The organism is Mesorhizobium shonense, assembly GCF_040545255.1.
In the GTDB taxonomy this organism is placed as follows: Bacteria; Pseudomonadota; Alphaproteobacteria; order Rhizobiales; family Rhizobiaceae; genus Mesorhizobium; species Mesorhizobium shonense.
In genome coordinates this window covers 169,266-226,200 of sequence record NZ_JBEPLM010000006.1, presented here as the reverse complement: position 1 = coordinate 226,200, position 56,935 = coordinate 169,266, and the positions used below count along the sequence as shown (strand labels likewise).

Genomic DNA, 56,935 nt, shown 5'->3' with positions numbered 1-56,935 from the left:
TTGATCAGAGCGATGTCGTCGGCGGCAGCCATGGCGTTCCCCTGTCTACTGTCGACGCACGCTTTGGCCGATGGCTGACGCGGGGTCAAGCGAAGAGCGCGTTTAGTCTATGCGACGATCGCGCTCTTCGCCGGCCGGCCCGCCACATAGACCTCGCGCACGGCGCGGTCGTCGCCCAGCGTCTGCAGCAGGAAGAGTTCTTCGGCCAGCGTCTCCACCGTCTCCATCCTCAGCCGCATCGCCGGCGTGGCATGGGCATCAAGCACGACGATGTCGGCATCCGTGCCTTCATCGAGGGTGCCGACCTTGTCGGAAACCGACAGCGCCTCGGCATTGCCGCGCGTCAACTGCCAGAAGGACTGGAACGGGTTCAGCTTCTCGCCGTTCAGCGCGATCACCTTGTAGCCCTCGTCCATGGTGCGCAGCATCGAATAGTTGGTGCCGCCGCCGACATCGGTCGCCGCGGCGATCCGGAGCGGCTTCTCGCGCCGGCGGTAGCGCTGGTAGTCGAACAGGCCGGAGCCGAGGAAGAGATTGGAGGTGGGACAGAACACCGCGACCGAGCCCGACTGCGACAGCGCGTCCGCTTCGCGCTCCGAAAGATGAATACAGTGGCCGAACAGACTTTTCCGGCCCAGCAGGCCGTAATGCTCGTAAACATCGGTGTAGTCGCGCGACCAGGGATAGAGTTCCTGGGTGAAGGCGATCTCGGCGTGGTTCTCCGACAGATGCGTCTGCATGTGGAGATCGGGGTGCTCGCGGCAGAGCGCGCCGGCCATTTCCATCTGCTCGGGTGAGGAGGTGATGGCGAAACGCGGCGTGATGGCATAGAGCTGGCGGCCCTTGCCGTGCCATTCGGTGATCAGCGCCTTGGTGTCGTCATAACCGGTCTGCGGCGTGTCGAGCACGCCGTCGGGCGCGTTGCGGTCCATCATCACCTTGCCGGCGATGTTCAGCATGTTGCGATCATGCGACTCGGCGAAGAAGGCCTCGGCCGAAGATTTGTGCACCGAGCAATAGGCGACGACCGTGGTCGTGCCCTGGCGCAGCATTTCGTCGAGGAACAGCCGCGCGATGCGGCGGCCGTGCTGCGCGTCCTGGAATTTCGACTCCTCGGGAAAAGTGTATTTGTTCAGCCAGTCGAGCAGCTCGGCTCCGTAGGACGCGATGATCTGCATCTGCGGCACATGCACATGCGCGTCGAGGAAGCCCGGCAGGATGAGGTGGGGACGATGGTCGATCGTCTCGACCCCGGCCCCGGCCTTCTTCGCGACCTCGGCATAGGCACCGGCGGCAATGATCTTGCCGCCGTCGATCAGCAGCCCGCCATCCTCCTCGTAGCGCCAGGCGGCATGGTCGTCGATCGCTTCGGGCCAGCGCAGGAAGGAGAGCGTGCGGCCGCGCAGGAGCTTTGATGTCATGCTTACTTTCCGGCGCCTTCGAACCAGGCCACCAAAAGGGCCCGTTCCTGGTCGGTTATCTGGGTGACGTTGGCGGGCGGCATGGCATGCGCCCGGCCGGCCTGCAGATAAATCTCGCGGGCATTCTCGGCGATGCGTGCGTCGGTGTCGAGCATCACGCCCTTCGGCGCGTGGTAGATGCCCTCATAGACGGGTTCCTCGGCATGGCACATCGAGCAGCGGCCGAGCACGGTGTCGCGCACGGCGGGAAAGTGGGCCGAAGCCATATAGACTTGGGCGGCAGAGGATGCGGCAGAGGTCTTCGGCTCGCCGGTCAGCACCTTCGGCACTGTCGACAGCCAGATGATGATCATGAATAAAACGGCGGCGCCGAGCCAGGTCCAGGTCGGATTGCCCTTGCGGGCGTGCACGGTGTTGAAATAGTGGCGGATCAGCACGCCGATGATGAAGACCACCGAGGCGATGACCCAGTTGAACTGAGTGCCGAAGGCCAGCGGGTAGTGGTTCGACAGCATCAGGAACAGGACCGGCAAGGTCAGGTAATTGTTGTGCAGCGAGCGCTGCTTGGCGATCTTGCCGTATTTCGGATCCGGCTTGCGGCCGGCGATGAGATCGGCGACGACGATCTTCTGGTTGGGGATGATGACCATGAAGACATTGGCCGACATGATCGTGGCGGTGATGGCGCCGAGATGCAGGAAGGCAGCACGGCCGGTGAAGAGGTGGGTCAGCCCCCAGGCGATGAAGACCAGCACGCAATAGAGCACCAGCATCAGGCCGCTGTCGCTTTTGCCGAGCGGCGAGCGGCAGAGCAGATCGTAGACGATCCAGCCGACGCCGATGGTGGCCAGCGACAGCAGGATGCCGACCGGCACCGAGATGTTGAGCACGTTGGGGTCGATCAGGAACAGATCGGCGCCGGCATAGTAGACCACGCAGAGCATGGCGAAGCCCGACAGCCAGGTGGCGTAGGATTCCCATTTGAACCAGGTCAGGTGCTCCGGCATCTCGGCCGGCGCCACCAGATATTTCTGGATGTGATAGAAGCCGCCGCCATGCACCTGCCATTCCTCGCCGAAGGCGCCGGCAGGCAGGCCGGGACGCTGGCGCAGGCCGAGGTCGAGGGCGACGAAATAGAAGGACGAGCCGATCCAGGCGATGCCGGTGATGACATGCAGCCAGCGGACCGCAAAACTCAGCCAGTCCCAGAAAATCGCAAAATCCGTCATCGAGTCGCCCCTGGGAAATCGTCCCTGCCGATCAGGCGACTTTACGGTCTGGAGCGCAAACGAAAAGAGGCGGGGCGCGCGATGACTTTCAAAAAAAAATGGAAAATACTAGGCTTGCCCCACGTAGCCGTTTGAGAGCCCATGGCCTATCTCGACAACATCGCCGTCTTCGTCCGCGTCGTCGAGCTCGGCAATCTGTCGGCGGCCGGCCGCGACATGCGCATTTCGCCGGCGGTCGCCTCCAACCGCATCAAGGAGCTGGAGAAGCATCTCGGTGTGCGGCTGTTCAACCGCACGACAAGGCAATTGATGCCGACCGAGCACGGCACGGTATTCTACACCGGCGCCAAGCAGGTGCTGGACGCGATCACCGACGCGGAGGCCGCGGTGGCGGCACTTTCCGGCCAGCCGCGCGGCACGATCAAGGTGACGGCGCCGCTCGGCCTCGGCCGGCGGCTGATCGCCTCCGGCATTCCTGACTTCCATGACAAATACCCCGACATCGAGGTGCGGCTGAGGCTCTCCGACCACAATGTCGACATCATGAAGGAAGGCATCGACGTCGCCTTCCGCCTCGGCATCATCGAGGATTCCAGCCTTCGGATGCGCGGCATCATGGACTGCGAGCGCGTGCTGGTGGCGGCGCCGAAATATCTCGAGGCGCGCGGCGAGCCGGTCGAGCCGCAGGAGCTGATCGGCAAGAAGCACGACTGCCTGATGCTGCGCTATGCCGGCACGCGCGAATATGTCTGGACGCTGCAGACGCCGAACGGCGTGCAGAAACTCGAAGTGCACGGGCCTTACGACACCGACGACGGCGACGTGCTGACCGGCTGGGCGCTGTCGGGCCGCGGCATCATCAACAAGCCGCGCTTCGAGGTCGAGCCGTTCATCCGCGACCAGCGGCTGAAGGTGATCCTCGCCAAGACGCCACCGACGCCCGTGCAGCTTGCGGCCGTCTATCCGCACAAGAAGCTGCAGGACCCCAAGGTGCGCCTGTTGCTCGACTTCATGGCCGATCGCTGCCAGCGGCTGATCAGGGATATTCTCGCCGGCAAGTAGGGGCTGGCAGCGTTGCATCGCGATTGGCCGAAGCCTTCGTGACGTCGTCATCCACGGGCGGAGCGACGCGAGCGCAGACCCGAGGATCCATTCCGTGACTTTGATCGTAAGGGTGCTGAGGAGCAGAATTCTGAACAGTCGCAACGCTTTGAAGTCACGGAATGGATTCTATGGTCTGCGCCGCGTCGCTCGCTCCTTGCTTCGCCATAGAATGACGACACGATACGTGTTCAGGCTAATCGCCGAGGTATGTGGCCGACAACGCAACATCCGGGCCGTCAAGACCTCTACCTCGAGGCACGCGACGGCTGGCCGGCATGTCACAGCCTGGTGGCCTACTCGGTTCGGTTGCCTTACACGAAGACGGGCCTAGGTTGGGTGGCCAGACGGCTGCCGATTTTGAAGGCAGCCGAAGGGCCGCACTATGCATCTCGCCATTTCGCTCAACATCGCCGCCGACGGACAAGACATCCTAGACTTCGGCCAGATCAGCGCCATCGTGCGGAACCTGGAAGCGGCGGGCGTCGACATGGTTATCATTTCCGACTCCGCCGACGCGCCATCGACCAGCCCGTTCGAAGCGACGACGCTCATCGCCGCGTTGGCGACGGTGACGGAGACGATCGGGCTCGTCGCCGGCGCCTCGACGCTCGCGCACCAGCCCTACAATCTGGCGCGCCGCTTCGCCTCGCTCGACATCATCAGCCACGGCCGCACCGGCTGGAACGCGACGCTCGTGCAGAACCCTCGCGAGGCGGCGAATTTCAGCCGGCCGGAAGGCATTGCCGACGACGATTTCCGCCGCCGCGCGGAAGAGTTCATCGGTATCGTGCAGGGCCTGTGGCGAGGCTGGGACGCGGACGCCCTGCTGTTCGACAAGGCCGGCGGCCGGTTCCACGATCCAGACAAGATGCATTTCCTCGACCACAAGGGCGAGTTCTTCTCCGTGCGGGGCCCGCTCAACGTCGCCCGCTCGCCGCAGGACACGCCGGTGCTGGTCATGTCGGGTCTGGGGGAGGCAGATTTCGATTTCGGCGCCAAAGTCGCCGACGTCGTGCTGATCGAGGCGGAGGGCGCCAAGGCAACCTATGACGTTCTCAAGCGCCGCGCGGTTGCCGCCGGACGCGAACCCATGAAGGTGCTGATGACGGTTGGCTTGGACGAACTTGCGGCTGGCGGGCTTGAAGACCGGTTCGACACCAAAAGCTGCGATGGTTTCAATTTCGCTTTGCCGGCTGATATTTCTGCGCTCGATCACTTCACCGACCGCATCCTGCCGGAACTTCGCCGTCGCGGCTTGGCCCGATCGGCTGATGCCGGGGCAACGCTGCGCGGACATCTCAGACTTGGCGAGGGAGGCGCCAAATGAGCGCGCGTCAGATGAAGCTCGGGCTGTTCCTGTGGGCCACCGGCCACCATATCGCCGCCTGGCGCCATCCGGACGCGCATGTCACGGCCGGCATCGACATCGACCACTACATTAAACTGGCGCGGACGGCGGAAGCGGCGAAGTTCGACATGGTGTTTTGCGAGGACGCCGCCGGCCTGCGCGAGGCCAATATCAACATCGCCAGCCAGACCTCACGCTCGATCGGCTTCGAGCCGATCAGCCTGCTTTCAGCGCTTGCCGCGCAGACCGAGCGCATCGGCCTCGTGTCGACGGCCTCGACCAGCTACAACGAGCCTTACGGGCTGGCACGCATGTTCGCCTCGCTCGACAATCTGAGCGGCGGCCGCGCCGGCTGGAACCTGGTCACTTCGGCAAATCCTATCGAGGCCGCGAATTTCGGTTCGACGGGCTTGAGGCCGCATGCCGACCGCTACGAACGCGCGCGCGAATTCGCCGCCGTCGTCACCGGCCTGTGGCGCCGCAAGGCGGCCGGCCATGACGGCCAGAGCTTTTCAGTACGCGACCCGCTCGACATACCGCCGTCGCCGCAGGGCGCGCCGGTGATGGTGCAGGCCGGCGCCTCCGACGACGGCAAGGACCTTGCCGCACGGACCGCCGATGTCGTGTTCTCGGCGGCGCAGACTTTCGAGGACGCCAAGGCCTTCTATGACGATCTCAAGGGTCGGCTGGCCGCCTATGGCCGCCAGCCGGACGACGTGAAGATCATGCCCGGCGTGGCGCCGATCGTCGCGGCAACGAAAGCCGAGGCCCAGGCCAAGTACGACGCGCTGCAGGAACTGATCCCCGACGATGTCGGCGTCGCGCTGCTTTCCAGCTATCTCAGCATCTCCGACCTCTGGCACTATCCGATCGACGGACCGTTGCCCGAGCTGCCGGAGAGCCAGGGCATGAAGAGCCGGCAGGCGCTGGTCATCGAGCAGGCGCGGCGCGACGGTCTGTCGATCCGCGAGCTCGCGCGTTACTTTGCCGGCGCGCGCGGCCACTGGCGCGTCGTCGGCACGGCCGAGCAGATCGCCGACGAATTGCAGGCGCGGTTCGAAGGCGGCGCCGCCGACGGCTTCAATGTGATGCCCTCCTGGTTTCCGGGCGAATTGGACGCCTTCGGGACGATGGTCGTGCCGGAGTTGCAGCGGCGCGGCCTGTTCCGCAAGGACTATGAAGGCCGCACGCTGCGCGAGCATCTCGGCTTGAGACGGCCGATGTGAGGGCTTTGGTTTTACGCAATTGCGGACGGAAAACCGCGGAGCACCTTTCCTGGAATTGCTTGAGCCTCAGTCCATCAGCCGGGCTGTTCCGGACACCCTGATCGAGCTGCCGGGCATCGGCGGAATGTCGGCATGGAGCCGCGAGCGCATGCCCATGTCCTCGCCCTGGACGATGTCGATCGAGCCGCCATGCGGCCAGCCGATGTCACGCAGATAGCCGGCAAAGGCCGCGGTGGCGGCGCCCGTCGCCGGATCCTCATAGACGCCGCCGGAGGCGAACGGATTGCGCGTGTGGAAGAGGCGCGGCGTTTCGGCAAAAGCGAGCAGGATCGTGATCAGTCCTTCGCGTCGCATCAGGGCCTGGCTCTGCTTGAAATCATAAGCCATCGCCGCAAGCGCCTCGCGTGACTTCAGCGCCAGCACGAAATGGTCGGAGCCGCCATGGATCAGCGCCGGAGGAATGGCCGGATCGAGATCACCGGCCACGTAGCCGAACAACGCCAGCATTTCGGCGACAAGCCCTGGCGCCGCGGGCTTGCTGCGCGTCGGCGGAGACTGCAGCGCGGCGGCGAAGTTGGAGCCCTCGCGGAATCCTTCGACTGTTATCCCGGCCTGATTGAGGGCCAGCGCGAAAATCCCGTCGCCGAACCGCCGGACCAGTCCAGCGCCGAGCGCGATCGTGGCGTGGCCGCAGAACGGCACCTCCGATTCCGGCGAGAAATAGCGCACGCGCCAGCCGTCACCGTCCGGCGCGGCGAAGGCGGTTTCCGAGAATCCGACCTCGGCAGCGATGCGCTGCATGTCGGCCGCATCGGGCAAGACGTCGCCGATCACCACGCCGGCTGGATTGCCGCCGCTGTTCCCGTCCGAAAATGCAGCAATGCGCAATACGTCCATATCGCTCGTCCCGTGTTCGTCGCTCGTGTTCGTCAGGCGCGCAGAAAACACGTTCCGGACCGGTTTGGGAAACGAAGAAAGCGACGAGCAGCTGTGAGCGTCGGTCATATCTCAGGCGCTTTACCGCTAGCTCCTCGACACAGGGATTAGGGTTGCAAGCAGTCAGCGGGCAAGATTTTCACCGTTCGTTTCCGTGAAATCAGCGCAAGTGCTGGGGATTGGCTGAAGCCTCCCCAACTTCGTCATCCCAGGGCGAAGCAGGAGCGCAGCTCCGTCGCGGAGACCCTGGGATCCATTCCGTTACCTTGACCGAAGAGCGCAGCGGAGCAGAATTTTGCACCGTCACAACGCCTCGAAGTCACGGCACGGATCCTTGGGTCTGCGCGGTACGCTTCGCTTCCCGCTCCGACCAAGGATGACGACAAGACAGGCGTTTGGGCCAATCTCCAAGGCATGCGACCTGCCAAGGAAACCACAATGGCGGTATCAGCCGGCCATCGCCTTCTCGGGCGCGGCCGACGCCTCGGCTGCATGCGACACCAGCGCCGTCATGATCTCGGCCGTGGCAAGTGCTGCAATCACCGGCGGGCGCTTGTCCTTCACCGCGTTGCCGCCGATCGGTGAGACGAGGCGGTTGAACTCGGCCTCGCTGCCGTCGGCGGACTTCAGGAACCAGTTCTTGAAAGTCGCCTTCTTGGTCTTCGAGCCGATCATGCCGACATAGGCGGCGTCTTCGCGCTTCAGCGCCTCGGCGACGATCAGGAAATCCAGCGCATGGTCGTGGGTGAGGATGGCGAAGGCCGACCCCGCCGGCGCCTCCCGCACCGCGCTTTCGGGCATCGGCGTCAGCTGGGTCTCGACCGTTTCCGGCATGCCTTCCAGGGCCTCGGCCCGCGTTTCGACCACGACAGCATGGACGGGCAGCAGCGAGAGCGACGCTGCCAGCGCCTGGCCGACGTGCCCGCCGCCGAAAAGATAGACATGAGGGAGATGCGCTTCCTCGGCCTCGGCCTTGGCGATCAATTCCTGTTCGAGGGTCGCATCGACCGGCCGGATCAGCACCTCGACGCGCCCACCGCAGCACTGTCCGATCTCCGGCCCGAGTGGCACGTCGAGCGTGGCGCAAACCTCGTCGACCTCGATGCGGGCTTCCCTCCCCCTTGAGGGGAGGGTGGCGGCGGAGCCGCCGGGTGGGGTCGCCGCGGCAGTGCTCGACGCCCTTGTGGTGCCTCCTGAGAGGACCCCCTCTGGCCGCTTCGCGGCCATCTCCCCCTCAAGGGGGGAGATGAGCTGCCGCGCCTTGTCGATGGCCATAAATTCGAGCTGGCCGCCGCCGATGGTGCCGAAAATCGCCGATGCCGAGACGAGCATGAAGGCGCCGGCCTCGCGCGGCGTCGAGCCTTTCGTCGCCGCGACCTCGACCAGCGCGACCCGGCCTGTCTGGCCGAGAAACGCCTTCAAGCTTTGCACGTTCGAGTTCATCGTCTGCATTCCTAACGCCGAAACATAGTGTTTTTCGGCCCGAATTGCACGTTTTGGCCCGCTCAGGCCGGCTTTGCGGCTTCCCGCTTCAGCCTTTCGATGGCCATAAGCACCCGCTCCGGCGTCGCCGGCGCATCCAGGCGCGGACAGGTCCTGTGGTCCGCGACGCTTGCCACGGCATCGGAGAGCGCATGCAGCACCGACATGCCGAGCGGGAAAGGCGGCTCGCCGACAGCCTTGGAGCGATGCACGGTCGGCTCGTTCGCTTCGGACCAGTCGGCCAGCGTGACATTGAAGATTTTCGGGCGGTCGGAGGCGAGCGGGATCTTGTAGGTCGACGGCGCATAGGTGCGCAGCCGGCCCTTGTCGTCCCACCATAGCTCCTCGGTGGTCAGCCAGCCCATGCCCTGGATGAAGCCGCCCTCGATCTGGCCGAGATCGATGGCGCGGTTCAGCGAGCGGCCGGTCTCGTGCAGGATGTCGGTGCGCTCGACCACATATTCGCCGGTCAGCGTGTCGACCGACACCTCCGAACACGAAGCGCCGTAAGCGAAATAGTAGAATGGCCTGCCTTCGCCCTTGTCGCGGTTCCAGTGGATCTTCGGCGTTTTGTAGAAGCCTGCCGCCGAAAGCTGGATGCGGGCCATATAGGCCTGCTTGACCAGATCGCCGAAGGGTATCTCCTGGTTGCCGATGCGGACCCGGTTGGGCAGGAACAGCACCTGGTCACGCGGCACCTGGTATTTTTCCAAGGCGAAATTGGTCAGCCGGTCCTTGATCTGGCGAGCGGCGTTCTGCGCTGCCATGCCGTTGAGGTCGGAGCCCGACGATGCCGCCGTAGCCGAGGTGTTCGGCACCTTGCCGGTGGTGGTCGCGGTGATCTTGACCTGGTCGAGGTCGATCTGGAACTCTTCCGCCACCACCTGCGCCACCTTGAGGTAGAGGCCCTGCCCCATCTCGGTGCCGCCGTGATTCAGGTGCACGGACCCGTCGGTGTAGACGTGCACCAGCGCGCCGGCCTGGTTGTAGTGCGTGGCGGTGAAAGAGATGCCGAACTTGACCGGCGTCAGCGCCAGTCCGCGCTTGATGAAGCGGCTGTTGTTGTTGAAAGCACTGATCTCGCGCCGGCGCCGCGCATAGTTCGAGCTCGCCTCCAGCTCGGCGACGATGCGGTGAATGACGTTGTCCTCGACCGTCTGGTGGTAGGGCGTGATGTTGCGATCGCCCTCCTTGTCACCGCCGTAGAAATTCTTCTTGCGGATCTCGAGCGGGTCCTTGCCGACCGCGAAAGCCACTTCGTCGATGACACGCTCCGCGCCTACCATGCCCTGCGGGCCGCCGAAGCCGCGGAAGGCGGTGTTCGAGACCGTGTTGGTGTAGAGCGGCGCCGACTGGGCGTGCACCGCCGGCCAGAAATAGGTGTTGTCGCAGTGGAACAGCGCGCGGTCGGTGACCGGGCCGGACAAATCCGACGAGAAGCCGCAGCGCGCCGCGAACATGAAGTCGACGCCGAGGATGTTGCCGTCGTCGTCGAAGCCGACCTCGTAGTCGATGAGGAAGTCGTGCCGCTTGCCGGTGGCGGTCATATCGTCGTCGCGGTCGGGCCGGATCTTGACCGCGCGATGGTGGCGTTTGGCGGCGATCGCCGCGAGCGCCGCGAACTGGTTGCCCTGCGTTTCCTTGCCGCCGAAGCCGCCGCCCATGCGCCGGATTTCCACCGTGATGGCGTTGCTCGGGACACCCAGCGCATGGCTCACCATATGCTGGACCTCGCTCGGATGCTGGGTCGAGGAATAGATGGTGACGTCCTGGTCCTCGCCGGGGACAGCCATGGCGATATGGCCTTCGAGATAGAAGTGCTCCTGACCGCCGAGGCGCATCTTGCCCTTGAGCCTTCGGGGGGCGGTCTTGATGGCAGTCGCAGCATCGCCGCGCCTCAGCGTCAGCGGCGGCGTGACGAGCTTGCCCTTCCTCGGGTCGATCTCGCCGATGTCGGTGACGAAAGGCAATTGCTCGTATGCGACCTTGGCCAGCCTTGTGGCGCGGCGGGCCTGCTCGCGCGTCTCGGCGATGACGCAGAAGATGGGCTGCCCGAAAAACTCAACCTTGCCGTCGGCGAGCACCGGCTCATCGTGGCGGCCGGTCGGCGAAATGTCGTTCTCGCCGGGAATGTCCTTTGCCGTCAGCACGTCGACGACGCCGGGAGCGGCGCGCACCGCCGAGAGGTCAATCTCGGTGATTGTCGCATGCGTCGCCGTGGACAGACCGAGACAGCCATGCAGCGTGCCGGCCGGCTCCGGCATATCGTCGATATAGACCGCCGTGCCGCTGACATGCTTGTGCGCGGAATCATGCCTCTGGTCGCTGGCGACACCGCCCGAGATCTTCTGCGCCTTGAGATTGGGGACGTGCTTGGTCATCAGGCAGCCTCGAAGCGTGAGACCTGGAACGGCGCCCTGGTGCCGGTGGTCTCGACAAAGAAGCGCAACAAAAGGTTCTTCGCCGCCAGCGCCCGGTATTCGGCGCTCGCGCGCATATCGGAGATCGGCGTGAAGTCGCCGGCATATTCGGCCATCGCGGCCTCGACAGTCGCTTCGCTCCAGGGCTTGCCGATCAGCGCTCTTTCGACCGCGGCGGCGCGCTTCGGTATCGGCGCCATGCCGCCATAGGCGATGCGGATATCCGCCACCGTGCCGTCCTTGGCCAGGGTCAGATAAAAGGCCCCCAAGGTCGCGGTGATGTCCTCGTCACGGCGCTTGGTGACCTTGTAGACGGCGAATTTTGCTTCCTTTGCCGGCACGGGCACATGCACCGCCTCTACGAACTCGCCGGGCTGCCGATCCTGCTTGCCATAGGCGACGAAGAAGGTCTCGAGCGGGATGGTGCGGCGCGTGTCGCCCTTGCGCAGCGTCAGCTTCGCGCCGAGCGCGATGAAAGGCGGCGGCGTGTCGCCGATCGGCGAGCCGTTGGCGACGTTGCCGCCGATGGTGCCCATGTTGCGCACCTGCTCGCCGCCGATGCGATCGACCAGCGGTCCCAATGCCGGGATGCGTTTCGACAGCGTCACGAAGGCCTCGGTATAGGTGACGCCGGCGCCGATGGTGATGACCCCATCGGCCTCGGAGATCGTGCGCAGGCCGTCGAGACCGCCGATGAAGATCGCCGGCGAGATGTCGCGCATATGCTTGGTGACCCACAGGCCGACATCGGTCGAGCCGGCAACGATGGTGGCGCCCGGCTGCTTTTCGAGGGTGTCGGCGAAATCATCGACGTTGGCCGGCACGATCAGCCGCTGCTTGCCGGAGCCAACCTCGACCCTTGCGCCATCGCACAGCGCTTCCAGCCGGGCGGTGATGTCCTTGCGTTCCACCGCCAGCGGATCCTTGGCCGCCTTGCCGTAGCTCGAAATGGCACGCGCCGCGCGCATGATCGCCTCGTAGCCGGTGCAGCGGCAGAGATTGCCCTGCAGCGCCTTTTCGATCGCCGCATCCGAAGGATTGGGCGTCTTCATCCAGAGCGCATAGAGCGACATGATGAAGCCGGGCGTGCAGAAGCCGCATTGGGAGCCGTGGAAATCGACCATCGCCTGCTGCACGGGATGCAGCTGTTCGCCATTGCCGCGCAGATGCTCAACGGTGACGACATGGGTGCCGTCGAGCGAGCCTATGAAGCGGATGCAGGCGTTGACGCTTTCGTAGACCAGGCCTTCGGCCGAGAGCTTGCCGATCAGCACCGTGCAGGCGCCGCAATCGCCCTCGGCGCAGCCTTCCTTGGTGCCACGGAGCGACCGGTTGAGCCGCAGCCAGTCGAGCAATGTCGCGTCGGGCGCGACGTCGTTCAGCGCGACGTCGGCGCCGTTGAGAATAAAGCGTATCTCGTTGCGGATCTTGGCCATGTCTCAGCTCCCGCGATAGGTCGAGTAGCCGTAGGGCGAAATCAAGAGGGGTACATGATAATGCCGCTCCTCGGCCATGCCGAAGCGGATCGGCACGATGTCGAGGAAAGCCGGCTGCGGCAGGCTGATGCCCTGCCCGCGAAGATAGTCTCCGGCGGCGAAGACCAGCTCATATTCGCCGGTGCGGAAATCGGCGCCGGCCAGCAGCGGCGCATCGCAGCGGCCGTCATCGTTGGTGGCAACGGTCTTCAAATGCGTGCGGGCCTGCCGCTCGATGCGGAAGAGGTCGATCGAGAGGCCTTTTGCCGGCCTGCCGGTCGCGGTATCGAGGACGTGGGTCGTCAGACGCCCGCCATCGGCTTTCGACGTTTCTGCCACTGCCGCCTCCCATTCCCGGTACAGTCGAACGTTTTCAGGTCAATTGTGCGCCAATTAAAGGCGATGCATAAGTCCCGGTCGAGCGGAGTGCGGCAAAAAGCACTTTCAAAAATTTTCGGGGGAATGCCGGGGCACTCCTTTCGATATCTTCATCTCAACAATCGGGCAGGAGCGATCATGCGTTACGAACGGGACATGCGCGGTTACGGGGCCAATCCGCCGGATCCGAAATGGCCCGGCGGCGCCTATGTCGCTGTGCAGTTCGTCGTCAACTACGAGGAAGGCGGCGAGAACTGCGTGCTGCACGGCGACAAGGCCTCGGAGGCCTTCCTGTCCGAGATCGTCGGCGCCGCCCCTTGGGTCGGCCAGCGCCACTGGAACATGGAGTCGATCTACGAATATGGCGCCCGCGCCGGCTTCTGGCGACTCCACCGGCTGTTCACCGAAGCGCAGGTGCCGGTGACCTGCTACGGCGTCGCCACCGCGCTTGCGCGCTCGCCCGACCAGGTCGCGGCGATGCAGGAGGCCGGCTGGGAGATCGCCTCGCACGGGCTGAAATGGATCGACTATCGCGACCATGATGCGGAGGACGAGCGGCGCGACCTCGAAGAGACGATCCGGCTGCATTATGAAGTGACCGGCGCGCGCCCGACCGGCTGGTACACCGGCCGCACCTCGGTCAACACGGTGCGGCTCGTCGCGGAAGAAGGCGGCTTCGACTACGTTTCCGACACCTATGACGACGAACTGCCCTACTGGTTCGACCGCGACGGGCTCGACAAGCCGCAGCTCGTCATCCCCTATACGCTCGACGCCAACGACATGCGCTTTGCCACGCCTCAGGGCTTCAACTCGGGCGACCAGTTCTTCGCCTATCTGAAGGACAGTTTCGACACGCTCTATGCCGAGGGCAAGGCGGGGCGGCCGCGCATGATGAATATCGGCCTGCATTGCCGGCTGGTCGGCCGTCCGGGCCGCGTGGCGGCGCTGAAGCGCTTCGTCGAGTATGTGATGTCGCACGACAAGGTCTGGCTGACGCGGCGCATCGACATCGCCAAACACTGGCGCCAGACGCATCCTTACCAGGCGCCGGCGCTGCGCCCGTCACGGATGGAATTCGAGGCCTTCGTGCATGCCTTCGGCGGCGTGTTCGAACATTCGCGATGGATCGCCGAGCGCGCCTACGAATTGGAGCTTGGCGCGGCGCATGACAGCGCCGGCGGCCTGCACAACGCGCTCTGCCGCGTCTTCCGCGCGGCGACGGAGGCGGAACGGCTCTCCGTACTCAACGCCCATCCGGACCTTGCCGGCAAGCTGGCGGCGGCGAAGCGGCTGACGCCGGAATCGGCCAAGGAGCAGGCTTCCGCCGGGCTCGACGCGCTGACCGACAAGGAGCGCGAGCTGTTCTCGAAACTCAACGCCGCCTATGTCACCACCTTCGGCTTCCCCTTCATCATCGCGGTCAAGGGCAAGACCAAGGACGCGATCCTGGCGGAGTTCGAGGCGCGTATCGGCAACAGCCGCGGCGTCGAATTCGAAACCGCCTGCAAACAGGTCGAGCGCATCGCGCTGCTTCGGCTGAAAGACATGCTCCCGTTATAGGCTTCAACACATGGATATGATGAAAATGGCCGAGCGAACCTATTACGCGCCGCATGGCGGCCATCCCGGCCAGAACGAGCTGTTGACCGGCCGTGCCGTCTTCACCGAAGCCTATGCGGTCATTCCCAAAGGGGTGATGCAGGACATCGTCACCAGCCCGCTGCCGTTCTGGGACAAGACGAGGGCATGGATCATTGCAAGGCCGCTCTCGGGCTTCGCCGAGACGTTTTCGCAGTACATCGTCGAGGTCCTGCCTGGCGGCGGCAGCGACCGGCCCGAGCTCGACGCTGAAGCCGAGGGCGTGCTGTTCGTGGTCGAGGGTGAACTCGCCGTCTCGCTTGCCGGCAAAAAACATGTGCTTCGCCCCGGCGGCTTCGCTTTCCTGCCGCCATCCAGCGGCTGGACGGTGCGCAACGAGAGCGGCGACGCCGTCCGCTTCCACTGGGTCCGCAAGGCCTATGAAGCGGTCGACGGTCTCGACGTGCCCGAAGCCTTCTTTGCCAACGAGCAGCAGATCGAGCCGAGCCCGATGCCCGGCACCGAGGGCCGCTGGGCAACGACGCGCTTCGTCGATCCGGCCGACATGCGCCACGACATGCATGTCACCATCGTCACGCTGAAACCCGGCGCTGTCATTCCCTTTGCCGAGACCCATGTCATGGAGCACGGGCTCTACGTGCTCGAAGGCAAGGCCGTCTACCGGCTCAACCAGGATTGGGTCGAGGTCGAAGCCGGCGATTTCATGTGGCTGCGCGCTTTCTGCCCGCAGGCCTGCTACGCCGGCGGCCCCGGCGACTTCCGTTACCTGCTCTACAAGGATGTCAACCGGCACGCCAAGCTTGGCGGCGCCCTTGGAGGTCACGCGCGGTGAGCCGCATCGTCGCCCGGCCGCTGACGCGCGAAAACTTCGCGCCCTTCGGCGACGTCATCGATATGGGCGGCGACAACCGCTACCCGATCAATGGTGGCAAGGCGATGCGCTACCACGACCTCGCCACGGCGGAAGCCGCAGGGCCGAATGCGCGCGTGCTGATCTCGATCGTGCGCGGCACGCCCTACGACATGCCGCTGAAGCTTACCATGGTCGAGCGCCACCCCCTCGGCAGCCAGGCTTTCATCCCGCTGTCGCCGCGCCCGTTCCTGGTCGTCGTTTGCCATGACACCGAGGACGGTCCGGGCGAGCCGCATGCCTTCATCACCGCGCCCGGACAAGGCATCAACTACCGGCGAAACCTCTGGCACGGCGTGTTGACGCCGATCGGCGAGGAGCAGGATTTCCTGATCGTCGACCGCGGCGGCGACGGCTCCAACCTCGAAGAGTGCTACTTTTCGCACCCTTACGAGATCCATCTTCCCTGAATGCTCCCGATTTCTCCTATGACCGACATCTCGCTGATCGACCGCCTCCTCGACGTGATCGAGCACGACATCGTGCCGAAGACCGCCGAAGGCGTTGCTCATGGCAACAAGCTGTTCGGCGCCGCGATCCTGAGGAAAGACGACCGCTCGCTGGTGCTCGCCGAGACCAACAACGAGACGGAGAATCCTCTCTGGCATGGCGAGGTGCACTGCCTGAAGCGTTTTTACGAGATGCCGAAAGCCGAGCGCGTCGACACAAAGGATGCGCTGTTCCTGGCAACCCACGAGCCCTGTTCGCTCTGCCTGTCGGCGATCACCTGGACCGGCTTCGACAATTTCTACTACCTCTTCAGCCATGAGGACTCGCGCGACAGCTTCGCCATCCCGCACGATCTCAAGATCCTGAAAGAGGTCTTCACCCTCGACCCCGGCGGCTACAATGCAGAGAACGCGTATTGGAAGAGTTTTTCCATACGCCGGCTGGTGCGGGCTTTGCCGGAGGCCGAGCGTAAGCGACTGGAGGCGCGCATCGGCAAGATATCTGCGCGCTATGATGAGCTCTCCGGCACCTACCAGGCCAGCAAGGCCGATAACGACATTCCGTTGAGCTGACGCGGCTTTTGCCTAGCCTACCTTCGCGTTCTTCAGCACCTCATTTATCCTGGCCTGCCAGCCCTTGCCCGTCGCCTTGAACTTGCTGATGACATCCTGATCAAGGCGGATGGACACGATCTGCTTGGGTTTCTCCGCGGCTGGCCGGCCGCGAGCGCGCCTTATGCTCTCGAAAAGCTCCGGAACCGCTTTCGCGAAGGGCATGGCTTGCGCCAGTTGTTCATCGGTCGCCTCCGCATCGTCGGGGTCAGCAGCAATCTGTTTTTGAATTTCTGCCTCGCCCTCGTCGGCAAGCGGTCGAATGGGCGATTTACGGGTGCTCATACGCTGACCTTTCCTTTCGGCTGGCACGACGCATCGAGATCACCGAAATCGCTTCGGAACCAAGCGGCTTGAAAATAACGGCGAGGATGGTCTGCCTGAACTCGCCAATCGCCATTAACCGGCCAGCCTTGGCTGGAAGAACGATTGAAGTCGCAAAAAACTCGATATCGAAATCGGCGAAGTCTAGACCCCGGTTTTCGAGGTTCGTCACGCGCTTCGGCTCATCTCAAACGATTTTCAGGCGAGATCATCCCGTGCGTCTGCGTCGGGCCAAAGTGAATAAACGTAATACATAAATTAGTGCGGCAGCGCAAGTTCGGAGTTGAATGATCAGGGCCGGTCCGCAGCATCATGACAGGTCGCATATTTCGCTGCGCCAGGTCGCGAATAGCGATTGAAAGTCACCTCTGGGCAAGGCGTTATGCGCGCCATGAAAACCGTCACCAAATTCCCTCGAAAAGTCGTCGAATTTCCCGACATGGGCATCGTCATGCCGGACGGCTGCCGACTGTCGGCGCGCATCTGGATGCCGGAGGACGCCTCCGACAAGCCGGTGCCGGCGATCCTCGAGCACCTACCCTACCGCAAGCGCGACGGCACCATCTTCCGCGATCAGCTGACGCATCCCTATTTCGCCGGCCACGGCTACGCCTCGATCCGCGTCGACATGCGCGGCAACGGCGATTCCGAAGGTCTGATGGACGACGAATATTCCGAGCAGGAACTGCAGGACGCCTGCGACGTCATCGCCTGGGCGGCCGCGCAGCCCTGGTGCAACGGCAATGTCGGCATGATGGGCATTTCCTGGGGCGGCTTCAACTGCCTGCAGGTCGCGGCCAAGCGGCCGCCGGCGCTCAAGGCGGCGATCAGCCTCTGCTCGACCGTCGACCGCTATGCCGACGACATCCACTACAAGGGCGGCTGCCTGCTCTTGGAAAATTTCGGCTGGGCCTCGACGATGCTCTCCTATTCGTCGCGGCCGCCGGATCCGTTGATTGCCGGCGACAACCGCTGGCGCGACCTGTGGCTCACCCGGCTGGAGAACCAGCCGTTCCTCGCGCCGCTGTGGCTCAGCCACCAGCATCGCGACGCCTATTGGAAGCGCGGCTCGATCTGCGAGGATTTTTCTGCCGTCCGGGCGGCGGTGCTGTCGATCGGCGGCTGGCATGACGGCTACCGCAACACGATCTCCAACCTCGTCACCAACATCCGGTCGCCGGTCAAAGGCATCGTCGGCCCCTGGATCCACAAATACCCGCATTATGCGGGACCCAATCCAGCCATCGGCTTCCTGCAGGAGGCGCTGCGCTGGTGGGACCGCTGGCTGAAAGGTGCCGAGACCGGCGTCGAGGCCGACCCGGATTATCGCGCCTATGTCATGGACAGCGTGCGCCCGGCCCGCTGGCACCCGGAGCGGCCCGGCCGCTGGATTGCGGAACAGGAATGGCCGTCACCGAACATCAAGCTTGAAGCGATCGAGCTCATCCCGGACGGAGCCAAGCCTGCGATCGTCGCCTCGCCACAGAATTGCGGGCTCGCCGGCGGCGAATATTTTCCGTTCACCTTCGGTCCGGAGCTGCCGGGCGACCAACGGCCGGACGATGCGCTTTCGGTGTGCTTCGATCAGGCCGAGCTCGAGGAGGCGATCGACATCGTCGGCGCGCCGGAGGTCGAGGTCAGGCTTTCCTCGGACCGCCCGCAGGCCAACATCGCGGTGCGGCTCTGCGACGTGCATCCCGACGGAGCGTCGGAATTGATCTCCTATGGCGTGCTCAACCTCACGCATCGCAACTCGCACGAATTCCCGGAGGCGCTGGTGCCCGGCGAGACGGTTTCGGCCCGTGTCGTGCTCGACCAGTGCGCCTACCGGGTGCCGGCCGGCCATCGGCTGCGGGTCGCCGTTTCCAATGCCTATTGGCCGATGATCTGGCCGTCGCCGGAGCCGGCGACGCTTGACTTGTCGAAGGCGACACTCAAGCTGCCGCTGCGTCCGCTGGCGACAGGCGACGAGGTCTCGTTCGCCGAACCGGAAGGCGCCACGCCCTGGGCGACCGAGACGATCAGGCCCACCAATTCCGAGCGCCATGTCGACCGCGACGAGAAGACCGGCGTCGTCACGCTTTCCATAACGGACGATTTCGGCGAGGTGCGCGACCTCGCGCATGGGCTCGTCCATGGCAGCATCGTCAGGGAGACATGGGCGATCCACCCCGACGATCCGCTGTCGGCCATGGGCAGCACGCATTGGACGCAGACCTTCTCGCGAAATGAATGGTCGGTGCGAACCGAAACTTTTGCCGACATGCGCTCAGACGCGCAGAATTTCATCCTCAGCGCCAGAATCGAGGCCTATGAGGGTGAGAAGCTGGTGTTCGAGCGCGATTTCGAGCAGGCGATACCGCGCGCCCTCCTTTGAGCGCAGGCAAGATTGGTCCAAATGCGAAGTGCCATTTACGCCACGGCATGTCGCATTCGGTCTTGCTTACAGCTTTCCCTTACGGTCATTATCTCCTCCAATAAGCAGAAACGACCGCAAGGTCGAACCATCAGAGTGAGGAACCCATAATGACAAATGAACTCGACTATCTCAGCCGTCGCGTCGCCGCCGGCAAGCTCAGCCGTCGCGACTTCCTTGGCCGCGCCGCCGCGCTCGGCGTCGCCGCGCCCTTCGCCAATTCGCTGCTTTCGAGCGCAGCCCGCGCCGCCGGCCCGGTCAAGGGCGGCACGCTGAAGGCCGGCCTGGTCGGCGGTGAATCCACCAACAGCCTCGATCCGGCACTGATGATGACGCAGGTGCCGTTCGCCTTCGGCAAATGCTGGGGCGAAATGATCGTCGAGCTGTCGCCCGACGGCAAGCTCGAGAACCGCATCGCCGAAGAGATCGGCTCTTCGGACGACGCCAAGGTCTGGACGCTGAAGATCCGCGACGGCGTCGAATTCCACAACGGCAAGACGGTGACCGCCGAGGACGTCGCCGCGACGCTCGAACGTCATTCGGACGAGAAGTCCAAATCCGGCGCGCTGGGCTATATGAAGGGCATCGACACCATCAAGGCCAGCGGCAAGGAAGTGGTGCTGACGCTGAAGGAGGCCAACGCGGACCTTCCGTATCTCCTCAGCGACTACCACCTGATCGTCCAGCCGAACGGCGGCAAGGACAAGCCCGATGCCGGCATCGGCGCCGGCCCCTACAAGGTCAAGGTCAACGAGCCCGGCGTGCGCCATGTCGGCGAGCGCTTCGCCAATTACTGGCAGGGCGACAAGATGGGCCACGCCGACCAGATCGAAGTCGTCGTCATCAACGACGCGACGGCGCGCACGGCGGCCCTGCAGGGCGGCCAGGTCAACATGATCAACCGCGTCGAGCCGAAGATCGTCGATCTCATCAAGCGCGTGCCGGGCGTCACCATCCGCAACCATTCGGGACCCGGCCACTACGTGTTCATCATGCATTGCAACACGGCGCCGTTCGACAACAACGACCTCAGGATGGCGCTGAAGCTGGCGATCGACCGCGAGGAGATGCTGAACAAGGTGTTGCGCGGCTACGGCTCGCTCGGCAACGACTTCCCGATCAACGCCTCCTACCCGCTGTTCACCGAGATCGAGCAGCGCAAGTATGATCCCGACAAGGCCAAGTTCCACTACAAGAAGTCGGGCCACGACGGTTCGGTCCTGCTCAGGACCTCGGACGTCGCCTTCCCCGGCGCCGTCGATGCGGCGCAACTCTATCAGCAGAGCGCGGCCAAGGCCGGCATCAAGCTGGAGATCAAGCGCGAGCCGGGCGACGGCTACTGGAACGAAGTCTGGAACAAGCAGCCCTTCTGCGCCTCCTACTGGGGCGGCCGCTCGACCCAGGACCAGATGTACTCGACCGCCTATCTGTCGACGGCCGACTGGAACGACACCCGCTTCAAGCGTCCGGACTTCGACAAGATGGTGCTTGCGGCGCGCGCCGAGCTCGACGAGGCCAAGCGCAAGCAGATGTACCATGACATGGGCGTCATGGTACGCGACGAGGGCGGCCTGATCCTGCCGATGTTCAATCAGTTCATCGACGCAACCGGTCCCAAGGTCGCCGGCTGGGTGGACGATCCGCATCAGGAGCTGAGCAACGGCTACGCTTTGGCGAAGTGCTGGCTCGAAGCCTGAGCACGGCCTTGCGGAGATGTCCTCGCCCATCGTGAAACTGGTGGCCCAGCGCATCGCGCTGGGCATCCTCCTTCTGCTGGCCGTTTCGGTCCTGATCTTCGCCGGCACCCAGATCCTGCCCGGCGACGTCGCGCAAGCCATTCTCGGACAGTCGGCGACGCCGGAGTCGCTCGCCAATTTGCGCGAGCAGCTCGGGCTCAACCAGCCCGCCTATATCCGCTATTTCCACTGGCTGGGCGGCGTGCTCACCGGCGACCTCGGCACCGCCATGTCGAGCGGGCAGGACATCGCGACCTCGATCAAGGATCGGCTCTGGAACACGCTGTTCCTGGCTTTCTGGGCGGCGATCGTGGCCATTCCGCTGGCCATCACGCTCGGCCTGATCGCGGTGCGCTACCGCAATGGTTGGGTCGACAAGCTGATTTCCGGGGTGGCGCTCGCCTCGACCTCCTTTCCGGAATTCTTCATCGGCTATCTGCTGGTCTTCTACTTCGCGGTCCAGCACCAGTGGTTCCCGGCAATCTCGACCGTCTATGAGGGAATGTCCTTGGGCGAACGCCTGCAGGCTATCGCGCTGCCGGCGGCGGCACTGACGCTGGTGGTGCTCGCCCACATGATGCGCATGACGCGCGCGGCGATCCTCAACGTCATGCAGTCGGCCTATGTCGAGACGGCGGAACTCAAGGGCCTTTCGGCCTTCGCGGTCATCCGCAAGCATGCCTTCCCGAACGCGATCGCGCCGATCATCAACGTCGTGATGCTCAATCTGGCCTACCTCGTCGTCGGCGTCGTCGTCGTCGAAGTGATCTTCGTTTATCCAGGCATGGGCCAGTACCTCGTCGACCATGTCACCAAGCGCGACGTTCCGGTCGTCCAGGCGGTCGGCCTGATCTTCGCGGCCGTCTATATCAGCCTCAACATCATCGCGGACATCGCAGCGATCGTCGCCAATCCGCGGCTCAGGCATCCGAAGTAGGGGGGCGGCCGATATGCTCGATATCAGACGCATCCCCATAGCGGCGCTGATCGGCATTGTGCTGACGACGCTCTTCGTGCTGGCGGCGGTCTTCGCACCATGGATCGCCCCGCACGGCAATGCCGAGATCGTCAGCGACGTCCCTTGGGAACCGATGTCATCAGTGCACTGGCTGGGCACCGACAATCTCGGTCGCGATCTGTTGTCCCGCATGATCTACGGCGCCCGCATAACGCTGTTCATCGCGGTGCTGGCGACGGCGCTATCCTTCTCGCTCGGCGCCATCCTCGGCTTCTCGGCGGCGGTGTTCGGCGGCTGGTACGACACGATCCTGTCGCGTCTCGTCGACCTCTTGATGTCGATCCCGACGCTGATCATGGGTCTCGTCGTGCTGTCGGTGCTGCCTTCCAACCTAGTGACGCTGATCCTGGTCATGGGCATCCTCGATTCGACTCGCGTCTATCGCCTGTCGCGCGCGGTCGCCGTCGACATCAACGTCATGGACTATGTCGAGGCCGCCAAACTGCGCGGCGAAGGCAGTGGCTGGATCATCTTCCGCGAGATCCTGCCCAACGCGCTGTCGCCGCTGGTCTCCGAACTCGGCCTGCGCTTCATCTATGCCGTGCTATTCCTGTCGACCTTGTCGTTCCTCGGCCTCGGCGTGCAGCCGCCGGATGCCGACTGGGGCGGCATGGTGAAGGAGAACAAGGACGGCATCGTCTTCGGGATTCCGGCGGCGCTCATCCCGGCTGCGGCGATCGCAGCATTGGCGATCTCGGTCAATCTCGTCGCCGACTGGGTGCTCAACCGCACGACAAGCCTGAAGGGAGGACGCGGCTGATGGCTGACGGCAAGGCAAAGTCCACCCCCCTCCTCGACATCCGCAACCTGCGCATCGAAGCGACGGTCTACCCGCCCGGCGAAGCGCCGAAGACGATCACGCTTGTCCACGACGTCTCGCTGACGCTGGAAAAGGGCAAGGTGCTCGGGCTGATCGGCGAATCCGGCGCCGGCAAGTCGACCATCGGCCTGTCTTCGATGGGCTATGGCCGCGGCGGCGTGCGCATCACCGGCGGCGAGGTCATCCTCAACGGTCGCGACATCCTGAAGGGAGGCAAGGAGGGTTTCCGCAGGCTGCGCGGCCGCGAAGTCTGCTATGTCGCCCAGTCGGCGGCGGCGGCCTTCAATCCGGCGCACCGGCTGATGGACCAGGTGGTGGAGGCCTCGCTCCTGCATGGCACCGCAACCCGGGCCGAGGCCGAGAAACGCGCCGTCGCCCTGTTCAAGAAGCTCAGCCTGCCCAACCCTGAGACGATCGGCCAGCGCTTCCCGCATCAGGTGTCCGGCGGACAGTTGCAGCGCGTGATGACGGCCATGGCGCTCTGCTCCGAGCCTGACCTGATCGTCTTCGACGAGCCGACCACGGCGCTCGACGTGACGACGCAGATCGACGTGCTGTCGGCGATCAAGGACGCCATCCGCGACACCCATGTGGCAGCTTTATACATCACCCACGACCTCGCCGTCGTCGCCCAGGTGTCGGACGAGATCATGGTGCTGCGCCACGGCCGGCTGGTCGAATGGGGCGGCACCCGCCAGATCATCAAGGAGCCGCGCCAGGAATACACCAACGCACTCGTCTCCGTGCATGAGATCGAGCACCAGGAGCAACAGCCCGGCACAGCGCCGGTGCTGTCGGTGAAGAACGTGACGGCAGCCTATGGCGGCGGCCACGTCAAGGTGCTGAAGAACGTGTCGGTCGACATCTATCCGGGCCAGACCTTGGCCGTCGTCGGGGAATCCGGCTCCGGCAAGTCGACGCTGGCGCGAGCGATCACCGGCCTGCTGCCGCCCGAGCAGGGCAACGTCGTCTTCGACGGCCGCACACTCGGCAACAGGCTTTCGGACAGGCCGAAGGAGGACCTGCGCCAGCTGCAGATGATCTACCAGATGGCCGACGTGGCAATGAACCCGCGCCAGACGGTGGGCACGATCATCGGCCGGCCGCTGGAATTCTATTTCGGCATGAAGGGCCGCGAGCGCGACAAGCGCGTTGCCGAGCTGCTCGACGAGATCGAGATGGGCAAGGGCTTCATCGACCGCTATCCGGCCGAGCTTTCCGGCGGCCAGAAGCAGCGCGTCTGCATCGCCCGCTCGCTCGCCGCCAAGCCTAAGCTGATCATCTGCGACGAGGTGACGTCGGCGCTCGACCCGCTGGTCGCGCACGGCATCCTCGAGCTCCTGCTCAATCTGCAGCAGGTCGAGAAAGTGGCTTACCTCTTCATTACCCACGACCTCGCGACGGTGAAGTCGATCGCCGATTCGATCGCGGTCATGTATCGCGGCGAGGTGGTCCGCTACGGCTCCAAGAGCAAGGTGCTGACACCGCCCTTCGACGCCTACACCGACCTTCTGCTGTCCTCCGTTCCCGAAATGGAGATCGGCTGGCTGGAGAAGGCCATCGCCGGCCGGCGCATGGAGAGCGCCGGCAACTGAGCTCTTTTCCTCTTTTCCGCGCTTCTGGGGCTTGGCCGGACCGGCCAAGCCCTCGATTCTGATCCCTCCGGCAAGACTGCGTGGAGCCGCCCGTGGCGCTCAAATCCAAATTGCTGCTCATCATCCTCGACGGCGTGCCCTACCGGAACTGGCGCCGGCTGATGGGCAATCTCGAAGGCTGGGCGCAGTCAGGCGAGGCGCAAGTGTGGAAGATGCGCTCAGTGCTGCCGTCGACCTCGGCCTGCTGCTATGCCTCGATCCACACCGGGGTCGCGCCGCAGGTGCATGGCATCCTGTCGAACGAGAACCGGTTCCGCGTCACGCAGCCGGATATCTTCTCGGAGGTCAGCATGGCCGGCGGCAAGACCGGCGCGGTGACCCATTCCTACTGGTCGGAATTCTTCCGCTCCCATCCGTTCGATCTCGTGGAAGACATGGAGTTCGACGAGCCCGGCGGGCCGATCACACATGGCCGCTTCCACACCATGACCGGCTACAATCTCAAAAACCAGATGACGCCGAGCGATGTCGACCTGTTCGCGACGCTGACCATGCTGACCCGCCGCCACGGCATCGACTACGGCATTCTGCACACCTGCACGCTGGACTCGATGGGCCACCGCTTCGGCCACGACTGCCACGAGATGGACCATGCCTGCTACGCGATGGACGGCATGCTCGCCGCCTTCCTGCCCGGCTGGCGCGAAGTCGGCTACGAAGTGATCGTCACCGCCGACCACGGCCAGACGAACCGCGGCCATCACGGCGGGCATGATGACGAGATGCAGGATTTCGCGCTCTATTATTTCGGCCCGGCAAAGGGTCCCGAGGCCGGCACGCTGCTCGACCAGTTGCAGCTCGCGCCGACGGTGCTGAGCCGGCTCGGCGTGCAGACACCGGCGACGATGAAGGCGAAGGTGTTCTTGGTTTAGCTCCCCTTCTCCCCCTGTGGGAGAAGGTGTCGCCGAAGGCGACGGATGAGGGGTGTTCCAGGGACCACCAACGTCTCACTCCGCTGGAACACCCCTCATCCGTCTCGGCGCTGCGCGCCGATCCACCTTCCCCCACAAGGGGGGAAGGGGAAGACCCAGCCCTCTGGCAACGCTTCCTTTCTTCGGCTAGCTTCCGAATTCCTTGGCGGAGGATGAACCTTTTTGGACCGATCAGCGACAAAGCCACGAGGAGCCAGGCGGCTCGACCGGCCATGAATGCGGCGACAGAAACCGATCGCGCGCTTGTAGACCGGGTCGCGAAGGGCGACCGGGCCGCCGTGCGGCTCCTGTTCATGCGTCACCACGCGCGGATCTACCGCTTCGTGGCGCGCCAGACGGGATCGGAAATGATGGCCGACGATATCACCAACGAGGTCTTTCTCGAGCTGTGGCGCCAGGCGCCGGGCTTCGAAGGCCGGTCCGAAGTCTCGACGTGGCTGCTCGGCATCGCCCGCTTCAAGGCGCTGTCGTCGCTGCGCAAGAAGAAGGAAGACTGGATCGACGACGACGACGCGGCGCAGGTTCCCGACAGCGCCGACACGCCGGAAGTCGTCACCATGAAGGAGGACAAGGCCGCCGCCTTGCGCCGCTTCGTCGATGCCTTGCCGGAAGAACACCGCACGGTGATCGACCTTGCCTATTACCATGGCCAGTCGGTGACCGAGATCGGCGAGGTGCTCAATATCCCGGTCGCGACCGTCAAGACCAGGATGTTCTACGCCCGCAAGAAACTCGGCGAGGCCCTCAAGGCCGCCGGTTACGACAGGGGGTGGCCATGAGCGCCGCTGAAAAGATGTCGCGCCGCGACGAGATGGAGACGCTGCTGCCGTTCTACCTGAACGGTTCGCTGGAAGGCGCCGAGCTGGAGGCGGTCGAGGAATGGCTGGCCTCCGATCCGGCGGCGATGGCAGCCCTTGGCGAGGCGGAGGCCGAATTCTCCGGCACCGCCGCCGCCAACGAGGCGATCCGCCCGCCGGCCGATGCGCTCTCCCGCTTTGCCAGGGCGCTCGACGCCGAGGCCGGCCCGGTGCGCGCGCCTGCCGGCCAATCATGGCTGGCGAAGGTCTTCGGCCGGGTCACGGCGATGCCCGCCGGCGTCGCCTGGGCGGCGGCCGCGGCGCTGCTTGCGCTGGTCGTGGTGCAATCCTTCGAGCAGCCGGGCGGCAAGGGCAATGACTTCGAGGTGGCCGGTCAGCAGGACGATCTCGCGAAGCTGCCCTTTGCCTTGGTGAAGTTCAAGCCGGACGCCAAGATGTCGGACATCGCCGCCTTCCTCGGCCAGAACGGGCTGAAGATCGCCGGCGGGCCGACCGCCGATGGGGTGTTCCACGTGACAATCCCGGCGACCGCGGCGGCCGATTACGACAAGCTCGTCGGCCTTATTGCCGCCCAGCCTTTCGCGGAGGCTGTGGTGCAGGGAAGGAAACCGGCCGATGGCGGCTAAGGCGGTCATTCTGCATGCGGCAATCCTCGCGGCGGCGGCATTTGCCGCGGCGCCTGCCCTTGCGCAAACCAATGACCCGAATCTTTCGCAGAAGCAGATTGACTGCCTCAATGGCAAGACGGCGGCCGGCGCCGATTGCGATAAGGACGGCGGCGGCAGAAACGATGGCGGCAAGCCTGGCGCGGGCACGACGACCGGCGGCGCGGTGTTCCTGCCGGCGCTGATCGTCGACCTGTTCCCGAACCCGCCGGCCGGTCCAGCAACGCCAGCACCCAGTCCCCCGAATGGGACGCCGCCGACCACCGGCCCCGCCAACACGCCGACACCGGCTCCCACGCCGAGCGGACCTGTCACGCCGCCCACCGGGCTCAATGTCGCCGCGCCTCCTCGCGCGGTCAGCGGCGAATTCGTGCCCGACGAGGTGCTGGTGACGGTCGCCGGCGATGCCGGCGCGGTGCAGCAGATAGCCAATTCCTTCGGCCTGCAGGTGCGCTCGCAGCGCCAGTCGCGGCTGCTCGGCACAACGCTGGTGCGCTACGGCATTCCCGATGGACGACCGGTCGGCGTGGTGCTGGCGCAGCTTGCCGCCGATGGCCGTACGCAGCGGCGCGAGCCCAACCATATCTATTCGCTGCAGCAGGCGGCCGGCATCGTGAACTATGCCTTCGACCGTATCGCGCTCGATTCAAAACAGGCGAGCGGCGAGAATGTGCGCGTCGCCGTCATCGACACCGGCATCGACGACACCAATCCAGCGCTGAAGGGCGTGATCGCCGACCAGTTCGACGCCATGCCGAACGTGCCGATCGAAAGGCGCGATCACGGCACCTCGGTCGACGGGCTGATCGCCGGCGTCGGCGCGCTGGAAGGCATGGCGCCGGGCGCCAGGATCTATCACGCGCGGGCCTTCGAAGGCGGCAAGTCGACCATGGACGTCATCCTGTCGGCGCTCGACTGGGCGGCAGAACAGGATGTGCGCATCATCAATATGAGCTTCGTCGGCCCGAAGAACGACCTGCTCGGCACCGCCTGCCGCAATGCGCGCGCGCTCGGCATGGTGCTGGTCGCGGCGGCCGGCAACAACGGTCCGAAGGCGCCCTATGGCTATCCGGCCGCCTTCGACGGCGTCATCGCCGTCACCGCCACCGACGCCAAGGACGGGCTGATGCCGCAGGCCAATCGCGGCGCCTATGTCTTCATCTCGGCGCCAGGCGTCGAAATGGTGGCGCCGAGCGGCGCCGGTTCCGACGTGGTCACCGGCACCTCTTTCGCCGCCGCGATCGTGTCCGGCGCCATCGCCAACCTGATCCATGCCGCGCCCGACCGCTCGGCCGACGACATCGAGAAGGCGCTTGCCGCCACCGCCAAGGATCTCGGCCCGAAGGGGCGCGACAATGACTTCGGCTATGGCCTGCTGGACATCAAGGCGGCCGGAGCGGCGAAGGAATAGGCCGAAGCGGCCAAATCTCCCCCCTTGAGGGGGAGATGTCGCCGAAGGCGACAGAGGGGGTCGCCGCGCGTAAAATGCCGACCTCCATCTGTCGCGGAAAGTCGAGCCCAGTCGGACCGACCCCCTCTGACCGCTTCGCGGCCATCTCCCCTCAAGGGGGAGATTACCAGCGCCACGCTTCGCCAGCCTGCCGCCGCGATCTCTACCCCGGCGCGCCGCCGACCGATCCCCTGATCACCAGATCGACCGGCCAGACCTCGCCACGAGCACCCTCTTCGAGCCCCGATATCCGCGCCGCCAGCCGCTCGGCGACACGCGCGCCGGCAAGCCGGATCGAGGAGCGCGTCGTCGACAGCGGCACCGGGAAATTCTCCGGCCGCAGCCAGGGGAAGACGTCGTCGTGGGCGACCAGCGACAGGTCGCCCGGGATGGCGAGGCCGAGATCGCGCAGGGCGCGCACGACGCCCAACGCCATGATCAGGCTGGAGCAGACGATCGCCGTCGGCGGTTCGCTTTGCTCGAGCAGCCGGCGGGCGGCGCGATAGCCGTTTTCCTCGGTCATGGTCAGCGAGCAGATGTGGCGCTCGCCAAGCGCCAGGCCGCTCGCGGCCAACGCCCGGCGGACGCCGCGTTCACGGTGGATGGCGAAGGTCTCGCGGTCGTCGCCGTTGATCAGCGCCAACCGCTTGTGGCCGAGTTGGATGAGAAGCCTTGCCGCTTCATGGAAGGCGCCCTCATTATCGATGTCGAGGTAAGGATAGTCGAAATCGAAACCTTCGCTGCGGCCATGGACGATGAAAGGGATGCCCAGCGTGTTGACCAGTGCCAGCCGCCGGTCGGCGGGGCGCGGCGAGGAGATATAGACGGCGTCGACCTGGCGGTTGGCGACGATGCGGCGGTAGGTGGTTTCCTGGTCGTCGGCGTCGGCCGGCGACAGCACGAGATCGAGCTCGTGCGAGCGGGCATAGTCGCCGAGACCGGAAAGGAATTCGACGAAATGCGGGTCGATGTCGACGGCAGCCCCGGTCGGCAGCACATAGCCGATCATGCCCGACTTGCCGGTGGCCAGCCGTCGCGCGCTGGGGTTGGGCCGGTAGCCATGGCGCTTGGCGGCATCCATCACGCGGCGCCGCGTCTCCTCGTTGACCTCCGGGTAGCCGTTCAGCGCCCGGCTTACCGTGGTCTGCGAAAGCGACAGCATGTGTGAGAGTTGCTTGAGGTTCATGAGGCCTCCAGCCTCAAAGCGCTTTGAATTTGAATCGATCCGATGAGACTGACGATCTCGCCAGACAGAATGACCTTAGTAGCGGCCCAAGGTAGTTTGAAGCAAAAATTGCTGCTGCGGCGCCAAAAAGCATGCTGCAGCGCACTTTCCGGCCGGTTGAGCGAGAATTTAAATCGATTAGTACCGCAAGCCTCTTGACTTCCGGTCAATTCAATGGCGAGATCGAAAAAGCCAAAGCGCTTTGGAAGACTCGCCGAAAGGTTGCGATTGCTTTCTCGCTGAGTCACAGTTCCGCGGGCGTCGGCGGACGGGATGGAGGTTTCGTCCGAACTGTTTTGACCACTGGGAGGAATTTGCGATGAAGAAGATGCTTCTCTTGGGCGCCGCTTTCGCCGCGCTCGCCTTTAGCCTGCCGGCGCAAGCCGAACTGAAGTTCAAGCCGGGCGAGGACCCGCGCTTCCACTGGGCAAACTACGACGAGCTCAAGAAAGTCGACCTCAAGGGCGAGACGCTGACCATCTTCGGGCCGTGGCGCGGCGAGGACGAGGGCCTGGTGCGCACCGTGCTCGAATACTTCCAGGAGGCCACCGGCGCCGAGATCAAATACTCCTCGTCGGAGAATTACGAGCAACAGATCGTCATTGACACCCAAGCCGGCAGCCCGCCCAACATCGCCGTGCTGCCGCAGCCCGGCCTCATCCAGGACCTCGCTTCCAAGGGCCTGCTCACCCCGCTCGGCGACGACACCGCCAAATGGATCAAAGACAATTACGGCGCCGGCCAGTCCTGGGTCGATCTCGGCACCTTCAAGGACAAGGACGGCAAGCCCGGCTTCTTCGCCTTCCCCTACAAGGCCGACGTGAAGTCGCTGGTCTGGTACTCGCCGGACAATTTCGAGGAAGCCGGCTACAAGGTGCCGAAGACGCAGGAAGAGCTCGCCGACTTGGAAAAGAAGATCATCGCCGACGGCGGCAAGCCCTGGTGCATCGGGCTCGGCTCCGGCGGCGCCACCGGCTGGCCGGCGACCGACTGGGTCGAGGACATCATGCTGCGGACCCAGACGCCCGACGTCTACGACAAGTGGGTGAAGAACGAGATCCCGTTCAACGACCCGGCCGTGGTCAACGCCATCGACATCTTCGGCAAGATCGCCACCGACGACAAGATGGTCGACGGCGGCGCCAAGGCGGTCGCGGCGACCGACTTCCGAGACAGCCCGAAGGGCCTCTTCTCGGTGCCGCCGAAGTGCTACATGCACAAGCAGGCTTCGTTCATCCCGACCTTCTTCCCGGAAGGCACCAAGATCGGTCAGGACGCCGACTTCTTCTACTATCCGCCCTATGCTTCCAAGCCCGATCTCGGCACGCCCGTGCTCGGCGCCGGCACGCTGGTCATGATCACCAAGGACTCCAAAGGCGCGCGGGCCTTCATCGACTTCCTGAAAATGCCGCTGGCGCATGAGATCTGGATGGCCCAGGGCGGCTTCGTGACGCCGTACAAGGCGGTGAACAAGGAAGCCTATGCCAGCGAGGCGCTGAAGAAGCAGGGCGACATCCTGGCCAACGCCTCGACGTTCCGCTTCGACGGCTCGGACTTGATGCCAGGCAAGATCGGCGCGGGTTCCTTCTGGACCGGCATGATCGACCTCGTCGGCGGCAAGTCCGCCCAGGACGTCGCCACCGACATCCAGAAGAGCTGGGATGCCATCAAGTAAGCCTCGCATAGCGGCAAGACAGACTTACTGATCCTCCTACTGGATCCGGGCCACGGCCCGGATCCGACCGGCGGCAATCGCCGGAAGCCTTCGCGTCTCGATTGTTCCGAATAGTGCATGTCGCCCAAAAGTGCGCAGCGGTTTTGGGGAGCCGACATGCATCAAAACAAAGATTTAAAGCGCGCAGAGCGAACCTTAAAGGTAGCGACGCGCTTTAAGTAAAGTCGGTGCATCCGATCGCCAGTGTTGCCTGGCCGATCATGCGCAGGGAGAGGGACCCATGGCGGCTCAGATTTTCTCGGCCATATTCGTCATCATCATCGGCGTCGGCGGCTGCGTCGCCTATTTCTGGGGCGCCAACAAACTGCTCGACGTCGTCTTTCCATCGCGCGGCGTCTCGGGCAGCACCGCCGTCGACAATCTGCGCCGGCAAGGTCTGGTGCGGCCATGGCTGTTCGTCGGCCCGGCGATGATCATCCTCACCATCTATCTGATCTATCCGGTCGTCGAGACGCTCAGGCTCTCCTTCCTCGATCGCGGCGGCGCGAGCTTCGTGGGGCTTGCCAACTACGAATGGGCCTTCGGCGACCGCGAGTTCCGCAACTCCATCCTCAACAACATCGTCTGGCTGGCGGTGGTGCCGGCGGCCTGCACCTTCCTCGGACTGATCATCGCCGTGCTCACCGACAAGATCTGGTGGGGCACGATCGCCAAGAGCCTGATCTTCCTGCCGCTGGCGATCTCCTTCGTCGGCGCCAGCGTGATCTGGAAATTCATCTACGAATATCGCGGCGAAGGCCAGGTCCAGATCGGCCTGCTCAACGCCATCATCCAATATTTCGGCGGCCAGCCGCAGGTGTGGATATCGCTGCCCTTCTGGAACAACTTCTTCCTGATGGTCATCCTGATCTGGATCCAGACCGGCTTTGCCATGGTGATCCTGTCGTCGGCGCTGCGCGGCATTCCGGAGGAAACGCTGGAAGCCGCGGTCATCGACGGCGCCAATCCGTTCCAGATCTTCTGGAAGATCATGGTGCCGCAGATCTGGGGCACGATCGCCGTGGTGTGGACCACCATCACCATCCTGGTGCTGAAGGTGTTCGACATCGTGCTGACCATGACCAACGGCCAGTGGAACAGCCAGGTGCTGGCGAACCTGATGTTCGACTGGATGTTCCGCGGCGGCGGCGACTTCGGCCGCGGCGCAACTATCGCCATCATCATCATGATCGCCGTCATTCCGATCATGGTCTGGAACATCCGCCAGGCCAACAAAGAGACGGGAGGGCATTGAGATGACCGCCAAGACCGGAAAGTCCTTCGCCAGCCGCTTCGGCGTCCATATCGCCGTGCTCGTCTTCGTGGCGATCTGGACCGTGCCTACGCTCGGCATCCTCGTCTCGTCGCTGCGCGACAAGGACCAGATCATTGCGTCCGGCTGGTGGAATTCCTTCGCCAGCTCCAGCCAGACCGAGGCCGGGCGGCTGCCGGCCGCCTCCGCGCAGGTGCAGAAGGACGGCAAATACGTCATCGAGGGCAACATCTTCGGCGACGGCGCCAAGCGCGACATCAGCGCCTTCGGCGTCAAGTCGTCGGCGCCGATGCAGTATCCCGCCGGCACGGCGGCCGATCTCGGCGACGGCGTCAGCCTGCAGGTCAACGCCGACGGCAGCTTTGCCCTGTCCTCGCCGAAAGCCTTCGAGGGCGAGCGCGGCCAGCGCGTCTATTTTGCCTCCTCGGCGCCGCCGAAATTCACCACCGACAATTACCGGACGGTGCTGTTCTCGGAAGGCATCGGCCGCTCCTTCATGAACTCGCTGACGGTGACCATTCCCTCGACGGTCATTCCGATCCTGATCGCGGCCTTCGCGGCTTACGCGCTGGCCTGGATGCGCTTTCCCGGCCGGGCGCTGCTGATCGCCGTCATCATCGGCCTGCTGGTCGTGCCGCTGCAGATGTCGCTGATCCCGCTGTTGAAACTCTACAATGGCGTCGGCAGCTTCTTCGGCGTGCCGTCCAAGACCTATCTCGGCATCTGGCTGGCGCATACCGGCTTCGGCCTGCCCTTCGCCATCTATCTGCTCAGGAGCTACATTGCCGGCCTGCCGCGCGAGATCATGGAATCGGCCCGCATCGACGGCGCCAGCGACTTCGAGATCTTCGTCAAGATCGTGCTGCCGCTCTCCTTCCCGGTGCTCGCATCCTTCGCCATCTTCCAGTTCCTGTGGGTATGGAACGATCTCTTGGTGGCGATGGTTTTCCTCGGTACCGAGGCCGATCAGATCGTGCTGACGGCCAAGCTCAACGCGCTGCTCGGCTCGCGCGGCGGCGACTGGGAGATTCTCACGACATCGGCCTTCGTGACCATCATCGTGCCGCTGATCGTGTTCTTCTCGCTGCAACGCTATTTCGTTCGCGGGCTGCTTGCCGGCTCGGTGAAAGGAGGTTGAGACAATGCAATCGGCTTTGAAGGCGACTTCGAGACCGGACCCCGCCGTCGACCGCGACTGGTGGCGGGGCGCGGTGATCTACCAGATCTATCCGCGTTCCTACCAGGACTCGAATGGCGACGGCATCGGCGACCTGAAAGGCATTGTGCGGCGGTTGCCCTACATCGCCTCGCTCGGCGTCGACGCCATCTGGATCTCGCCGTTCTTCAAATCGCCGATGAAGGATTTCGGCTACGACGTATCGGACTATTGCGACGTCGACCCGATGTTCGGCACGCTCGCCGATTTCGATGCGCTGGTGGCGGAAGCGCATCGCCTCGGCCTCAAGGTGATGATCGACGAGGTGCTGTCGCATACCGCCGACATCCACCCCTGGTTCAAGGAAAGCCGCTCGAGCCGCGCCAATCCAAAAGCCGACTGGTATGTATGGGCGGATGCCAAGCCCGACGGCACGCCGCCCAACAACTGGCTGTCGATCTTCGGCGGCTCGGCCTGGCAGTGGGACACCAGCCGCCAGCAATATTACATGCACAATTTCCTGGCCGAGCAGCCCGACCTCAACTTCCACAACGCAGAAGTCCAGGACGCGCTGCTCGACATCACCCGCTTCTGGCTGGAGCGCGGCGTCGACGGCTTTCGCCTCGACACCATCAATTTCTACTTCCACAGCCAGGGGCTGGAGGACAATCCGCCGCTGCCGCCGGAAGAGCGCAACGACCAGACGGCGCCGGCGGTCAACCCCTACAACTACCAGGACCATATCTACGACAAGAGCCGGCCGGAAAACCTCGGTTTTCTCGAGCGTTTCCGCGCGCTGCTCGACGAATATCCGGCGCAGGCCGCCGTCGGCGAGGTCGGCGACTCGCAGCGCGGGCTGGAAGTGGTGGCCGCCTATACCGCCGACGGCAAGCGCGTGCATATGTGCTATTCCTTCGACTTCCTGGCGCCGGAAAAGATCAGCGCCGCCAAGGTGCGCGCGGTGCTGGAGGCCTTTGGCCGGGTCGCCAGCGACGGCTGGTCCTGCTGGGCTTTCTCCAATCATGACGTGATGCGGGTGGCCTCACGCTGGGCCGCCAACGAGGCCGACCCGACCGCTTACCTCAAGGTGATCTCGGCGCTGCTGATGTCGCTGCGCGGCTCGGTCTGCATCTATCAGGGCGAGGAGCTCGGCCTCGGCGAGGCGGAACTCAAATTCGAGGACCTGCAGGACCCCTACGGCATCCGTTTCTGGCCGGAATTCAAGGGCCGCGACGGCTGCCGCACGCCGATGGTGTGGGAAGCGGCGGCCAAGAATGGCGGCTTCTCCGGCGCCAAGCCCTGGCTGCCGGTGCCGGGCAAGCATCTTTCGCAGGCGGTGAACGTGCAGCAGGGCGATCCGAACTCGCTGCTTGAGCACTACCGGCGCTTCCTCGCCTTCCGCCGCCAGCATCCGGCGATGGGCAAGGGCGACATCGACTTCATCGAAAGCGACGGCGATACCGTCGCCTTCACGCGACGCGAAGGCAATGAGCGCATCGCCTGCGTCTTCAACCTCGGCGGCAGGCCTGCCGAGGTCGATCTCGGCAAAGGCTCGCTGCAGCCCTTGCCCGGGCATGGCCTTTCGGGACAGACTGGCACCGGGCCCATCCGCCTCTGCGGCTATGGCGCCTGGTTCGGGCGTATCGACTGAGTTTTAGAACGGACAATCACTGGGAGGAGGAAACCATGGCCGATGTCACGCTGAACCAGGTGAAGAAATCATACGGCAACCTCAACATTCTCCACGGCATCGACCTCGACATCAAATCGGGCGAATTCATCGTCTTTGTCGGGCCGTCGGGCTGCGGCAAGTCGACTTTGCTGAGGTCGATCGCCGGCCTGGAGGAGATCACGTCCGGCGTGCTCCAGATCGATGGCGAGGTGGTGAACGACGTGCCGCCGTCGAAGCGGGGCATCGCCATGGTGTTCCAGTCCTATGCGCTCTACCCGCATATGACGGTCTACGATAACATGGCCTTCTCGATGAAGATCGGCAAGGAAAGCAAGGCCGAGATCGACAAGCGCGTGCGCCAGGCGGCAGAGATCCTGCAGCTCACCAAATATCTCGACCGTCTGCCCAAGGCGATGTCGGGCGGCCAGCGCCAGCGCGTCGCCATCGGCCGCGCCATCGTGCGCAATCCGAAGGTGTTCCTGTTCGACGAGCCGCTGTCCAACCTCGACGCGGCCCTGCGGGTCGCCACTCGCATCGAGATCGCCAAGCTGAAGGAATCGATGCCGAACACGACGATGATCTACGTCACGCACGACCAGGTCGAGGCGATGACGCTGGCGGACCGCATCGTGGTGTTGAAGGAAGGCGTTGTCGAGCAGGTCGGCACGCCGATGGAGCTCTACAAGCGGCCGGGCAACCTGTTCGTCGCCCAGTTCATCGGCTCGCCGGCCATGAACATCCTGCCGGCGAAGATCGAGAAGGCCGGCAATCCGACCGTGGTCAGCCATGTCGGCGATCGCAAGGCGACGGTGCCGATCGCAACGCCCGCTTCGACGAACGGCGCGGCGGTGAGCTTCGGCGTGCGGCCTGAGGATCTCGCGATCGCCACCGGGCAGGACTACTTGTTCGAAGGCAAGGTCGACTATATCGAGCAGCTCGGCGAGGTGCAGCTCGTCTATGTCGATATCGGCCGCGCCGACCTGCCGCTGGTGGCCAAGCTGCCGGGCAATGTCGAGGTCAAGCGCGGCGAGACCTTGCGGCTGAACGCCAGCGCCGGCGACCTACATATCTTCGACGCGGATGGCCACTCCTTCACGCTGCAGCGCGAGGAGGCGAAGGCGGCTTGAGGTCTTCCTCGTTCCGTCAGGAGCTACCCGGCAAACAAAGAGCGGCGGGCCTGGCCCGCCGCTCTTTTTCATTCAACTGTTTGCGGCCGTTAGAGCATGATCCCGAAAAGTGGGACCCGGTTTTCGGAGAAAGATCACGCTCCAGCAAAGAGTTAGATCGGGATGGCGATTCAACGAAACGCCATCACGGTCTAGCGGCCGAACAGGTTGCGGTCGCTGCCCTGGGGGGCCGACTTGTGCGCGTCGTTGGACGAGTTCAACAGCTTGTAGACCGGCGAGTCGGTGCTGGTCGACGAGGTGCGCGTGGTGTCGACCGCGGCAGCCGGCTGGTCGGCGCCGTTGGAGCCGTAGTTGTCGCTGGCCGCGAAAGCGGTGCTGGACAGGGCCAGAACGGCGGCCGCGGCGGCAAGAACGATCTTCTTCATTTTAGTACTCCTGAATATCCTGAATTCCGTGGAGGCGGCGGGCAACCCCGCCGTCCATCCCTGTCGGCCATGGCCCCTCAGCGGATCATGGCCGCGGTTCGGCAGTTAGTTGTTGCCGAACAGGTTGCGGTCAGCGCCCTGGGCAGGCTTCTGAGCAGCCGGTTCCGACTTCTGGGTCGAAGCCGTATAGGACGTGTCGACCGCGGCAGCCGGCTGGTTGGCGCCGTTGGAACCGTAATTGTCGCTAGCAGCGAAGGCGCTGCCGGAAATGGCCAAAAGGGCGGCGGCAAGAACAATCTTTTTCATTTTTGGTACTCCAGTATCTTTTTTCCGTCCGTCTAGCGGCGTGTCTTGGGAGGTGAAAATCGCGTCGTTCGGACAGGCGCCATGTGGGTAAGCCGGCTGCTGGATTCCAATCACGAAGTTGTTCCGGCTGGACCATGAATCTACACCTTGAAATTGTACCACCCGTTCCTACAATTGGATTTTTCCTCTTTTAAATCAGCTGGTTACTTCATTCCGTCGTTTGGCTCACCAAACGTATCCGACTGCCAATGTTCACCCCGTCTTGCACGCACCGTCAACAGAAACGAACCGTTCGGTTCGATTTTAGGACCTCCTAATAGTCACTTTTCGATACCGTTTACCATTTCGAGGGCTGATCGTGAGCCGATTCGGAAGCGTTGCCGGCACCGTTCCAAGCCGGCTGCGAACAGAAAAAAGGCGCTCCCAGATGGCCGGCTGGAGCAGGCGAAGCCCGATTTGGTCTGGTTGAGACAGCGAGCGAGCGTTCACACCCCGTAGCGTTCGGTGCGGATGATCTCCGCCGGAACGCCAGCATCGATCAGCGCCTGAGCGGCCGCGGACACGAACGCGTTCGAGCCGCAGACGAAGGCAAGCGCAGGCGGCTTCGGCAGCCGTTCGATGGCCTGCATGACCATCGCGACATCGATGCGGCGCGAATAATCCGCCGGCCGTCTGGCCTGCTCGCGCGTCAGCGTCAGCACCAGATCGAAGCCATCGCGGCGGTCGTCAAGACCGATCAACTCGTCGCGGAAGATCACCTCGTCCCAGACCCTCGCCGAAAACACCAGCGCGATCGGCGCGGCCGATTTTTGCAAAGTGCGGTGGCGCACCATCGCCATCAGCGGCACCACGCCCGAGCCGCCGCCGACCAGAAGGATCGGCCCGCCGTCGCTCGCCTCCCAGATGAAGTGGCCGCCAAGCGGTCCGCGCAATTCGATCTCGTCGCCGACCTCCGCCACATCGTGGAAGAAAGGCGAAACCTCGCCATCGTCGAGCCGCTCGATCGCCAGCTCGATGCCCGCGCCTGCCTCCGGCGCGGAGGCGATGGAATAGGACCGGCGCGCCTGATAGCCATCCGGCGCCGTCAGCCTGATGTCGACATGCTGCCCCGCCAGATGGACGAATGGCCGCGACGGCCGGAACCAGAAGCTGGTGACGCGCGGCGTGCGCTTTTCGATGCGGGTGATCGTGGCCGCCTGCCACGGCGATTGCGGCCGCGGTTCGGCGCTCATGGGTCGCCCCTCACGGATCGCCCCTCACGGATCGCTTGAATAGCGCTGCTCGCGCCAGGGGTCGCCATACATGTGATAGCCGCGCAGCTCCCAGAAACCCGGCTCGTCGCGCTCGGTGAACTGCAGCCCGTTCACCCATTTGGCCGACTTCCAGAAATAGAGATGCGGCACCAAAAGCCGCGCCGGTCCGCCATGGTCTGGGGTGATCGGCTTACCCTCGTAAAGCAGCGCCACCATCGCCTTGCCGGTGACAAGGTCCCTGGTCGGCACATTGGTGGAATAGCCGTCGAAGGAATGCGCCAGCGTGAAGGCGGTCGGCGGCTCGATGCCGGCATCGGCGACGATGTCGTCGATCAGCACGCCTTGCCAGGGTGTGTTGAACTTGGTCCATGCCGTCACGCAATGGATGTCGCGGGTCATCTTGCTTTGCGGCAGGGCGTTGAACTCGGCCCAGTTCCAGCTCTTGATCGGCCGCGGCCCGTGTCTGAGCGTGAAGGACCAGTCCTCCGTGCGCAGGCGCGGCGTCGGCCCGGCCGAGAGGACCGGAAAACCCTGTTCCAGATACTGGCCCGGCGGGATGCGCTGATCCGTGTCCGATGGAGGACGCCGTCCGGAAAAGAAGCCGCGGGTAACCATCGAGATACCACTCGCAATTGGTTTGATCGATCCCGGCACTGTTCTCGAAGACGCCCCGGCGGGCAATAGAAATCTTGGCGGATGGCCTGCCGCCTGGAGCGGCTTGATAGGATCGCTGACCCGCTCCAGGTTTCTTTCTCCGCGCTATTTCGGACGGAAAACCGCGACGCACTTTTGCTGGAATTGCTCCGTGCCGGCAGGGCGTTGTCGGCCTCAGCCGGCGGCGAAAGGCACGGCGACGAAGATCTGCGCGTCGCCGCGATCGACCAGCAGCAGCACCGACTTCTTGCCGGACTTGCCGGCCTCGGCGATCGCCTGGTTTGCCTGCCTGGCGCTTTTTACCGGCGTGCGGTCGACGGCGACGATGACATCGCCCGGCTCGATGCCGGCGGACGACGCCGCCTTGTCCGGGTTGACACGTTCGACGACGGCGCCACGCTGGTTGTCGGTAAGGTTCAGTTGCTGGCGGATGTCGGGCGTTATATCGGTCAGGCCAAGACCAAGCGACGGCACGCGCAAGCCCTGTTCGGTGGACGGCTTGCCCTCCTCGCCATTGGAGGCGGTCTGCGCATCTTCGGTGTTGCGGCCGACATCGGCAGATATCTGCATGGCCTTGCCGTTGCGCCAGACACTCAGCGTCTCCTTGGCGCCGGGCGAAACGTCGGCGACGGCGCGCGACAGGTCCTTCGGATCCTTGATTTCCTGGCCGCCGAAGCCGGTGATCACGTCTCCGGTCTCGATGCCGGCCTTGGCCGCGGGCGACCCATCGGTGACCTGGGCGACCAGCGCGCCGCCCGGATGATCGAGGCCGATGGCGCTCGCGACATCCTGCGTGACAGGCTGGATCTGCACGCCGAGATAGCCGTATTCGATATCGCCGCCCTTCATCAGCTTGGCGACGACCTTTTGGGCCTGGTTCGACGGGATGGCGAAGCCGACGCCGACGCTGCCGCCGTTGGGCGAAAAGATCGCGGTGTCGATGCCGATGACATTGCCGCTGACGTCGACCAGCGGACCGCCTGAGTTGCCGTGGTTGATCGGCGCGTCGATCTGGATGAAATCGTCGAACGGCCCACTATGCAGGTCGCGGCCGCGTGCCGAGACGATGCCGGCGGTGACCGTGGTGCCGATGCCGAACGGATTGCCGATCGCCAACACCTGGTCGCCGGTCATCAGCTTGTCGGAATCGCCCCATTTGACGGTCGGCAGCGGCTTGCTCGCCTTGACCTTGAGCACCGCCAGATCGTTCTTGGCGTCGTGGCCGACGAGCTTGGCGGGAAGCTCGGTGCCGTCGTCCAGCGTCACCTTGATCGAGGTCGCGCCGTCGACGACGTGGTTGTTGGTAACGATGGTGCCGTCCGACCCGACGATGAAGCCGGAGCCCAAAGCCTCCTGCCGCGGCGATTGCTGCTGCGGCGGCGTCTTGGGCGCCGGGATGCCCTGGTCGCCGAAGAACTGCTGGAAATACTGGTCGAAGGGCGAATTGCCGTCGAAGGGCGAGCCGTCGCCCGTCGGGCCGGCCTGCGCCTTCATGACGGTCGTGACCGTCACGACAGCCGGCTTGGCGGTGGCGACAACCGGCGCGAACGAGCCGTTCGGGGCGGTAATGCCGGCGACCGGCGTCTGTGTCGTCGCGACCACGTTGCTCAGGCCGGCATTGCCGGCGTTTTGCGCAAAGGAAACCACGACGGGAGAGATGATCAGCGCAGCGCCCAGCAGGGCCGCGACGCGATGTCTGCGAAGAATGCTGATAGGTGACATGGTCGTTCTGTCCGGGCGAGAGTTGATCCGGCGCCGCGGGGCGGTTCGTGAAGCACGCACCCGTCGGCGTGTCGACGACCGGGATTGCCTGTCTCGCCGTGCAGGCAGCCGGCCGGATCGACAGCCATGCATCTAGGGTGAGGAATGGCCCGAATTAGGGTTTTGAGGCGACCTTACGAAGATTTAATTCAGAGAGCGCTCACGAAGCGCTCTCTCCGGCGCAGATAGGCGGAGGCGATCTCGCGCATGCGCTGGCCGTTGAAACTCGGGCCATGGCCGCCATGGCCGATGCGTATCGGCAGGTCGAGCAGCCGCTGCATGGTGCGGCAATAGGCAGCACGGTCCGAATCCGGCAGATCGTCGATCAGCATGCCGTCATAGATGGCGTCGCCGGCAAAGAGCAGGCCGTCGGCTTCGTCGAACAGCCCGATCGAATCCGGCGAATGCCCAGGCAGATGCAGCACGCGAAATTTTCGGTCGCCGAGATCGATGACATCGCCCTCGTCGAGCGTGCGGGTCAGCGGCGCCGACGGAATCCGGTAGCCACTCGCCTTCCAGTCGGGCGCCGGCAATTTGGACACCGCGCCGTCGAGATTGTGGAACATGTAGGCGTAGGTGACCGCATCATCCATGCTGTCAAACTGCGCCGCGCTGACCTTCGGCCCCATACGCAGCGGGAATTCGTGCAGCGAGCCGACATGGTCGAGATGGATATGGGTGGCCACGACAATCAGCGGCTTCCCCGCCGGCGTATCGATCTCGGGCGCCAGCGGGCAGATGCCCATGCCGGTGTCGACCAGCAGGTCGGCGTCGCGGCCCTTCAAATGCCAGATGTTGGCGCGCACGAAATCATGCACGAACGGCTCAGTCAGCATCGTCGTCCTGGTGTCGACAATGGCCGTGCCGAACCAGTCGCCCACCGCAAGCTCGCCCATCAGACGAAGGGCTTTCCGACCTTGTACTTTTCCGGCACCAGCCGCTTCAGATAGGCCATGCCGGCCTCTGACAGCTGATTGACATCCGGCTTCATGAAATCGTCCGACATGTGACGCGTCTTGCCGGCGACCGCCTTGAGCGGCACCTTCTTCAGCACGGTCTTCGTTCCATCAAATTGCAGCGCCACCGAGCCGCCGCCTTCCTCGGCGACGGCAACCGCGAAGGCGCCGGCATCGAAGGCTTCCCTGGCGTCGACGGCACTGATCGCGCCGACATAGCCGCGCGGCATGTAACCCAACGCATCGACACGCGCCCGCTTGCCCGGCAGGCCTTCGGCCAGCGCGCGCTCGAGCGCCGCAGGCAGGTCGCTGCCCGACAATTTGACGTTGCCGTGCTGGTCGCGCTCGAGCTTTTCGGGCGGCACCAGGCTTTCGACCAGCGCCTTGCCGTCGGCGGTGCTGACGCCTTCCGAAACGGCGACGATGCAGCGCTTGTGGCGGTCGAGCGTCTTGCGGACATCGTCGATGAAGCGCTCGGCGGAAAAGGCCCGCTCCGGCACATAGACGAGATGCGGGCCGCTATCGGGATCGAGCTGCCAGGCAGCGGCGGCGGCGGTCAGGAAGCCGGCATGCCGGCCCATGACGATGCCGACATAGATGCCGGGCAGCGCGCGGAAATCGAGATCGACGGACAGAAAAGCGCCGGCGACGAATTCGGCGGCCGAAATGAAGCCCGGCGTGTGGTCATTCTCCTCGAGATCGTTGTCGATGGTCTTCGGCGCATGCACGAAAGCCATCGTGCCGCCTGCGGCATCGGTCAGGATCTGCTGGGTGCCGGAAGTGTCGTTGCCGCCGATATAGATGAAGGCATCGGCGCCGGCCTTCTTCAGTCCGTTGAGGATGACCTCGCAATAGGCCGCGTCAGGCTTGTCGCGGGTCGAGCCGAGGGCGGCGCTCGGCGTGCCGGCGATCAGCCGCAGCTGGTTTTCGGGGATGGCGGAAAGGTCGACGTAGTTGCCGTCGCGGATGCCGCGCACGCCATGGATCGAGCCCAGGACCTTGGCGCCGGGATGCCGCTTGCGGATCTCCAGCGTGGCGCCGACGACTGTCTGGTTGATGACGGCGGTCGGGCCGCCGCCCTGCGCGATGACGAAAGTTCCGGCCATGATCTTCTTCTCCCGAGCGACGTGTTTCAGGGCACCTTCGCCCGTCTTGCGGCATCGCGCAACGGAAGAAAACTGATCAGACGACGACGACCGGGTTCTTCTTGGACACGCGGTTGTAGAGGTCGATGATATCCTGGTTGATCAGGCGCACGCAGCCCGACGACATCGCCTGCCCGATGCTCCACCATTCGGGCGAGCCGTGGATGCGGTAACCGGTGTCCTTGCCGTCTTGGTAGATGTAGAGCGCGCGGGCGCCGAGCGGATTGGTGAGGCCGCCGGGCTGGCCGCCCTGCCATTTCACCAGCTCCGGCTTGCGCTGGATCATTTCCGGCGGCGGCGTCCAGACCGGCCATTCGCGGCCATACTGGATGTTGGCGCGACCCGACCAGCGGAAACCGTCCTTGCCGATGCCGACGCCGTAGCGGATGGCGTCGCCGCCGGGCTGCACGAGGTAGAGCATGCGCTCCTGCAGGTGGACGACGATGGTGCCGGGCGCCTCGCCGGTCTTGTCGACGACGATCTGGCGGCGGAACTCCGCCTTGACCTTCTGATAGGGCACCGCCGGCACCTCGAAGCCGCCATCGGTCAGCGACGCATACATCACGTCCGGGCCGGTGATGTTCTTGTCGACGCTGATCGCCGGGCGCATCGGGTGGACGGAACCTGTCACCGTGTCGTCGAGCTGCAATTGCGGCAGGTCGAGCGTGTCGGTGGTGCTGCAGCCGGCGATGCCGAGCAGCGCCATGGCGCCCATGCCGGAAAGCATGGAGCGGCGGGAAATTTCGGTTTCGATTGTGTCGCCGTTCGAAGGCGGCGTCAGACTTTGCGGCAACTCGCGCATGCACCAGACCCTACGCTGTCGGCGGGAAGCACGGTCCGGCCGAATGGCGGGCATTTTCATCATTCATGGTTGAAAAAGCGTGAAAGGCCGAAGGCCGGGCTTAACCCTAACAGCCCATTACTTCGCCGAAGGAAGACGCCGGGCCAGCGCCGAAGATTTTCCCGATTGCCCTCTTTACAATCGCGACAACCCCAGGATTTATCCTGTTCTTTGCGCTCAAGGAGTAGGAAATGTCCTTCGAAAACTGGGCTGCCTTTGCCGCCGCCTCCACCATTCTTCTCGTCATCCCGGGTCCGACGATCCTCCTGGTCGTCTCCTATGCGCTGGGCCAGGGCTGGCGCACCGCGCTGCCGATGGCGGTCGGAGTCGCGCTCGGCGACTTCACCGCCATGACGCTGTCGATGCTCGGCATCGGCGCGCTGCTCGCGGCCTCGGCCACCGTGTTTACCGTGCTCAAGATTATCGGCGCCGGCTATCTGATCTATCTCGGCATCAAGCTGTTCCTCGCCGGCGGCGCGCTGAAGGCCGAACCGCGCACCGACGCGGTGTCGGCGGCAAGGATGATGGCGCATGCCTGGCTGGTCACCGCGCTCAACCCCAAGAGCATCACCTTCTTCGTCGCCTTCCTGCCGCAGTTCCTCGACCGGCACGCCGATTTCTGGACGCAGATGCTGATCTTCGAGACGACTTTCCTGGCACTCGCCTTCTGCAACGCCTTCGGCTATGCGCTGGTGGCATCCAGGGCCCGCGCGATCGTGCGCAACCCGAAGGCGATCCGCATCTTCAACCGCACCGGCGGGACGCTGCTGGTCGGCGCCGGCATCGCCACGGTGGCGGTGCGCTCGGGGAATTGAGGCAGAGACGGGTTCACCGCCGAGACCGCTCACTCCGGTTGGCGGGTCGGCGATCGATGTTCTAGGATCGTCTTCAACAGGCGAAGACGAGGACATGGCATGGCGCTAACGGATGCATTCGGCCTGGCTTATTCGGGCGCGACCGAAGCCGGGTTTTCGTCCTACGCCAGAGCCGTCCACGAGTTGCAATGCTTCATCGGCGACCCGGTCGGCTCTATCGACCGTGCGATCGCCGGCGACCCCGGCTTCGTGATGGCGCATGTGTTCAAAGGCTACCTGTTCGGCCTCGCCACCGAGCGCGAGGCAATGACTGTCGCGCGATCGTGTCATGCTGCGGCGCTGCCGCTTGCCGGCACAACGCGCGAACAGGCGCATGTGTGCGCCCTCGGCCATCTCGCCGAGGGCCGTTGGCATGAGGCCGCTCGCATCCTCGAGGATATCGCGATCGACGAGCCGCTCGACGCGGTGGCGCTGCAGGTGGGACACCAGATCGACTTCTTCACAGGCAATGCCCGTATGCTGCGCGACCGCATCGGCCGGGCGCTGCCGGCCTGGAAAAAGGGCATGCCGGGCTACCATGCCGTTCTCGGCATGCAGGCCTTCGGGCTGGAGGAGATGGGCGACTATGCCCGCGCAGAATCCTTCGGCCGGCAGGCGATCGCGATCGAGCCGCGCGACGGGTGGGCGCAGCACGCGGTCGCGCATGTCATGGAAATGCAGAGCCGGCAAAGGGACGGCATAGCCTGGATGCGCGCCAACCCGCAGGCGTGGACGAAGGACAGCTTCCTCAAGATCCACAATTGGTGGCATTTGGCGCTTTTCCACTACGACCTCGGCGAGACCGACGAGGTGCTCAAACTCTATGACGGGCCGATCTACGGCGACCGCTCGACATTGGCGCTCAACATGGTCGATGCCTCGGCGATCCTATGGCGCCTCCATCTCGGCGGCGTCGATGTCGGCGACCGCTGGGCGGTACTTGCCGCGAACTGGATGCCGAAGGCCGCCGCCGGCAATTATGCCTTCAACGACGCGCATGCGATGATGGCCTTTGTCGGCGCGGGGCTGGAGGCGCCGGCGCGGACCTTGCTCGAGGCGCAGCGCGAAGCGATGAATGGCAGCGACGACAATGCCGCCTTTACCCGCGACGTCGGCCATCCCTTGACGTTGGCGATCAAGGAGTTCGGCGAAGGCAGCTACACCGAATCCGTGCGCCTGATCCGGCCGATCCGCTCGATTGCCCATCGCTTCGGCGGCAGCCACGCGCAACGCGACGTGATCGACCTGACGCTGATCGAGGCCGCGCTTCGCGCCGGTGATGGCGCACTGGCACGGGCCTTGACCGCCGAGCGCCAACTGGCGCGGCCGGAGAGCCCGCTGTCGGCGCTGTTCTCGCGACGCGCGGCCGATTTGTCGGAGAATTGACCCGAGGCGGATCTTGTCATAAGAACTGGCCAAGCCAGATTTTTTCGAGATCCGAAAAAATTAATGGCAGTGGGAGGAAATCATGTATCTCGGCCTCGACCTGGGCACCTCGGGCGTGAAGGCGCTACTGATCGATGCCGGGCAGAAAGTCATCGGCTCCGGCCATGGCTCACTCGATGTCTCGCGCCCGCATCCCGGCTGGTCCGAGCAGACGCCAGCGCATTGGATCGAGGCCTGCGAGACGGCGATCGTCGAGCTCAGGGCTTCCCATCCGAAGGAACTGGCGGCCGTCAAAGGCATCGGCCTTTCCGGCCAGATGCATGGCGCTACCCTGCTCGATGCCTCGGACAAGGTGCTGCGCCCCTGCATCCTGTGGAACGACACGCGCAGCCATGTCGAGGCTGCAGCGCTCGACGCCGACCCGCGCTTCCGCAAGCTCACCGGCAACATCGTCTTCCCCGGCTTCACGGCGCCGAAACTCGCCTGGGTGAAGAACAACGAACCGGCAATCTTCGCCAGGGTTGCCAAGGTGCTTCTGCCCAAGGATTTCCTGCGGCTCTGGCTGACCGGCGAGCACATTTCGGAAATGTCGGACTCGGCCGGCACGTCCTGGCTCGACGTCGGCAAGCGCCGCTGGTCGCCGGAATTGCTCGACGCGACGTCGCTCGACGAAAGACAGATGCCGTCGCTCACCGAAGGCACGGCGAAGGCCGGCGCCTTGCGTGGCGAACTTGCTTCGAAATGGGGCGTTGCGGCCGGCATCCCGGTTGCCGGCGGCGCCGGCGACAACGCGGCCTCGGCCTGCGGCATGGGCACGGTTCGCGCCGGCCACGCTTTCGTCTCTCTCGGCACGTCCGGCGTACTCTTTGCTGCCAACGCCTCCTATCTGCCCAATCCGGAAAGCGCGGTGCATACCTTCTGCCATGCGCTGCCCGCCACCTGGCACCAGATGGGCGTGATCCTCTCGGCCACCGATTCGCTCAACTGGCTGTCGGAGATCACCGGCAAAGGCGCCGGCGACCTGACCGGGGAGCTCGGCGACAAGCTCAAGGCGCCGACGGGCGTTTCTTTCCTGCCCTATCTCTCCGGCGAGCGCACGCCGCACAATGATTCCGCCATCCGCGGATCCTTCACCGGCCTCGCCCACCAATCGAGCCGGGCCGCGCTGACCCAGGCCGTGCTCGAAGGCGTGGCGTTTGCCTTCCGCGACAGTCTCGAAGCGCTGAAGATGGCCGGCACGACGCTGACCCGAGTGACGGCGATCGGCGGCGGCTCGCGCTCGCGCTACTGGCTGAAGGCGATCGCCACCGCGTTGCAGGTGCCGATCGACATTCCGGCCGACGGCGATTTCGGCGCCGCCTTCGGCGCGGCGCGGCTCGGCCTGATCGCCGCGACCAGCGCCGATCCGCTTGCCGTCTGCACCGCGCCGGCGACCGACGCCACGATCGAGCCGGACGCCGGCCTCGGCGGCGCTTTTGCAGATGCCTATCAGCGCTATCGGGCGCTCTATCCGGCGATCAGGGCTGTTACTGCGTGAGTATGCGCGAGGCACCCCGTAGTCGCATGGGACGGCGCGAGGCACCCCCCTCTGCCCTGCCGGGCATCTCCCCCTCAAGGGGGGAGATTGGCAGTTGGGACGCCCCGCTCTTTCCTGCAACGCTGGGGATTGGCGAAAGCCGGAGCGACATCCGATCTCCCCCCTTGAGGGGGAGATGGCCGGTAGGCCAGAGGGGGGGGCCTCGCACCCCACCTCACCAGTTAGCCTCACTGCGCCGGCACCTTGTCGAGGAAGCCGGTGACGCTCTTCAGGCGGCCGTTCTCGATGACGCCGATGTCGGTGCCTTCGATGACGGATTCTGCGCCTTCCGGCCCCAGATTCCACGAGAAGCGGATGCGGTCGGCGAACCCATCCGGCTGGCCCTTCAGCGAGAACCGGAAGCCGGCGAAGCGCTGCTGGACGCCGTCGATCAGCGCGGCGATGCCCGCATGGCCATCGCCCTGCATGACCGGGTCGCGATAGCTGACGTCGCTGGTGAAGGCTGCCTCGAGCAAAGCCTTGCGGCGTGCCGCATCGCTCTCGTTCCAGGCGGTGATGTAGTTGCGGGCAATCGTGTTGAGGTCGGTCATTATCTTCATCCTTCGTTGGATCGTTTCGACATGACGTTTTTCGCCCAAGGAAAGAGCGAAACCAATTACGCCTGAGGTAATCGGGCGGAAGCACTTGGAGAGGAAAGAAACCATGAGCAGCGGCTTTTTCGGCGACATCAAGACAATCAAGTATGAGGGGCCGGATTCGACCAATCCGCTCGCCTACCGGTTCTACAACCCGGACGAAGTGGTGGCCGGCAAGCGGCTGGAAGACCATCTGCGCTTCGCCGTCGCCTACTGGCATTCCTTTGCCTGGCAGGGCGGCGATCCGTTCGGCGGCCAGACCTTCGACCGCCCGTGGTTCGCCAAGGCCGGCGGCGTCGACACGATGGAGCTGGCGAAGCTCAAGGCCGATGTCGCCTTCGAGATGTTCTCGCTGCTCGGCATCCCCTATTTCTGCTTCCACGACGCCGATGTCCGCCCCGAGGGCAAGGACTTTTCGGAAAGCGCCGCGCGCCTCGACGAGATCGCCGACTATTTTTCGGCCAAGATGAAACAAACCGGCGTCAAGCTGCTCTGGGGCACGGCGAACATGTTCTCGCATCGCCGCTTCATGGCGGGTGCTGCCACCAATCCCGATCCGGACGTGTTCGCCTATGCGGCGGCGACGGTGAAGAGCTGCATCGACGTCACCAAACGACTGAAGGGCGAGAACTACGTGCTGTGGGGCGGGCGCGAAGGCTATGAGACGCTGCTCAACACCGATCTCGCGCGCGAGCAGGAGCAAGCCGGCCGCTTCCTCAACCTCGTCGTCGACTACAAGCACAAAATAGGCTTCAAGGGCACGATCCTGATCGAGCCGAAGCCGCAGGAGCCGACAAAACACCAGTATGATTACGATGTCGCGACCGTCTACGGCTTCCTCAAGCGTTTCGGGCTGGAGAAGGAGGTCAAGCTCAACATCGAGCAGGGCCACGCGATTCTCGCCGGCCATTCCTTCGAGCACGAACTGGCCTTGGCCAATGCACTCGGTATCTTCGGCTCGATCGACATGAACCGCAACGATTACCAGTCCGGCTGGGACACCGACCAGTTCCCCAACAATGTGCCGGAAATGGCGTTGGCCTACTACCAGATCCTGCAGGGCGGCGGCTTCAAGACCGGCGGCACCAATTTCGACGCCAAGCTCAGGCGCCAATCGCTCGACCCGGAGGACCTGCTGATCGGCCATATCGGCGGCATGGATGCCTGCGCGCGCGGCCTCAAGGCGGCGGCAAAGATGATCGAGGACAAGGCGCTGTCCGCTCCGCTCGCTGAACGCTATGCCGGCTGGAACACGGCAGAAGGCAAGGCGATGCTTTCCGGCAAGCGCACGCTGGAAGAGATCGCCGAGCGCGTGGTGAAGAAAAAGATCGAGCCGCAGCCGCGCTCCGGCCGGCAGGAACTGCTCGAGAACATCGTCAACCGATACGTGTAAGGGCGCTCGCCCTTACATAGCCGGTCGTTCAAGCGGACTCTAAGATAAAACAGCTTTTCGCGGGGCTGAAACCGATAACAAGGTTTTGCCCCGCGCTGCCCCTCAATCGCCCCGCTCTTGCCTTCAAACAGCCGTCACGGACTTCGTATAGTGTGGCCATGTGGCGGGAAGGAACGAAGGAGGCGAAACGTATGCAGCACGAACGCGAAATCGACGCCCTGCTCTCGCCCGGCGAGGCTGGATCGATCATCGATCGGCTGATGGCGCTGCCGCATCCGAAGGATGGCGCCCGCAAGACAAACGAATGGGATCGCGCGGTCGCCGCGCGGTTGGAAACGGCGCTGGCCAAGAGCATGCGCTCGCGCATTGTTCGCGAAGGCCGCGACGCCGCCTGATTCTTCCATGGCCTGTTTCCAGGCCTGATTCTTCCCTGGTTTGACGAACGGAGACTGTTTCTCCATCCTTAATCGATGATACGCGCGGTGCTGCTCGATCTTCTGGGTGTCGTCTACGACGGCGACACCCCGATAACAGGCGCTGCGGCAGCCATCGAGCGCCTGCGCAACGCAGGCCTGTTACTCCGTTTCGTCAGCAACACGACACGCTCGCCACGCGGCGCAATCATCGCGCAGCTTGCCGCGATGAGCATCAAGGTTGCGGATGAAGAGTTGCTGACGCCGGCGCGCGCCGCCGTCGAGTGGCTGCGCAAGCATGGCCGCCAGCCGCATTTGCTCGTCCATCCCGATTTGGAGGTCGAGTTTTCCGGACTGGAGGGCGGCAGCGGGCGCGCCGTCGTCGTCGGCGATGCCGGCGAGGCCTTCGATCATGCCAGTCTCAACCGCGCCTTCCGCGAGCTGGTTGCCGGCGCCGATTTCGTCGCGCTTGCCATCAACCGCACCTTCAAGGATGCCGACGGCCTGCTCAGCCTCGATACCGGCGCCTTCGTCGCGGCGCTCGAATTCGCCAGCGGGCGAAGCCCTGTCGTGCTCGGCAAGCCGTCGCCGGATTTCTTCCTCTCGGCGCTCGCCGGTCTGAACTGCCCGGCGGCCGATGCGGTAATGGTCGGCGACGATGCCGAGAGCGATGTCGCCGGCGCGCTCAGTGCCGGCCTTGGCGCGGCGCTGCTCGTGCGCACCGGCAAATACCGCCCGAATGACGAAACGCGCTTCGATCCGGCGCCCACGGCTGTTATCGACGATCTTGCGGCGGCGACCGACTGGATAATCAGCCGCGCCGCAGCCTGACCGGCGCCTCGCCGAAAGCCCTGGAAAACGCCCTGGAGAATGCGGCTGCGGAGGAAAAGCCGGTGCGCCCGGCAATGTCGGCCATGGCGATGCGGGTGTCGACCACCAGGCGCCGGGCGGCGCTGAGGCGCAGCCGCAGATAATAGGCGCCCGGCGTCTCGCCGATCGACTTGCGGAAAATGCTTTCCAGCGTTCGCGCCGTCACGCCGGCGCGCTTGGCGACCGCGTCGATGGTGAGCGGCTCGTCGACATGCGCTTCCATCAGCCGGATCGCTTGCGCCAGCCTGGGATCATAGCCGTCGAGCCGGCCGAGCGAGACCAGCGGCTGCGCGTCGGTCGCGGCGCGCGCCTGGTCGTAGATGAAGACGCTCGCCACATCGAGCGCGGCGGCCATGCCGAGCCGGGTTCGAATCAGATGCAGCATCAGGTCGAAGGTCGGCGAGGCGCCGCCGGAGGTGAAGAACGGCCCGTCGATGACGTAACGGTCCGGCCGCACGTCGACGCCGGGAAAAGCGGCGGAGAAATCCTCCATGTCTTCCCAATGGGTGGTGGCGCTGCGGCCTTCGAGCAGACCCGCCCGCGCCACCAGCCAGGTGCCGGCCTCTACACCGCCGCATGCGCGGGCCGCGCGCGCCGCACGGCGCAGGCCGGCAAGCAGCGCCGACGTGGCGTAGTTCTGCGTGCCGAAGCCGGCGACGACGACCAGCATGTCGGTCGGCTCGGCCCCATCGAAGCGGCCGCTGACGGCGACCGGCAGGCCGCAGGTGGTGACCGGCGCCTCGCCCGTGACCGAGACCAGCTTGAAGTCGAACAGCGTCTCGCCGGAGATGCGGTTGGCGGCGCGCAGCGGATCGACCGCCGATGCCACGCACATGATCGACGAGCCCGAGAACACCAGGAACGTCACCTTGAGCGTTTCGCCCTCCGAGCGAAAGATCGTCGGCTTTTCGCTTTTTATCATGACAGCTTCGTAAAACGCAAAACAGTTTTCGGCAAGTGAGTCATTCTTGGAGTAGTTTCGGTGCATGTCGTTATCCCAAAACCGGTTCCCACTTTTGGGCGACATGCATGGCTGATCGAATTTGGGAGGAAAGACCATGCCGCTCGCGATGAACCGTGAGGTCTTCATTACCTGTGCCGTGACCGGCTCCGGCGGCACGCAGGATCGCAGCCCGCATGTGCCGCGCTCGCCCAAGCAGATCGCCGATTCGGCGATCGATGCCGCCAAGGCGGGCGCCGCGATCGTCCATTGCCATGTGCGCGACCCCGAGACCGGCAAGCCCAGGCGCGACGTGCATCTCTACCGCGAAGTCACCGAGCGCATCCGCGCAGCAGACGTCGATGTGGTGTTGAACCTCACCGCAGGAATGGGCGGCGACATGGTGTTCGGCTCGCCGGAAGCGCCGCTGCCGCTCAACGAAAGGGGCACCGACATGGGCGGTGCCACCAACCGCATGGAGCATGTGCGCCAGTGCCTGCCGGAGATCTGCACGCTGGACTGCGGCACGATGAACTTCGCCGAGGCCGACTATGTCATGACGAACACACCCGGCATGCTGCGCGCCATGGGCGGCATGATGACGGCGCTGGGCGTGAAGCCCGAGATCGAGGCCTTCGACACCGGGCATCTGTGGTTCGCCAAGCAGTTGGTCGAGGAAAAGGTTCTGAACGCGGATGCGCTGGTGCAGCTCTGCATGGGCGTGCCGTGGGGCGCGCCGGACGACCTCAACACCTTCATGGCGATGGTCAACAACGTGCCGTCGACCTGGAACTGGTCGGCCTTCTCGATCGGCCGCAACCAGATGGCCTATGCCGCGGCCGCCGTGCTGGCCGGCGGCAATGTCCGCGTCGGCCTGGAGGACAATCTGTGGCTCGATAAGGGTGTGCTCGCAACCAACGCGCAGCTCGTCGAACGTGCCGCGAGCATTGTCACCAATCTCGGTGCGCGCGTCCTCGGGCCGGAGGAAGTGCGCAAGAAGCTCAACCTGACCAAGCGGGCGCCGATCGCAGCGTGATTTGAAGGGAGTCAAAAAATGGCTACCGTCAAATTCACCGCGATGAAGGATGGCGACAGGCAAGACTACGAATTCCTGACCGCCCACGAGATCGACTATGCCGCCAGGACCGGCGATCGGCTGCTCGATGCGCTCGTGCAACTCGACGAGGGCCTGTCCGGCTACAAGATCACCCGGCTCGGCCACTCGCTGCAGGCCGCGACGCGCGCCTGGCGCGACGGCGCCGACATCGACTGGCTGGTCTCGGCGCTGCTGCATGACATCGGCGACATCTACGCGCCCTATAACCACGACGAATATGCCGCGACGATCCTGAAGCCTTTCGTGCGCGAGCAATGCACCTGGGTGGTGGAAAAGCACGGCGACTTCCAGCGCCTCTATTACGCGCATCATCTCGGCGGCGACCGGCATGCCCGCGACCGCTTTGCCGGCCATCTCTATTTCGATGACTGCGACCAGTTCTGCGAGCGCTGGGACCAGTCGAGCTTCGACCCCGACTACGACACGCTGCCGGTCGAGTTCTTCCGGCCCTTCGTGCTCGAAGTCTTCGCGCGCAAGGCCTACGACCCGACAGTGATCCGCGCCGGCGAGCGCGTGCCGCTTACCGATCCAGAAACAGCCAAGACAAGAACCGGAGCCTGAGCATGAGCATCATCAACAAGGCGGCCGCCATCGGCGGCGGCGTGATCGGCGCCGGCTGGGTGGCGCGCCTGCTCTTGAACGGCATCGACGTGTCGATCTTCGATCCGGACCCCGAGGCGTCGCGCAAGGTCAGCGAAGTGATGAAGGGCGCGCGGCGCGCCTACAAGCAGATGCTGCCCGGCGGCCTGCCCAGGGAAGGCAAGCTCACCTTCGCCAAGACGATCGCCGAAGCGGTGGCTGACGCCGATTTCATCCAGGAGAGCGTGCCGGAGCGGCTCGACCTCAAGCACAAGGTGCTGGCCGAGATCGACCTGCATGCGCCGGCCAATGCCATCGTCGGCTCGTCGACCTCCGGCATCAAGCCGACCGACATGCAGGTGGCGATGAAGAAGCATCCGGAACGGCTGGTGGTCGGCCACCCATTCAACCCGGTCTATCTCTTGCCGCTGGTCGAGATCGTCGGCGGCCAGCGGACTTTTCCGGAGGCGATCGAGGTCGCCAGGGAACTCTACGCCTCGATCGGCATGAAGCCGGTGGTGGTGCGCAAGGAGATCGAGGCCTTCGTCGGCGACCGCCTCTTGGAAGCGGCCTGGCGCGAGGCGCTGTGGCTGGTCAAGGACGGCATCTGCACCGTCGAGGAACTCGACGACATCATGCGTTACTCATTCGGCCTGCGCTGGGCGCAGATGGGCATGTTCCAGGTCTATCGCGTCGCCGGCGGCGAGGCCGGCATGCGCCACTTCATGGCGCAGTTCGGGCCCTGCCTGAAATGGCCGTGGACCAAGCTGATGGACGTGCCGGAGTTCAACGACGAGCTGGTCGACCTGATCGCCACGCAATCGGACGAGCAGGCGAATGGCCTGTCGATCCGCGAGCTGGAAAAGATCCGCGACGACAATCTGGTCGCGATCATGGAAGCGCTGTCGAAGCAGAACAAGGGCAAGGGCTGGGGTGCCGGCGCGCTGCACAAGGATTATACGAAACAACTCGCCAAGCTGGCGGCGAAGCCGGCCACCAAGGCAACGGAGAAGGTGAAGGCCGACAAGCCGGCGAAGAAGGCCGCCAAGCCGGCAAAAGCCGTGAAGCCTGCAAAAGCCGACAAGGCGAAGAAGAGCAAGAAGAAGGGCTGAGGCGATGCATTTCGGGCTTTCGGAAGAACAAAAGCTCATCGTCGAGACGACGCGTGCCTTCGTCGAGAACGAGCTTTACCCGCATGAGCGCGAGGTGGAGCGCACCGGCGAACTGCGCCGCGAGTTGATCGACGAACTGAAGGCCAAGGCGATCGCGGCCGGCCTTTACGCCGCCAACATGCCGGCCGACGTCGGCGGCGCCGGTCTCGATACGGTCAGCTGGCTGCTCTACGAGAAGGAGCTTGGCCGCGCTAACTATGCGCTGCACTGGACCTGCGTGGCGCGGCCCTCCAACATCCTGCTCGCCGGCACGCCGGAGCAGCGCGAGAAATATCTCTTCCCCTGCATCCGCGGCGAGAAATGGGACTGCCTGGCGATGACGGAGCCGGGCGCCGGCTCGGACCTGCGCGGCATGAAGGCGACCGCCGTGCAGGACGGTTCGGACTGGGTGCTCAACGGCACCAAGCATTTTATCTCCCATGCCGACCTTGCCGATTTCGCGATTTGTTTCATGGCTTCCGGCGAAGAGGATTCGCCGCGCGGCAAGCGCAAGAAGATCACCGCCTTCTTCGTCGACAAGGGCACCAAGGGTTTCACGGTGCGCGACGGCTACCGCAACGTCTCGCATCGCGGCTACACCAACTCGATCCTCGAGTTCGACGACTGCCGGCTGCCGGCGAGCCAAATCCTGGGCGAAGTGCACAAGGGCTTCGAGGTGGCGAATTCCTGGCTCGGCGCCACGCGCCTGCAGGTCGGCGCCACCTGCCTCGGCCGCGCCGAGCGCGCGCTTTCGCACGCCATCGAATATGCCGCGCAGCGCCAGCAGTTCGGCCAGCAGATCGGCAAGTTCCAGGGGGTGTCCTTCAAGCTCGCCGACATGGCGACGGAGCTGAAGGCCGCCGACCTGATGGTGTTCGAGGCCGGCTGGAAGTACGATCAGGGCACCGTCACCGATCAGGACATGGCGATGGCCAAGCTGAAGGCCACCGAGATGCTGGCTTTCGTTGCCGACGAAGCGATCCAAATCCATGGCGGCATGGGGCTGATGGACGACCTGCCGCTGGAGCGCATCTGGCGCGACGCCCGCGTCGAGCGCATCTGGGAAGGCACTTCGGAGATTCAGCGACATATTATTTCGCGGGCGTTGCTGCGTCCGTTCGGGGGTTAGAGCATGATCGCCAAAAATCGGGATCCGGTTTTGGGAAAAGATCGCGCTCAAACGAAAAGATGACCATGCATAAACTCGAACGTCTCCTGCGCCCGAAATCGATCGCCGTGTTCGGCGGTGCGCAGGCCGCCGCCGTCGTCGCGCAATCGATCAAGATGGGCTTTGCCGGCGAGATCTGGCCGGTGCATCCGACCAAGGACGAGGTCGCCGGCCGCAAGGCTTATCGCTCCGTCGCCGACCTTCCCGGGGCGCCGGACGCCGCTTTTGTCGGCGTCAACCGGCATCTCACCATCGAAGTCGTCAAGGCGCTGGCCGAGCGCGGCGCCGGCGGAGCCGTCTGCTTTGCCGCCGGTTTCCTCGAGACCGAGGCCTATGACGAGGATGGCGAGCGGCTGCAGGCGGAGCTCGTCGCCGCCGCCGGCGAGATGCCGATCATCGGCCCGAACTGCTATGGCCTGATCAACTATGCTGACGGCGCGCTGCTTTGGCCCGACCAGCACGGCGGCATCAGGCTGGCCGACGGCGGCAAGGGCGCCGCCATCATCACACAGTCCTCCAACATCGCCATCAACATGACGATGCAGAAGCGCGGCCTGCCGATCGCCTTCCTGATGACGGCCGGCAACCAGGCGCAGACCGGCCTTTCGGAAATGGCACTCGGCCTGATCGAGGACGAGCGCGTCACCTCGCTCGGTCTGCACATCGAGGCGTTCGACTCGGTAGCCGGCTTCGAGAGGTTGGCCGCCCGAGCCCGCGAGCTGAAGAAGCCGATCATCGCCATGAAGGTCGGCCGCTCCGAACAGGCGCGGCAGGCGACTGTCTCGCATACCGCCTCGCTTGCCGGCTCAGACGCCGCCTCCGGCGCCTTCCTGAAGCGGCTCGGCATCGCGCGCGTCGATTCGATTCCGGCCTTCATCGAGGCGCTGAAGCTCTTGCACATCACCGGACCGCTGCCCGGCTACAAACTCTCATCGATGAGCTGCTCGGGCGGCGAAGC

The 56,935-nt window shown here is 64.5% G+C and carries 53 protein-coding genes and 1 pseudogene (2 of these 54 only partly in view); 32 read left to right on the top strand and 22 right to left on the bottom strand.

Annotated features, from left to right (window positions below):
* The 3 genes from ABID26_RS18075 to ABID26_RS18065 all read right to left on the bottom strand — a co-directional run.
* Positions 1–32, bottom strand: the 5' portion of a protein-coding gene (locus ABID26_RS18075) for a heme-degrading domain-containing protein (protein ID WP_126096621.1). 475 nt of this gene lie to the left of the window's left edge; the window shows 32 of its 507 coding nt (coding positions 1–32); the start codon lies at positions 30–32; its stop codon lies off the left edge, out of view.
* Between the two features lie 75 nt (positions 33–107).
* Positions 108–1,421, bottom strand: coding sequence for a guanine deaminase (guaD, locus tag ABID26_RS18070; protein ID WP_126096622.1), 1,314 nt, complete (start codon positions 1,419–1,421; stop codon positions 108–110).
* Between the two features lie 2 nt (positions 1,422–1,423).
* Positions 1,424–2,650, bottom strand: coding sequence for a urate hydroxylase PuuD (locus ABID26_RS18065; RefSeq protein WP_126096623.1), 1,227 nt, complete (start codon positions 2,648–2,650; stop codon positions 1,424–1,426).
* Positions 2,651–2,791: 141 nt separating this feature from the next.
* Here ABID26_RS18065 and ABID26_RS18060 point away from each other — a divergent pair, with 141 nt between their 5' ends.
* From ABID26_RS18060 to ABID26_RS18050, 3 genes are all read left to right on the top strand, one after another.
* Positions 2,792–3,712: a LysR family transcriptional regulator gene (locus ABID26_RS18060; RefSeq protein ID WP_126096624.1), complete on the top strand. Its 921-nt coding sequence runs from the start codon at positions 2,792–2,794 to the stop codon at positions 3,710–3,712.
* A gap of 424 nt (positions 3,713–4,136) precedes the next feature.
* Complete coding sequence (locus ABID26_RS18055; protein ID WP_292300732.1) at positions 4,137–5,081, top strand: LLM class flavin-dependent oxidoreductase; 945 nt, start codon at positions 4,137–4,139, stop codon at positions 5,079–5,081.
* Positions 5,078–6,328 carry an LLM class flavin-dependent oxidoreductase gene (locus tag ABID26_RS18050; RefSeq protein WP_126096626.1) on the top strand — a complete coding sequence of 417 codons (1,251 nt, stop codon included), beginning with the start codon at positions 5,078–5,080 and terminating at the stop codon, positions 6,326–6,328. Before ABID26_RS18055 ends, ABID26_RS18050 begins: the two co-directional genes overlap by 4 nt.
* A 66-nt stretch (positions 6,329–6,394) precedes the next feature.
* Here ABID26_RS18050 and ABID26_RS18045 read toward each other — a convergent pair whose 3' ends face one another.
* The 5 genes from ABID26_RS18045 to uraH form a co-directional block, all read right to left on the bottom strand.
* Complete coding sequence (locus tag ABID26_RS18045; RefSeq protein ID WP_126096627.1) at positions 6,395–7,225, bottom strand: PhzF family phenazine biosynthesis protein; 831 nt, start codon at positions 7,223–7,225, stop codon at positions 6,395–6,397.
* A gap of 486 nt (positions 7,226–7,711) precedes the next feature.
* Positions 7,712–8,707 (bottom strand): xanthine dehydrogenase accessory protein XdhC, encoded by a 996-nt coding sequence (gene xdhC / locus ABID26_RS18040; protein ID WP_126096628.1) that lies wholly within the window; start codon positions 8,705–8,707, stop codon positions 7,712–7,714.
* Positions 8,708–8,769: 62 nt separating this feature from the next.
* Positions 8,770–11,127 (bottom strand): xanthine dehydrogenase molybdopterin binding subunit, encoded by a 2,358-nt coding sequence (gene xdhB, locus ABID26_RS18035; protein ID WP_126096629.1) that lies wholly within the window; start codon positions 11,125–11,127, stop codon positions 8,770–8,772.
* The gene (gene xdhA / locus ABID26_RS18030; RefSeq protein WP_126096630.1) at positions 11,127–12,602 is read right to left on the bottom strand and encodes a xanthine dehydrogenase small subunit; all 1,476 of its coding nucleotides are present in this window, start codon (positions 12,600–12,602) and stop codon (positions 11,127–11,129) included. Before xdhA ends, xdhB begins: the two co-directional genes overlap by 1 nt.
* A gap of 3 nt (positions 12,603–12,605) precedes the next feature.
* Complete coding sequence (gene uraH / locus ABID26_RS18025; RefSeq protein ID WP_126096631.1) at positions 12,606–12,980, bottom strand: hydroxyisourate hydrolase; 375 nt, start codon at positions 12,978–12,980, stop codon at positions 12,606–12,608.
* Between the two features lie 177 nt (positions 12,981–13,157).
* On the opposite strand from uraH, the gene puuE reads away from it, so the two are divergent.
* Genes puuE through ABID26_RS18005 form a run of 4 tightly spaced genes read left to right on the top strand, consistent with a single transcriptional unit; the run spans position 13,158 to position 16,553 of the window.
* Positions 13,158–14,582, top strand: a complete 1,425-nt coding sequence (puuE, locus tag ABID26_RS18020) for an allantoinase PuuE (RefSeq protein ID WP_126096632.1) — start codon at positions 13,158–13,160, stop codon at positions 14,580–14,582.
* 25 nt (positions 14,583–14,607) lie between these two features.
* A complete protein-coding gene (locus tag ABID26_RS18015; protein ID WP_435528582.1) occupies positions 14,608–15,453 on the top strand; it encodes a bifunctional allantoicase/(S)-ureidoglycine aminohydrolase in 846 nt (281 codons plus the stop codon).
* Positions 15,450–15,941 carry an ureidoglycolate lyase gene (locus ABID26_RS18010; RefSeq protein WP_126096634.1) on the top strand — a complete coding sequence of 164 codons (492 nt, stop codon included), beginning with the start codon at positions 15,450–15,452 and terminating at the stop codon, positions 15,939–15,941. Before ABID26_RS18015 ends, ABID26_RS18010 begins: the two co-directional genes overlap by 4 nt.
* Positions 15,942–15,959: 18 nt before the next feature.
* The gene (locus ABID26_RS18005; RefSeq protein ID WP_126096635.1) at positions 15,960–16,553 is read left to right on the top strand and encodes a nucleoside deaminase; all 594 of its coding nucleotides are present in this window, start codon (positions 15,960–15,962) and stop codon (positions 16,551–16,553) included.
* A gap of 12 nt (positions 16,554–16,565) precedes the next feature.
* On the opposite strand, the gene ABID26_RS18000 is transcribed toward ABID26_RS18005, so the two are convergent.
* Positions 16,566–16,877: a BrnA antitoxin family protein gene (locus ABID26_RS18000; protein ID WP_126096636.1), complete on the bottom strand. Its 312-nt coding sequence runs from the start codon at positions 16,875–16,877 to the stop codon at positions 16,566–16,568.
* Positions 16,864–17,103: pseudogene (locus ABID26_RS17995) on the bottom strand (BrnT family toxin); the annotation flags it as partial. The gene ABID26_RS18000 and the pseudogene ABID26_RS17995, both read right to left, overlap by 14 nt.
* A 204-nt stretch (positions 17,104–17,307) precedes the next feature.
* On the opposite strand from ABID26_RS17995, the gene ABID26_RS17990 reads away from it, so the two are divergent.
* From ABID26_RS17990 to ABID26_RS17950, 9 genes are all read left to right on the top strand, one after another.
* Positions 17,308–19,293 carry a CocE/NonD family hydrolase gene (locus tag ABID26_RS17990; RefSeq protein ID WP_354416027.1) on the top strand — a complete coding sequence of 662 codons (1,986 nt, stop codon included), beginning with the start codon at positions 17,308–17,310 and terminating at the stop codon, positions 19,291–19,293.
* Positions 19,294–19,442: 149 nt separating this feature from the next.
* The gene (locus tag ABID26_RS17985; protein ID WP_126096638.1) at positions 19,443–21,029 is read left to right on the top strand and encodes an ABC transporter substrate-binding protein; all 1,587 of its coding nucleotides are present in this window, start codon (positions 19,443–19,445) and stop codon (positions 21,027–21,029) included.
* 16 nt (positions 21,030–21,045) lie between these two features.
* Positions 21,046–22,005, top strand: coding sequence for an ABC transporter permease (locus tag ABID26_RS17980; RefSeq protein ID WP_126096639.1), 960 nt, complete (start codon positions 21,046–21,048; stop codon positions 22,003–22,005).
* Positions 22,006–22,018: 13 nt separating this feature from the next.
* A complete protein-coding gene (locus ABID26_RS17975; protein WP_126096640.1) occupies positions 22,019–22,846 on the top strand; it encodes an ABC transporter permease in 828 nt (275 codons plus the stop codon).
* Complete coding sequence (locus ABID26_RS17970; RefSeq protein WP_126096641.1) at positions 22,846–24,501, top strand: ABC transporter ATP-binding protein; 1,656 nt, start codon at positions 22,846–22,848, stop codon at positions 24,499–24,501. Before ABID26_RS17975 ends, ABID26_RS17970 begins: the two co-directional genes overlap by 1 nt.
* Before the next feature lie 92 nt (positions 24,502–24,593).
* Complete coding sequence (locus tag ABID26_RS17965) at positions 24,594–25,433, top strand: alkaline phosphatase family protein (protein ID WP_126096642.1); 840 nt, start codon at positions 24,594–24,596, stop codon at positions 25,431–25,433.
* 272 nt (positions 25,434–25,705) lie between these two features.
* Positions 25,706–26,272, top strand: coding sequence for a sigma-70 family RNA polymerase sigma factor (locus ABID26_RS17960; RefSeq protein WP_126096643.1), 567 nt, complete (start codon positions 25,706–25,708; stop codon positions 26,270–26,272).
* Positions 26,269–26,937 (top strand): anti-sigma factor, encoded by a 669-nt coding sequence (locus tag ABID26_RS17955; protein WP_126096644.1) that lies wholly within the window; start codon positions 26,269–26,271, stop codon positions 26,935–26,937. Before ABID26_RS17960 ends, ABID26_RS17955 begins: the two co-directional genes overlap by 4 nt.
* Positions 26,927–28,387 carry a S8 family serine peptidase gene (locus ABID26_RS17950; RefSeq protein ID WP_126096645.1) on the top strand — a complete coding sequence of 487 codons (1,461 nt, stop codon included), beginning with the start codon at positions 26,927–26,929 and terminating at the stop codon, positions 28,385–28,387. Before ABID26_RS17955 ends, ABID26_RS17950 begins: the two co-directional genes overlap by 11 nt.
* A gap of 202 nt (positions 28,388–28,589) precedes the next feature.
* On the opposite strand, the gene ABID26_RS17945 is transcribed toward ABID26_RS17950, so the two are convergent.
* Together ABID26_RS17945 and ABID26_RS17940 are read right to left on the bottom strand one after the other, a co-directional pair.
* Complete coding sequence (locus tag ABID26_RS17945) at positions 28,590–29,612, bottom strand: LacI family DNA-binding transcriptional regulator (RefSeq protein WP_126096646.1); 1,023 nt, start codon at positions 29,610–29,612, stop codon at positions 28,590–28,592.
* The gene (locus ABID26_RS17940; protein ID WP_126096647.1) at positions 29,609–29,899 is read right to left on the bottom strand and encodes a hypothetical protein; all 291 of its coding nucleotides are present in this window, start codon (positions 29,897–29,899) and stop codon (positions 29,609–29,611) included. Before ABID26_RS17940 ends, ABID26_RS17945 begins: the two co-directional genes overlap by 4 nt.
* Positions 29,900–29,970: 71 nt before the next feature.
* On the opposite strand from ABID26_RS17940, the gene ABID26_RS17935 reads away from it, so the two are divergent.
* The 5 genes from ABID26_RS17935 (at position 29,971) to ABID26_RS17915 (ending at position 36,593) form a co-directional block, all read left to right on the top strand.
* Positions 29,971–31,326 (top strand): ABC transporter substrate-binding protein, encoded by a 1,356-nt coding sequence (locus tag ABID26_RS17935; RefSeq protein WP_126096648.1) that lies wholly within the window; start codon positions 29,971–29,973, stop codon positions 31,324–31,326.
* A 280-nt stretch (positions 31,327–31,606) separates the two neighbouring features.
* Positions 31,607–32,620 (top strand): carbohydrate ABC transporter permease, encoded by a 1,014-nt coding sequence (locus ABID26_RS17930; protein ID WP_126096649.1) that lies wholly within the window; start codon positions 31,607–31,609, stop codon positions 32,618–32,620.
* A gap of 1 nt (position 32,621) precedes the next feature.
* Positions 32,622–33,776, top strand: a complete 1,155-nt coding sequence (locus ABID26_RS17925; RefSeq protein ID WP_292304592.1) for a carbohydrate ABC transporter permease — start codon at positions 32,622–32,624, stop codon at positions 33,774–33,776.
* Between the two features lie 4 nt (positions 33,777–33,780).
* Positions 33,781–35,445, top strand: coding sequence for a beta-galactosidase BglA (gene bglA / locus ABID26_RS17920; protein WP_354416017.1), 1,665 nt, complete (start codon positions 33,781–33,783; stop codon positions 35,443–35,445).
* A 35-nt stretch (positions 35,446–35,480) separates the two neighbouring features.
* Entirely contained in the window at positions 35,481–36,593 is a 1,113-nt protein-coding gene (locus ABID26_RS17915) for an ABC transporter ATP-binding protein (protein ID WP_126096652.1), read from the top strand.
* A gap of 191 nt (positions 36,594–36,784) precedes the next feature.
* Here ABID26_RS17915 and ABID26_RS17910 read toward each other — a convergent pair whose 3' ends face one another.
* The 8 genes from ABID26_RS17910 to ABID26_RS17875 form a co-directional block, all read right to left on the bottom strand.
* Positions 36,785–37,018: a DUF680 domain-containing protein gene (locus ABID26_RS17910; protein ID WP_126096653.1), complete on the bottom strand. Its 234-nt coding sequence runs from the start codon at positions 37,016–37,018 to the stop codon at positions 36,785–36,787.
* Positions 37,019–37,123: 105 nt separating this feature from the next.
* Positions 37,124–37,324 carry a DUF680 domain-containing protein gene (locus ABID26_RS17905; RefSeq protein WP_126096654.1) on the bottom strand — a complete coding sequence of 67 codons (201 nt, stop codon included), beginning with the start codon at positions 37,322–37,324 and terminating at the stop codon, positions 37,124–37,126.
* A gap of 485 nt (positions 37,325–37,809) precedes the next feature.
* Positions 37,810–38,556 carry a ferredoxin reductase gene (locus ABID26_RS17900; protein WP_126096655.1) on the bottom strand — a complete coding sequence of 249 codons (747 nt, stop codon included), beginning with the start codon at positions 38,554–38,556 and terminating at the stop codon, positions 37,810–37,812.
* A gap of 24 nt (positions 38,557–38,580) precedes the next feature.
* Positions 38,581–39,192: a sulfite oxidase-like oxidoreductase gene (locus ABID26_RS17895; RefSeq protein ID WP_292304942.1), complete on the bottom strand. Its 612-nt coding sequence runs from the start codon at positions 39,190–39,192 to the stop codon at positions 38,581–38,583.
* A 213-nt stretch (positions 39,193–39,405) separates the two neighbouring features.
* Entirely contained in the window at positions 39,406–40,953 is a 1,548-nt protein-coding gene (locus ABID26_RS17890) for a DegQ family serine endoprotease (protein WP_292342887.1), read from the bottom strand.
* A 188-nt stretch (positions 40,954–41,141) separates the two neighbouring features.
* Positions 41,142–41,888: an MBL fold metallo-hydrolase gene (locus tag ABID26_RS17885; RefSeq protein WP_292302816.1), complete on the bottom strand. Its 747-nt coding sequence runs from the start codon at positions 41,886–41,888 to the stop codon at positions 41,142–41,144.
* On the bottom strand, positions 41,888–43,054 hold the full coding sequence (locus ABID26_RS17880) for a diphosphate--fructose-6-phosphate 1-phosphotransferase (protein ID WP_292302815.1): 1,167 nt from the start codon (positions 43,052–43,054) through the stop codon (positions 41,888–41,890). The genes ABID26_RS17885 and ABID26_RS17880 overlap by 1 nt, the downstream gene beginning before the upstream one ends.
* 76 nt (positions 43,055–43,130) lie before the next feature.
* Positions 43,131–43,895: a L,D-transpeptidase gene (locus ABID26_RS17875; RefSeq protein ID WP_292302814.1), complete on the bottom strand. Its 765-nt coding sequence runs from the start codon at positions 43,893–43,895 to the stop codon at positions 43,131–43,133.
* 230 nt (positions 43,896–44,125) lie between these two features.
* Between ABID26_RS17875 and ABID26_RS17870 the strand changes: the two genes are divergently transcribed.
* From ABID26_RS17870 to xylB, 3 genes are all read left to right on the top strand, one after another.
* Positions 44,126–44,749 (top strand): LysE family translocator, encoded by a 624-nt coding sequence (locus ABID26_RS17870; protein WP_292302813.1) that lies wholly within the window; start codon positions 44,126–44,128, stop codon positions 44,747–44,749.
* Between the two features lie 99 nt (positions 44,750–44,848).
* A complete protein-coding gene (locus tag ABID26_RS17865; RefSeq protein WP_126096662.1) occupies positions 44,849–46,174 on the top strand; it encodes a tetratricopeptide repeat protein in 1,326 nt (441 codons plus the stop codon).
* A gap of 82 nt (positions 46,175–46,256) precedes the next feature.
* Entirely contained in the window at positions 46,257–47,711 is a 1,455-nt protein-coding gene (xylB, locus tag ABID26_RS17860; RefSeq protein WP_292302812.1) for a xylulokinase, read from the top strand.
* A gap of 227 nt (positions 47,712–47,938) precedes the next feature.
* Here the strand turns inward: xylB and ABID26_RS17855 are convergent, their stop codons facing one another.
* On the bottom strand, positions 47,939–48,301 hold the full coding sequence (locus ABID26_RS17855; RefSeq protein WP_059187826.1) for a nuclear transport factor 2 family protein: 363 nt from the start codon (positions 48,299–48,301) through the stop codon (positions 47,939–47,941).
* Positions 48,302–48,413: 112 nt separating this feature from the next.
* On the opposite strand from ABID26_RS17855, the gene xylA reads away from it, so the two are divergent.
* The 3 genes from xylA (at position 48,414) to ABID26_RS17840 (ending at position 50,983) form a co-directional block, all read left to right on the top strand.
* On the top strand, positions 48,414–49,739 hold the full coding sequence (gene xylA, locus ABID26_RS17850) for a xylose isomerase (protein ID WP_292302811.1): 1,326 nt from the start codon (positions 48,414–48,416) through the stop codon (positions 49,737–49,739).
* 191 nt (positions 49,740–49,930) lie between these two features.
* The gene (locus ABID26_RS17845; protein ID WP_292302810.1) at positions 49,931–50,134 is read left to right on the top strand and encodes a hypothetical protein; all 204 of its coding nucleotides are present in this window, start codon (positions 49,931–49,933) and stop codon (positions 50,132–50,134) included.
* An 87-nt stretch (positions 50,135–50,221) separates the two neighbouring features.
* Positions 50,222–50,983, top strand: coding sequence for a TIGR01458 family HAD-type hydrolase (locus ABID26_RS17840; RefSeq protein ID WP_354416016.1), 762 nt, complete (start codon positions 50,222–50,224; stop codon positions 50,981–50,983).
* Here the strand turns inward: ABID26_RS17840 and ABID26_RS17835 are convergent.
* Positions 50,964–51,944, bottom strand: coding sequence for a GlxA family transcriptional regulator (locus tag ABID26_RS17835; RefSeq protein WP_292302808.1), 981 nt, complete (start codon positions 51,942–51,944; stop codon positions 50,964–50,966). The two genes, ABID26_RS17840 and ABID26_RS17835, sit on opposite strands and share 20 nt — an antisense overlap.
* A gap of 136 nt (positions 51,945–52,080) precedes the next feature.
* Here ABID26_RS17835 and ABID26_RS17830 point away from each other — a divergent pair, with 136 nt between their 5' ends.
* The 5 genes from ABID26_RS17830 to ABID26_RS17810 all read left to right on the top strand — a co-directional run.
* Positions 52,081–52,998 (top strand): beta-keto acid cleavage family enzyme, encoded by a 918-nt coding sequence (locus tag ABID26_RS17830; RefSeq protein ID WP_292302807.1) that lies wholly within the window; start codon positions 52,081–52,083, stop codon positions 52,996–52,998.
* An 18-nt stretch (positions 52,999–53,016) separates the two neighbouring features.
* On the top strand, positions 53,017–53,640 hold the full coding sequence (locus tag ABID26_RS17825) for an HD domain-containing protein (protein ID WP_292302806.1): 624 nt from the start codon (positions 53,017–53,019) through the stop codon (positions 53,638–53,640).
* A 2-nt stretch (positions 53,641–53,642) separates the two neighbouring features.
* Complete coding sequence (locus ABID26_RS17820) at positions 53,643–54,770, top strand: carnitine 3-dehydrogenase (protein ID WP_126096672.1); 1,128 nt, start codon at positions 53,643–53,645, stop codon at positions 54,768–54,770.
* Positions 54,771–54,774: 4 nt separating this feature from the next.
* The gene (locus tag ABID26_RS17815) at positions 54,775–55,938 is read left to right on the top strand and encodes an acyl-CoA dehydrogenase family protein (protein WP_354416015.1); all 1,164 of its coding nucleotides are present in this window, start codon (positions 54,775–54,777) and stop codon (positions 55,936–55,938) included.
* Between the two features lie 65 nt (positions 55,939–56,003).
* Positions 56,004–56,935: the start of an acetate--CoA ligase family protein gene (locus tag ABID26_RS17810; protein ID WP_126096674.1), read on the top strand. It continues 1,147 nt past the right edge of the window; the window shows 932 of its 2,079 coding nt (coding positions 1–932); the start codon lies at positions 56,004–56,006; its stop codon lies beyond the right edge, outside the window.

Coding starts and splice junctions, on each gene's coding strand:
- guaD (WP_126096622.1), bottom strand. CDS start 1,421: ATGACATCAAAGCTCCTGCGCGGCCGCACGCTCTCCTTCCTGCGCTGG.
- ABID26_RS18065 (WP_126096623.1), bottom strand. CDS start 2,650: ATGACGGATTTTGCGATTTTCTGGGACTGGCTGAGTTTTGCGGTCCGC.
- ABID26_RS18060 (WP_126096624.1), top strand. CDS start 2,792: ATGGCCTATCTCGACAACATCGCCGTCTTCGTCCGCGTCGTCGAGCTC.
- ABID26_RS18055 (WP_292300732.1), top strand. CDS start 4,137: ATGCATCTCGCCATTTCGCTCAACATCGCCGCCGACGGACAAGACATC.
- ABID26_RS18050 (WP_126096626.1), top strand. CDS start 5,078: ATGAGCGCGCGTCAGATGAAGCTCGGGCTGTTCCTGTGGGCCACCGGC.
- ABID26_RS18045 (WP_126096627.1), bottom strand. CDS start 7,225: ATGGACGTATTGCGCATTGCTGCATTTTCGGACGGGAACAGCGGCGGC.
- xdhC (WP_126096628.1), bottom strand. CDS start 8,707: ATGAACTCGAACGTGCAAAGCTTGAAGGCGTTTCTCGGCCAGACAGGC.
- xdhB (WP_126096629.1), bottom strand. CDS start 11,127: ATGACCAAGCACGTCCCCAATCTCAAGGCGCAGAAGATCTCGGGCGGT.
- xdhA (WP_126096630.1), bottom strand. CDS start 12,602: ATGGCCAAGATCCGCAACGAGATACGCTTTATTCTCAACGGCGCCGAC.
- puuE (WP_126096632.1), top strand. CDS start 13,158: ATGCGTTACGAACGGGACATGCGCGGTTACGGGGCCAATCCGCCGGAT.
- ABID26_RS18015 (WP_435528582.1), top strand. CDS start 14,608: ATGGCCGAGCGAACCTATTACGCGCCGCATGGCGGCCATCCCGGCCAG.
- ABID26_RS18005 (WP_126096635.1), top strand. CDS start 15,960: ATGACCGACATCTCGCTGATCGACCGCCTCCTCGACGTGATCGAGCAC.
- ABID26_RS18000 (WP_126096636.1), bottom strand. CDS start 16,877: ATGAGCACCCGTAAATCGCCCATTCGACCGCTTGCCGACGAGGGCGAG.
- ABID26_RS17990 (WP_354416027.1), top strand. CDS start 17,308: ATGAAAACCGTCACCAAATTCCCTCGAAAAGTCGTCGAATTTCCCGAC.
- ABID26_RS17985 (WP_126096638.1), top strand. CDS start 19,443: ATGACAAATGAACTCGACTATCTCAGCCGTCGCGTCGCCGCCGGCAAG.
- ABID26_RS17980 (WP_126096639.1), top strand. CDS start 21,046: ATGTCCTCGCCCATCGTGAAACTGGTGGCCCAGCGCATCGCGCTGGGC.
- ABID26_RS17975 (WP_126096640.1), top strand. CDS start 22,019: ATGCTCGATATCAGACGCATCCCCATAGCGGCGCTGATCGGCATTGTG.
- ABID26_RS17970 (WP_126096641.1), top strand. CDS start 22,846: ATGGCTGACGGCAAGGCAAAGTCCACCCCCCTCCTCGACATCCGCAAC.
- ABID26_RS17960 (WP_126096643.1), top strand. CDS start 25,706: ATGAATGCGGCGACAGAAACCGATCGCGCGCTTGTAGACCGGGTCGCG.
- ABID26_RS17955 (WP_126096644.1), top strand. CDS start 26,269: ATGAGCGCCGCTGAAAAGATGTCGCGCCGCGACGAGATGGAGACGCTG.
- ABID26_RS17950 (WP_126096645.1), top strand. CDS start 26,927: ATGGCGGCTAAGGCGGTCATTCTGCATGCGGCAATCCTCGCGGCGGCG.
- ABID26_RS17945 (WP_126096646.1), bottom strand. CDS start 29,612: ATGAACCTCAAGCAACTCTCACACATGCTGTCGCTTTCGCAGACCACG.
- ABID26_RS17935 (WP_126096648.1), top strand. CDS start 29,971: ATGAAGAAGATGCTTCTCTTGGGCGCCGCTTTCGCCGCGCTCGCCTTT.
- ABID26_RS17930 (WP_126096649.1), top strand. CDS start 31,607: ATGGCGGCTCAGATTTTCTCGGCCATATTCGTCATCATCATCGGCGTC.
- ABID26_RS17925 (WP_292304592.1), top strand. CDS start 32,622: ATGACCGCCAAGACCGGAAAGTCCTTCGCCAGCCGCTTCGGCGTCCAT.
- bglA (WP_354416017.1), top strand. CDS start 33,781: ATGCAATCGGCTTTGAAGGCGACTTCGAGACCGGACCCCGCCGTCGAC.
- ABID26_RS17915 (WP_126096652.1), top strand. CDS start 35,481: ATGGCCGATGTCACGCTGAACCAGGTGAAGAAATCATACGGCAACCTC.
- ABID26_RS17910 (WP_126096653.1), bottom strand. CDS start 37,018: ATGAAGAAGATCGTTCTTGCCGCCGCGGCCGCCGTTCTGGCCCTGTCC.
- ABID26_RS17905 (WP_126096654.1), bottom strand. CDS start 37,324: ATGAAAAAGATTGTTCTTGCCGCCGCCCTTTTGGCCATTTCCGGCAGC.
- ABID26_RS17900 (WP_126096655.1), bottom strand. CDS start 38,556: ATGAGCGCCGAACCGCGGCCGCAATCGCCGTGGCAGGCGGCCACGATC.
- ABID26_RS17895 (WP_292304942.1), bottom strand. CDS start 39,192: ATGGTTACCCGCGGCTTCTTTTCCGGACGGCGTCCTCCATCGGACACG.
- ABID26_RS17890 (WP_292342887.1), bottom strand. CDS start 40,953: ATGTCACCTATCAGCATTCTTCGCAGACATCGCGTCGCGGCCCTGCTG.
- ABID26_RS17885 (WP_292302816.1), bottom strand. CDS start 41,888: ATGGGCGAGCTTGCGGTGGGCGACTGGTTCGGCACGGCCATTGTCGAC.
- ABID26_RS17880 (WP_292302815.1), bottom strand. CDS start 43,054: ATGGCCGGAACTTTCGTCATCGCGCAGGGCGGCGGCCCGACCGCCGTC.
- ABID26_RS17875 (WP_292302814.1), bottom strand. CDS start 43,895: ATGCGCGAGTTGCCGCAAAGTCTGACGCCGCCTTCGAACGGCGACACA.
- ABID26_RS17870 (WP_292302813.1), top strand. CDS start 44,126: ATGTCCTTCGAAAACTGGGCTGCCTTTGCCGCCGCCTCCACCATTCTT.
- ABID26_RS17865 (WP_126096662.1), top strand. CDS start 44,849: ATGGCGCTAACGGATGCATTCGGCCTGGCTTATTCGGGCGCGACCGAA.
- xylB (WP_292302812.1), top strand. CDS start 46,257: ATGTATCTCGGCCTCGACCTGGGCACCTCGGGCGTGAAGGCGCTACTG.
- ABID26_RS17855 (WP_059187826.1), bottom strand. CDS start 48,301: ATGACCGACCTCAACACGATTGCCCGCAACTACATCACCGCCTGGAAC.
- xylA (WP_292302811.1), top strand. CDS start 48,414: ATGAGCAGCGGCTTTTTCGGCGACATCAAGACAATCAAGTATGAGGGG.
- ABID26_RS17845 (WP_292302810.1), top strand. CDS start 49,931: ATGCAGCACGAACGCGAAATCGACGCCCTGCTCTCGCCCGGCGAGGCT.
- ABID26_RS17835 (WP_292302808.1), bottom strand. CDS start 51,944: ATGATAAAAAGCGAAAAGCCGACGATCTTTCGCTCGGAGGGCGAAACG.
- ABID26_RS17830 (WP_292302807.1), top strand. CDS start 52,081: ATGCCGCTCGCGATGAACCGTGAGGTCTTCATTACCTGTGCCGTGACC.
- ABID26_RS17825 (WP_292302806.1), top strand. CDS start 53,017: ATGGCTACCGTCAAATTCACCGCGATGAAGGATGGCGACAGGCAAGAC.
- ABID26_RS17820 (WP_126096672.1), top strand. CDS start 53,643: ATGAGCATCATCAACAAGGCGGCCGCCATCGGCGGCGGCGTGATCGGC.
- ABID26_RS17815 (WP_354416015.1), top strand. CDS start 54,775: ATGCATTTCGGGCTTTCGGAAGAACAAAAGCTCATCGTCGAGACGACG.